The 57,671-nt window shown below is 37.4% G+C and carries 50 protein-coding genes and 1 other RNA gene (2 of these 51 running past the window's edge); 19 read left to right on the top strand and 32 right to left on the bottom strand.

The window, feature by feature from the left end:
- From DK865_RS12170 to htpX, 3 genes are all read left to right on the top strand, one after another.
- On the top strand, positions 1-496 hold the 3' portion of the coding sequence (locus DK865_RS12170; RefSeq protein ID WP_109392024.1) for a dimethyl sulfoxide reductase anchor subunit family protein. 323 nt of this gene lie to the left of the window's left edge; 496 of the gene's 819 nt are visible here — the last part of the coding sequence; the start codon falls outside the window, past its left edge; it ends in the stop codon at positions 494-496.
- A 289-nt stretch (positions 497-785) separates the two neighbouring features.
- On the top strand, positions 786-1,346 hold the full coding sequence (locus DK865_RS12165; RefSeq protein WP_100159289.1) for a LemA family protein: 561 nt from the start codon (positions 786-788) through the stop codon (positions 1,344-1,346).
- A 76-nt stretch (positions 1,347-1,422) separates the two neighbouring features.
- Positions 1,423-2,388, top strand: coding sequence for a zinc metalloprotease HtpX (htpX, locus tag DK865_RS12160; protein WP_109392023.1), 966 nt, complete (start codon positions 1,423-1,425; stop codon positions 2,386-2,388).
- Positions 2,389-2,492: 104 nt separating this feature from the next.
- On the opposite strand, the gene DK865_RS12155 is transcribed toward htpX, so the two are convergent.
- The 4 genes from DK865_RS12155 to DK865_RS12140 form a co-directional block, all read right to left on the bottom strand.
- On the bottom strand, positions 2,493-2,675 hold the full coding sequence (locus tag DK865_RS12155) for a DUF2526 family protein (RefSeq protein ID WP_023580812.1): 183 nt from the start codon (positions 2,673-2,675) through the stop codon (positions 2,493-2,495).
- An 87-nt stretch (positions 2,676-2,762) separates the two neighbouring features.
- A complete protein-coding gene (locus tag DK865_RS12150) occupies positions 2,763-3,995 on the bottom strand; it encodes an MFS transporter (protein WP_023580813.1) in 1,233 nt (410 codons plus the stop codon).
- A gap of 186 nt (positions 3,996-4,181) precedes the next feature.
- Positions 4,182-4,952 (bottom strand): ABC transporter permease, encoded by a 771-nt coding sequence (locus DK865_RS12145; protein ID WP_023580814.1) that lies wholly within the window; start codon positions 4,950-4,952, stop codon positions 4,182-4,184.
- The gene (locus DK865_RS12140) at positions 4,949-5,884 is read right to left on the bottom strand and encodes an ABC transporter ATP-binding protein (protein WP_023580815.1); all 936 of its coding nucleotides are present in this window, start codon (positions 5,882-5,884) and stop codon (positions 4,949-4,951) included. The genes DK865_RS12145 and DK865_RS12140 overlap by 4 nt, the downstream gene beginning before the upstream one ends.
- Before the next feature lie 786 nt (positions 5,885-6,670).
- Here DK865_RS12140 and can point away from each other — a divergent pair.
- A complete protein-coding gene (gene can, locus DK865_RS12135) occupies positions 6,671-7,324 on the top strand; it encodes a carbonate dehydratase (RefSeq protein ID WP_036932822.1) in 654 nt (217 codons plus the stop codon).
- Between the two features lie 70 nt (positions 7,325-7,394).
- Here the strand turns inward: can and hpt are convergent, their stop codons facing one another.
- The gene (gene hpt / locus DK865_RS12130; RefSeq protein WP_109392022.1) at positions 7,395-7,937 is read right to left on the bottom strand and encodes a hypoxanthine phosphoribosyltransferase; all 543 of its coding nucleotides are present in this window, start codon (positions 7,935-7,937) and stop codon (positions 7,395-7,397) included.
- 159 nt (positions 7,938-8,096) lie between these two features.
- Positions 8,097-9,677: a multicopper oxidase CueO gene (cueO, locus tag DK865_RS12125; protein ID WP_109392021.1), complete on the bottom strand. Its 1,581-nt coding sequence runs from the start codon at positions 9,675-9,677 to the stop codon at positions 8,097-8,099.
- A gap of 213 nt (positions 9,678-9,890) precedes the next feature.
- Here cueO and DK865_RS12120 point away from each other — a divergent pair, with 213 nt between their 5' ends.
- Positions 9,891-10,241 (top strand): YacC family pilotin-like protein, encoded by a 351-nt coding sequence (locus DK865_RS12120; RefSeq protein ID WP_109392020.1) that lies wholly within the window; start codon positions 9,891-9,893, stop codon positions 10,239-10,241.
- A 122-nt stretch (positions 10,242-10,363) separates the two neighbouring features.
- Here DK865_RS12120 and DK865_RS12115 read toward each other — a convergent pair whose 3' ends face one another.
- Positions 10,364-11,416, bottom strand: coding sequence for an AbrB family transcriptional regulator (locus DK865_RS12115; RefSeq protein WP_109392019.1), 1,053 nt, complete (start codon positions 11,414-11,416; stop codon positions 10,364-10,366).
- A 113-nt stretch (positions 11,417-11,529) separates the two neighbouring features.
- Here DK865_RS12115 and DK865_RS12110 point away from each other — a divergent pair, with 113 nt between their 5' ends.
- A complete protein-coding gene (locus DK865_RS12110; RefSeq protein WP_109392018.1) occupies positions 11,530-11,940 on the top strand; it encodes a GNAT family N-acetyltransferase in 411 nt (136 codons plus the stop codon).
- Between the two features lie 18 nt (positions 11,941-11,958).
- Here the strand turns inward: DK865_RS12110 and DK865_RS12105 are convergent, their stop codons facing one another.
- From DK865_RS12105 to DK865_RS12090, 4 genes are all read right to left on the bottom strand, one after another.
- Complete coding sequence (locus tag DK865_RS12105; RefSeq protein WP_109392017.1) at positions 11,959-13,356, bottom strand: hypothetical protein; 1,398 nt, start codon at positions 13,354-13,356, stop codon at positions 11,959-11,961.
- Positions 13,357-13,408: 52 nt separating this feature from the next.
- Positions 13,409-15,049, bottom strand: coding sequence for a hypothetical protein (locus DK865_RS12100; RefSeq protein WP_109392016.1), 1,641 nt, complete (start codon positions 15,047-15,049; stop codon positions 13,409-13,411).
- Positions 15,050-15,271: 222 nt separating this feature from the next.
- Positions 15,272-15,904 (bottom strand): helix-turn-helix transcriptional regulator, encoded by a 633-nt coding sequence (locus DK865_RS12095; RefSeq protein WP_006535016.1) that lies wholly within the window; start codon positions 15,902-15,904, stop codon positions 15,272-15,274.
- A gap of 64 nt (positions 15,905-15,968) precedes the next feature.
- Positions 15,969-16,601, bottom strand: coding sequence for a TetR/AcrR family transcriptional regulator (locus DK865_RS12090; protein WP_109392015.1), 633 nt, complete (start codon positions 16,599-16,601; stop codon positions 15,969-15,971).
- 231 nt (positions 16,602-16,832) lie between these two features.
- Here DK865_RS12090 and DK865_RS12085 point away from each other — a divergent pair, with 231 nt between their 5' ends.
- Entirely contained in the window at positions 16,833-18,044 is a 1,212-nt protein-coding gene (locus DK865_RS12085; protein WP_109392014.1) for a Tm-1-like ATP-binding domain-containing protein, read from the top strand.
- Positions 18,045-18,060: 16 nt separating this feature from the next.
- Positions 18,061-18,888 carry a phosphoenolpyruvate hydrolase family protein gene (locus tag DK865_RS12080; protein ID WP_036911647.1) on the top strand — a complete coding sequence of 276 codons (828 nt, stop codon included), beginning with the start codon at positions 18,061-18,063 and terminating at the stop codon, positions 18,886-18,888.
- An 85-nt stretch (positions 18,889-18,973) separates the two neighbouring features.
- Here DK865_RS12080 and DK865_RS12075 read toward each other — a convergent pair whose 3' ends face one another.
- Positions 18,974-19,873: a diaminopimelate dehydrogenase gene (locus tag DK865_RS12075; protein WP_023580827.1), complete on the bottom strand. Its 900-nt coding sequence runs from the start codon at positions 19,871-19,873 to the stop codon at positions 18,974-18,976.
- A 200-nt stretch (positions 19,874-20,073) separates the two neighbouring features.
- Here DK865_RS12075 and DK865_RS12070 point away from each other — a divergent pair, with 200 nt between their 5' ends.
- A complete protein-coding gene (locus DK865_RS12070; protein ID WP_109392013.1) occupies positions 20,074-21,414 on the top strand; it encodes an MATE family efflux transporter in 1,341 nt (446 codons plus the stop codon).
- A 52-nt stretch (positions 21,415-21,466) separates the two neighbouring features.
- On the opposite strand, the gene DK865_RS12065 is transcribed toward DK865_RS12070, so the two are convergent.
- Both DK865_RS12065 and DK865_RS12060 read right to left on the bottom strand, forming a co-directional pair.
- Complete coding sequence (locus DK865_RS12065) at positions 21,467-22,252, bottom strand: hypothetical protein (protein WP_109392012.1); 786 nt, start codon at positions 22,250-22,252, stop codon at positions 21,467-21,469.
- Positions 22,253-22,362: 110 nt separating this feature from the next.
- Positions 22,363-22,980, bottom strand: a complete 618-nt coding sequence (locus tag DK865_RS12060) for a hypothetical protein (protein WP_109392011.1) — start codon at positions 22,978-22,980, stop codon at positions 22,363-22,365.
- A gap of 461 nt (positions 22,981-23,441) precedes the next feature.
- Between DK865_RS12060 and pepT the strand changes: the two genes are divergently transcribed.
- The 3 genes from pepT to DK865_RS12045 all read left to right on the top strand — a co-directional run bounded on the left by pepT (position 23,442) and on the right by DK865_RS12045 (position 28,060).
- A complete protein-coding gene (gene pepT / locus DK865_RS12055; protein ID WP_109392010.1) occupies positions 23,442-24,695 on the top strand; it encodes a peptidase T in 1,254 nt (417 codons plus the stop codon).
- Complete coding sequence (dcuC, locus tag DK865_RS12050; RefSeq protein ID WP_023580832.1) at positions 24,692-26,059, top strand: C4-dicarboxylate transporter DcuC; 1,368 nt, start codon at positions 24,692-24,694, stop codon at positions 26,057-26,059. Before pepT ends, dcuC begins: the two co-directional genes overlap by 4 nt.
- Positions 26,060-26,737: 678 nt before the next feature.
- Positions 26,738-28,060 carry an L-cysteine desulfidase family protein gene (locus tag DK865_RS12045; RefSeq protein ID WP_109392009.1) on the top strand — a complete coding sequence of 441 codons (1,323 nt, stop codon included), beginning with the start codon at positions 26,738-26,740 and terminating at the stop codon, positions 28,058-28,060.
- 179 nt (positions 28,061-28,239) lie between these two features.
- Here the strand turns inward: DK865_RS12045 and yjiA are convergent, their stop codons facing one another.
- The 11 genes from yjiA to apt all read right to left on the bottom strand — a co-directional run bounded on the left by yjiA (position 28,240) and on the right by apt (position 41,425).
- Positions 28,240-29,220 carry a GTPase gene (yjiA, locus tag DK865_RS12040; RefSeq protein WP_036911653.1) on the bottom strand — a complete coding sequence of 327 codons (981 nt, stop codon included), beginning with the start codon at positions 29,218-29,220 and terminating at the stop codon, positions 28,240-28,242.
- Positions 29,221-29,242: 22 nt separating this feature from the next.
- The gene (locus DK865_RS12035) at positions 29,243-29,449 is read right to left on the bottom strand and encodes a YbdD/YjiX family protein (protein WP_004245057.1); all 207 of its coding nucleotides are present in this window, start codon (positions 29,447-29,449) and stop codon (positions 29,243-29,245) included.
- Between the two features lie 60 nt (positions 29,450-29,509).
- Positions 29,510-31,660: a carbon starvation CstA family protein gene (locus DK865_RS12030; protein WP_023580835.1), complete on the bottom strand. Its 2,151-nt coding sequence runs from the start codon at positions 31,658-31,660 to the stop codon at positions 29,510-29,512.
- A gap of 336 nt (positions 31,661-31,996) precedes the next feature.
- Positions 31,997-34,504, bottom strand: a complete 2,508-nt coding sequence (locus tag DK865_RS12025; RefSeq protein WP_109392008.1) for a TonB family protein — start codon at positions 34,502-34,504, stop codon at positions 31,997-31,999.
- 15 nt (positions 34,505-34,519) lie between these two features.
- Entirely contained in the window at positions 34,520-35,995 is a 1,476-nt protein-coding gene (locus tag DK865_RS12020; RefSeq protein WP_052026867.1) for a hypothetical protein, read from the bottom strand.
- Positions 35,989-36,744 (bottom strand): PP2C family serine/threonine-protein phosphatase, encoded by a 756-nt coding sequence (locus tag DK865_RS12015; RefSeq protein WP_023580837.1) that lies wholly within the window; start codon positions 36,742-36,744, stop codon positions 35,989-35,991. The genes DK865_RS12020 and DK865_RS12015 overlap by 7 nt, the downstream gene beginning before the upstream one ends.
- Entirely contained in the window at positions 36,744-37,412 is a 669-nt protein-coding gene (locus DK865_RS12010; RefSeq protein WP_036911657.1) for a vWA domain-containing protein, read from the bottom strand. Before DK865_RS12010 ends, DK865_RS12015 begins: the two co-directional genes overlap by 1 nt.
- Positions 37,413-37,656: 244 nt before the next feature.
- Entirely contained in the window at positions 37,657-38,262 is a 606-nt protein-coding gene (recR, locus tag DK865_RS12005; RefSeq protein ID WP_023580839.1) for a recombination mediator RecR, read from the bottom strand.
- Positions 38,262-38,591 (bottom strand): YbaB/EbfC family nucleoid-associated protein, encoded by a 330-nt coding sequence (locus DK865_RS12000; protein ID WP_023580840.1) that lies wholly within the window; start codon positions 38,589-38,591, stop codon positions 38,262-38,264. Before DK865_RS12000 ends, recR begins: the two co-directional genes overlap by 1 nt.
- 54 nt (positions 38,592-38,645) lie before the next feature.
- A complete protein-coding gene (dnaX, locus tag DK865_RS11995) occupies positions 38,646-40,619 on the bottom strand; it encodes a DNA polymerase III subunit gamma/tau (RefSeq protein WP_109392007.1) in 1,974 nt (657 codons plus the stop codon).
- 254 nt (positions 40,620-40,873) lie between these two features.
- Positions 40,874-41,425: an adenine phosphoribosyltransferase gene (gene apt / locus DK865_RS11990; RefSeq protein ID WP_036911661.1), complete on the bottom strand. Its 552-nt coding sequence runs from the start codon at positions 41,423-41,425 to the stop codon at positions 40,874-40,876.
- 137 nt (positions 41,426-41,562) lie between these two features.
- Between apt and priC the strand changes: the two genes are divergently transcribed.
- The gene (priC, locus tag DK865_RS11985) at positions 41,563-42,105 is read left to right on the top strand and encodes a primosomal replication protein PriC (RefSeq protein WP_109392006.1); all 543 of its coding nucleotides are present in this window, start codon (positions 41,563-41,565) and stop codon (positions 42,103-42,105) included.
- 11 nt (positions 42,106-42,116) lie between these two features.
- Positions 42,117-42,284 (top strand): pleiotropic regulatory protein RsmS, encoded by a 168-nt coding sequence (rsmS, locus tag DK865_RS11980; protein ID WP_023580844.1) that lies wholly within the window; start codon positions 42,117-42,119, stop codon positions 42,282-42,284.
- Here rsmS and mscK read toward each other — a convergent pair.
- From mscK to acrR, 3 genes are all read right to left on the bottom strand, one after another.
- A complete protein-coding gene (gene mscK, locus DK865_RS11975; RefSeq protein ID WP_323368366.1) occupies positions 42,281-45,655 on the bottom strand; it encodes a mechanosensitive channel MscK in 3,375 nt (1,124 codons plus the stop codon). The two genes, rsmS and mscK, sit on opposite strands and share 4 nt — an antisense overlap.
- A 174-nt stretch (positions 45,656-45,829) precedes the next feature.
- Positions 45,830-46,183 carry a DsrE/DsrF/TusD sulfur relay family protein gene (locus DK865_RS11970; protein WP_023580846.1) on the bottom strand — a complete coding sequence of 118 codons (354 nt, stop codon included), beginning with the start codon at positions 46,181-46,183 and terminating at the stop codon, positions 45,830-45,832.
- Between the two features lie 28 nt (positions 46,184-46,211).
- Complete coding sequence (gene acrR / locus DK865_RS11965) at positions 46,212-46,856, bottom strand: multidrug efflux transporter transcriptional repressor AcrR (protein ID WP_109392004.1); 645 nt, start codon at positions 46,854-46,856, stop codon at positions 46,212-46,214.
- A gap of 124 nt (positions 46,857-46,980) precedes the next feature.
- Between acrR and DK865_RS11960 the strand changes: the two genes are divergently transcribed.
- The 4 genes from DK865_RS11960 (at position 46,981) to DK865_RS11945 (ending at position 52,591) form a co-directional block, all read left to right on the top strand.
- Positions 46,981-48,174, top strand: a complete 1,194-nt coding sequence (locus DK865_RS11960; RefSeq protein WP_036911663.1) for an efflux RND transporter periplasmic adaptor subunit — start codon at positions 46,981-46,983, stop codon at positions 48,172-48,174.
- Positions 48,175-48,188: 14 nt separating this feature from the next.
- The gene (locus DK865_RS11955) at positions 48,189-51,338 is read left to right on the top strand and encodes an efflux RND transporter permease subunit (RefSeq protein ID WP_023580849.1); all 3,150 of its coding nucleotides are present in this window, start codon (positions 48,189-48,191) and stop codon (positions 51,336-51,338) included.
- 641 nt (positions 51,339-51,979) lie between these two features.
- Positions 51,980-52,342, top strand: coding sequence for an Hha toxicity modulator TomB (tomB, locus tag DK865_RS11950; protein WP_023580850.1), 363 nt, complete (start codon positions 51,980-51,982; stop codon positions 52,340-52,342).
- Between the two features lie 45 nt (positions 52,343-52,387).
- Positions 52,388-52,591 (top strand): HHA domain-containing protein, encoded by a 204-nt coding sequence (locus DK865_RS11945; protein ID WP_006535062.1) that lies wholly within the window; start codon positions 52,388-52,390, stop codon positions 52,589-52,591.
- A 388-nt stretch (positions 52,592-52,979) separates the two neighbouring features.
- Here the strand turns inward: DK865_RS11945 and ffs are convergent.
- Positions 52,980-53,076: signal recognition particle sRNA small type (gene ffs / locus DK865_RS11940), an RNA gene on the bottom strand.
- Between the two features lie 322 nt (positions 53,077-53,398).
- Between ffs and tesB the strand changes: the two genes are divergently transcribed.
- Positions 53,399-54,274, top strand: coding sequence for an acyl-CoA thioesterase II (gene tesB, locus DK865_RS11935; protein ID WP_109392003.1), 876 nt, complete (start codon positions 53,399-53,401; stop codon positions 54,272-54,274).
- Positions 54,275-54,316: 42 nt separating this feature from the next.
- On the opposite strand, the gene amtB is transcribed toward tesB, so the two are convergent.
- The 3 genes from amtB to DK865_RS11920 all read right to left on the bottom strand — a co-directional run.
- A complete protein-coding gene (gene amtB / locus DK865_RS11930; protein WP_109392002.1) occupies positions 54,317-55,609 on the bottom strand; it encodes an ammonium transporter AmtB in 1,293 nt (430 codons plus the stop codon).
- 12 nt (positions 55,610-55,621) lie between these two features.
- Positions 55,622-55,960, bottom strand: a complete 339-nt coding sequence (glnK, locus tag DK865_RS11925) for a P-II family nitrogen regulator (protein WP_109392001.1) — start codon at positions 55,958-55,960, stop codon at positions 55,622-55,624.
- Between the two features lie 243 nt (positions 55,961-56,203).
- Positions 56,204-57,671, bottom strand: the 3' portion of a protein-coding gene (locus DK865_RS11920; protein ID WP_109392000.1) for a SmdB family multidrug efflux ABC transporter permease/ATP-binding protein. Its footprint extends 320 nt past the window's final position; only the last 1,468 of its 1,788 coding nucleotides appear in the window; the start codon falls outside the window, past its right edge — the gene reads right to left on this strand; its stop codon occupies positions 56,204-56,206.

The following is a 57,671-nucleotide window of genomic DNA, read 5'->3' as shown; positions in this document are numbered from 1 at the left end:
GCAGCCTCATGCTATTCGCCGTAATAGTTTGATTGGATTATTTTGTGGTGTGATGGGATTATCCGTTATTTTAGTTACAGCGCAAATCTATTACCAAATGCAGGCACATCCGTTATGGCATACACCGGCAACACAAATTAGCTTTATTGGTACAGCGTTGTTACTTGGTTTCGGATCGATGATCCCTTGGTTACGTTTGCAAGGTAAATCCATTAACTCTTCATTAAAAGTAGGAGCGTTAATCGGCGCATTATTGGTACTTGTGGGATTAGTGATGAGAGCACAAGTACCCGGTGCAGAGGTAGCAAGCCTATTATTATGGTGGCAAGTCATTGCGAGTCTGATGATGGGTATAGGTATTATTACGCTATCTCACAGTGCTTCATTTAGCAAAACATCACTCTCTATTATCGCTATTTTGATACTTTTTAGTGGCGAAATCACAGGAAGAATGTTGTTCTATGGCAATGTAATGGCGCAAGCACCTTGGTTCTAAACGTTTTATCTCTGAGTTAAATAGTCGCATTAACACGCTTATTTAACTCAGGTTTCCCCTTTATGTTTCACTTGATATTTTTTATTTGCCCTAGCATTACCTTTAATTTTGCCCCGAATTTATTCGGGGTATTTTTTTATCTCACCTCATATTATTGATTTTGCTTTATCAGTACTCTTTTTATCTTTGATGAAATAATCATCTGGCTATCTTTATCAATAATAGGCAAAATTAACATCAATGATTTCGCACAATTCCCTGTTTACTATTAGAAAAGAGAGCGCTTCGCATGACTGGATTAATTATTACCATCGCGTTACTAGGTCTTATTTTTTATTATTACAACCGTATTATCTCTATGCGTGAAGCAGTTATCTCTAGTGAAACTGAAATCTCAGTGCAATTAGATCGTCGTGGCAAAGTATTTGATAGTTTATTAGCCACTGTAAAAAAATACCTTAGCCATGAGTCTGAAGTCTTTACTAAAATCACAGAATTAAGAACACAAGCACAAAGCGCAAATACCAAAGAAGCTAAAGCAGCTGAAGATGAGTTATCAAAAATTGTCTCAAGTGGTGCTATTAATGTTGCGGTTGAAAACTACCCTGAATTAAAATCCGACACTATTATGGCAAATTTACAAGAAGAGATTGTTTCAACAGAAAATAAACTCTCTTTTGCAAAACGCGGTTACAATCGGACCTTAGAGCAATATCGTGCCTTTATCGCCTCTATACCTGCAGTATTTATCGTCAAGATTTTCCCAAGCCTCGTGATTGATAAAGAGTACTGGCGCCTTGATGAAGGAACGATTAAAGCAGAAGAAGCGCGTCGCATTAATTTCGATTAATTTTATAGTAATAAAAACTATTTATTACTTTTAGATTGATAAAAACAGCACTTAGCAGTGCTGTTTGGAGTCACTAATGGATTTCAGAAATGTTCTACGAAAAAATGCTATTCGAACTCGTTTTGTTATAGCCACCTATTTACTCTTAATGCTTATGATCGGTTTGCTGGTGGATACGGCTATTGGCGCAAATCCTTATTTAGATCTTACCGATAATATGTTGGCATTTCTGACGTTCCAATCTCTTCCCATTGCTTCATTTATTATTCTCGCTATCTCGATTTTATTGCTTATCTTTATTCATTTTAAAGGGCATAAAATCATGCTAACGGGAATGAATGCGCGATTAATTAGTCCTGATGACACCTTAAATGCACAAGAACGCCAACTTCTTAATATTGTTGAAGAGCTGAGCTTAAGTGCAACTCTAGGCTACATTCCTAAACTCTATCTTCTTGATACACCGGAAGCGAATGCCTTTGCCGCTGGTTGGTCTGAAAAAAATGCCTTTATTGGTGTAACAACAGGCTTATTAAATCGCCTTAATCGCCAAGAAGTACAAGCTGTATTAGCCCATGAAACAGGACATATTATTCATGGTGATTCACGACTGACGTTATATGTTGGCATATTAGCGAATGTTATTCTGACGGTCACAAATATCTTTGGTAGTCGCTTATATATTGCCTCTGGTAACCGAGGAGGGAAAAGTAATGATGCCGCGAGCAAAGCGAGACTCATTTTAATTATTCTCAACTTAGTTTTGCCTATCATTACACAGGTGCTCTATTTCTATTTATCTCGCACTCGTGAATATATGGCAGATGCTGCCGCGGTTGATTTAACCCAAGATAACCAAGCGATGATCAACGCATTAAAGAAAATTTCAGCACAACATGATACTGAAAATTTTGAAGATGGCTCAACAGGACGTGCTTACCGTAAAGCGGCATTTATTTTTAATAAAGGAGATCCCTTTTTCTCAACACATCCCTCGATTGAAAATAGGATCGCCGTGCTAGAAGGTCGAAAAACATTTTAAGTCGTGTTGATATCATACAGTAAAAATAAAACAGCGTTTGCACCTGTTTATCACTGCGGTACAAACGCTTTTTTAATTCATACGATCTAATAAAATAAGCTGACTTATCGTTGCTTTTCACCGTGATGGAAAATAGCTGTCCGTAAACGCTCTTGTTGCTCATAACGCAGTGGAAATTCAATCGTTTTATCTTTGCCTAATTCCACTAAGAGCTCGTTCATCGTTTGAATATGGGTTGTGGCAATTGCATCATCAACCTGTTTAACCACTTCATCATAATGAGACATCGTTATTTCCTTTTTCTCATAAAAATCTTAATCACTATCATATTACAAGAAAGAGAAATTCTATATTTTTAGTCGTACAAAGCATGACTAAATTGAGTTAAGTGGTTTATTTTTTGTCTCTTGACCTAATAACATTACCGCTAATATTCCAATCACAATCGAAAAACTGAAAATCAGAAATATTGAGCTTATTTCAAATTGATATTGAACCAAATATCCCACCATTAAAGGTCCTAATATTCCACCAATACGTCCAATTGCGGTTGCGGTTCCAGCACCGGTTGTCCGAATTTCATCGGGATATTGTTCTGGGGTATAAGCATATAAAGCCCCCCACGCCCCCAAATTAAAGAACGATAACAACATACCGAAAATAAGTAATGTCGCCGTAGAATCAGCCACACTAAAATAATAAGCACTAATAGCTGTACCCGCTAAATAGGTGACAAGAACAAATTTTCGACCATACCGTTCAATTAACCATGCTGCTGTAAAATAACCGGGTAACTGCGCTAATGTCATGATAAGCACATATTGAAAGCTTTTAATTAAACTAAAGCCTTTTAACATAGCCACACTTGGCAACCATAAGAAAATGCCATAATAAGAAAACACCACACAAAACCATAAGATCCACAACATTAGCGTTGCACGACGATATTGCGGTGACCAAATTAAAGCCATTGATTGGCGAATCGATAGACGTGTTTTTTTCTGTAAAATATGTGATGAGGTAGGTTCAGGTAGTTTTGAACGTAAATAAAGAGCATATACCGCAGGTAATGCACTTAATAGCATCGCCATACGCCAGCCATAATCAGGAATAATAAAATAAGCAATTAACGCAGCAATTAACCAACCAACAGCCCAAAAGCTTTCGAGTAAAACCACAACTCGACCTCGCTCATGAGTTTCTACACTTTCACTCACCAGTGTAGAAGCAACAGGTAATTCGCCACCTAATCCCATGCCAATAAAAAACCGTAAAACAAGCACCACCATCAAAGAACTGGCTAATGCGGTTAATCCACATCCCAAGCTAAACAGCAATAAAGTCAAGATAAAGACAGGTTTGCGCCCTTTTCTATCAGCCATAATGCCAAACACAAACGCGCCAACAGCCATTCCAATTGAATTTATACTACCAATCCAACCCAATTGTGATGCGGTTAATCCCCAATCCTCTTTTAATGCAGTGAGTAAGAATGCAAGTAATCCCACATCCATTGCATCAAAAGTCCATCCCATACCTGCAATACATAAAAGCTTATTACGAGAGATTGCCTCAGGTTTTTTACCTGTTTGGCTTGCCGTTGTCATTACATTTCCTTTTTATCCCCTGCTAAGATGTTTAGTATACTAAACAAGAAAAATCATTTTGTTAATACCTAAGCGTGGATTTAAAGAAAAATTAACATTTATGCTGAAAAAACAGTTGAAAAAAATCGGTATCTCTAATTAAGATACCGATTTCAACTTTTATCACTCTTTCTTCTGTTTTTTTGATTAGCTTCTTAAACCACGGCCTTTTTCAATTAAATACCATGCGATAACGTAAAACACAGTAATGAAAAGACACAGAACACTAATCGTCACCGTTAAAGAGACATCTGTAATCCCCAGAAAACCGTAACGGAAACCGCTGATCATATACACGATAGGGTTTAACTTAGACACACCTTGCCAAAATTCAGGTAAGAGTGACAGTGAATAAAACACGCCCCCTAAATAGGTTAATGGCGTTAAAACAAAGGTCGGGATAATACTAATATCGTCAAAGGTTTTCGCAAAAATCGCATTTAATAACCCAGCGAGAGAAAACACAATTGAGGTCATTAGTAATGTCACCACGACCATTGTCCAAGAGTGTATTTCTAGTGGTACAAAAAACAGTGAAACTAAAGTCACTAAAATACCAACGCAAATACCACGAGCCACACCACCGCCAACAAACCCGGCAATCACAACATGTGTTGGAACAGGTGAAACTAATAATTCTTCGATACTACGTTGAAACTTAGCACCAAAAAAGGACGAGGAAACATTGGCATAAGAGTTAGTTATTACTGCCATCATGATCAGACCAGGAACAATAAACTGCATATAATCAACACCGCCCATATCGCCAATTCGTTTACCAATCAGGTTACCGAAAATAACGAAATAGAGAGACATAGTGATCACGGGCGGAATTAATGTTTGTACCCAAATACGACCAAAACGAGTGACTTCTTTAATCCAAATTGTTTTGAGGGCTACCCAATACAGCTGAATCATTCCCCCTCTCCTTCTACTGTATGCTCTTCATTAACTAAATGAACAAATAACTCTTCAAGGCGATTGGCTTTATTTCTCATACTTAATACTTGAATACCTTGTGCATTAAGTTGAGCAAAGACACTATTTAGTCCTTGCTCTCTTTTAACATCAACTTCTAATGTTGATGTATCAACCAAACGATATTGATAATTTTGTAATTCAGGGAGTGGGCTTTTCGGTGCTAAATCTAAAATAAAGGTTTCAGACTCTAATTTACTTAATAGCTCTTTCATACTGGTATTTTCAACCAGTTCACCACGTTGAATAATACCAATATTCCGACACAGCATTTCGGCTTCTTCCAAATAGTGTGTGGTTAAAATAATCGTAGTGCCTTCAGCATTTAATTGTTTTAAAAACGTCCACATGGAGCGGCGCAATTCAATATCAACACCGGCTGTGGGTTCATCAAGAATAAGTAATTTAGGTTGATGCATTAACGCCCGCGCAATCATTAAACGGCGCTTCATTCCCCCAGATAAAAAACGCGCTCTGTCGTCACGTTTTTCCCATAAATCAAGCTGGGTCAAATATATTTCAGCACGTTCTAACGCTAATTTACGAGGCACCCCATAATAACCCGCTTGATTGAGAACAATTTGTAATACGGTTTCAAAAGGGTTGAAATTGAATTCTTGTGGCACTAATCCTAATTGACGCTTTGCATTAACCATATCGGTATCGGTGTCATAACCAAATACTTTGACTTTACCGCTACTCTTATTAACTAAAGAGCTAATAATACCAATCGTAGTCGATTTGCCTGCGCCATTAGGGCCTAATAAAGCATAAAAATCGCCAGCCTCAACAGTGAGATTAATTCCTTTTAGCGCTTTTACGCCATTGTGATAAGTTTTCGTTAACTCCGTTAACTCCAATGCATACGTCATAAGTGGGAATTACCTTTTATTAACTGCATTATTCAGCATTAACTGAGCTGAAATCAGAAAATAAGCTTAGTTCAAAGAATAAAATGGAATAAGGATATTCTAGAGAAAATAAGGTCGTAAATAAACCGTTTTAGGGCTTATGACACAAACGAATAAATAAATATTTTTTAACTATTGTAATAATCAACAATAAGAGATGAAGATAAAGTAAATTAGCCATCAAGGCTCAAGGTTCTTTTATTTCTTACTGACATTTTGATGTTTTCATTAATTTATCCCTTCGTGCAATCATTTAGCCTAATTGATACCAATAAAATAATTGCCTTTGTTTCTCAAGTTTACTGATGAATATTATCTCGCCACTTACCATCTCAATCAATGATGTTCTTTATTTTTTATCCTTTTTTCTTTCTGTATAGAAATAAAACCAACAATTATAATTATTAGTTTTATTTATATAAAATTTATAAGTATCGATTTTTAAATAATACAACAGTAAGTTTAACAAACAGTTATCTTTTCATACATTTGATTTACATCAAAGAATGTATTGATAAATTCATTAAACAAATGCTATAAAAAGATCTATCTTATTTGAAAGCGAAAAATTACAAGCAATTATCTGTCACTTGGCTTTAAAAAGCCTTCTGATAAATTCAAAAGTAATGGTATAAAAATACCCTTTCTTAATGGATCTCTCGCATCCAACATTAACACAAGAGCTATTTCGTGTTGGCGTACTGTCAGCGCAAATGGTGGGAAACCGAATTTACAGGCAGTCACATCATGATGAGAAAGATTGAAGAGCTGTTAGCCAATAACAAGCAATGGTCAGAATCTGTTACTGAAGAAAACCCTCAGTTTTTTAAAGATCTCTGTAAAGGTCAAAAACCTCACTTTTTATGGATTGGTTGCTCTGACAGCCGCGTTCCAGCAGAAAAATTAATCAACGCAGCACCGGGTGACTTATTTGTTCACCGTAATGTGGCAAACTTAGTCATCCACACTGACTTAAACTGCCTTTCTGTGATCCAGTATGCGGTTGATGTATTGCAAGTTGAACACATTATTGTCTGTGGTCACTATGGTTGCGGTGGTATTGAAGCGGCTATTGAAGGTACCGAATTAGGGCTTATCAATAACTGGTTACTGCATATCCGCGATATCTGGTACAAACACAGTTCAATGTTAGGTGAGCTTGCGCCACAAGACAGATTAAACCTACTTTGTGAGTTAAACGTTATCGAGCAAGTATACAATCTTGGTCACTCAACGATTATGCAAGCAGCGTGGAAACGTGGACAAAAAGTGATGATCCACGGTTGGGTTTACGGGTTAAATAACGGTGAACTACACGATCTTGACGTCACCTCTGATAGCCGTGAAAAACTTGAACTTTCTTATCGTCAAGCAATGGCAAAATTGAGTCATCCACGTTAATAAGATACGTTCTATTAAATAAAAAACCCGCCTAATGCGGGTTTTTTCACTTCTATTTTAAGTCACTAAATTACTCATCTAATAACGTGACATGCCCAATATAAGGCAGGTGACGATAGCGCTGTGCATAATCGATGCCGTAACCAATAACAAACTTGTCTTCGATGGAATAACCAATCCACTCAACAGGAACATCCACTTCACGGCGAGAAGGTTTATCCAATAAGGTACAGATAGAAATAGAAGCAGGCTCACGTAAACTTAAAATCTCTTTAACACGATTTAAAGTGTTACCTGAGTCGATAATATCTTCAACAATCAGAACATCTTTACCACGAATATCTTCATCGAGATCTTTAATGATTTTAACGTCACGTGTTGACGTCATACCATTACCGTAACTTGATACAGTCATAAAATCGACTTCATGGTTCACATCAATTTCACGGCATAAATCTGCCATAAAAATAAAAGAACCTTTTAACAAGCCGATTAAGACAAGATCATGTTGATCTTGACGTGGGCGGTAATGTTCTGTGATTTCACGACCTAGCTCAGCAATACGCTGTTTGATCTCTTCTTCAGAGATCATGACATCAACAATATGTTTCATGATTAATTTCGATTGGGTTAACGGGGAAAGCAAACGATTGTACCAGAACTTCCTTCATCATGCGATGATCTGATTTAATGAAAATAAAGGCACAAAATATCAATTTCATGCCGTTTATTAATTTATCTTACTGATATTGATAGCTTTTAGAGTGATTGATTATTTACTCACAGTAAAACCCGCCATCATTCCGGTATCTTCATGCTCTAATAAATGGCAGTGTGCCATAAACGGATGTGCTTTTGTCGCTAAATGATCGAACTTCACTAAAATTTCGCTAAATTGTCCTTCAACTTTCACAATATCTTTCCAACCTTGGCGATGCTTCTCTGGTGCTCTACCGTTTTCAGATAAAATACGAAATTGTGTACCATGAACATGGAATGGATGTAACATCATGTCACCACGACCGGAAACAACCCAACGCTCATAAACACCTTGTTTCACATCAAATGCCGGTTCAGTCATTGAGAATGGAATACCATTGATACTATTCGCATTATAGATATCAAGATCCCCACCACCATGACCACAATTCATTCCGCCTCCCATCATGCCACTTCCGTTACCTTGGCGCATATGACTCATTCCATGATGAATGCCCGCTAATGCTTTATCACCGTAACGCTCTGTTAATAGCATCATGCCTTGCATATCTAAACGCATATCCATACGTAAATGTAATGTACGAGTTGCAATGTTACTGAGTGTGGGTAATGCCGGAATTAATGCTAATTGATCAGGTAAAGTACCTTGTGCTTTTTCTGCTGATGGTAACAAGCGCAGTACAGGCAATACATTATCAAATGGCGCTAAAACCATCCCCATTTGGCGAACGGGTAAAGTGACAATATCAAAATCACGCCCATCAGAGGTATCCACTAAAACCTCAAAGCGCTCGCCCATTAAAATAGGTAACTCAGTCACTTTGACTGGCTCTGCGAGTAATCCACCATCGCTGGCAATCACATACATGGGTCTGCCATCACTTGTGGCAAGGTTTAGGCTACGCGCGTTACAGCCATTTAAGAAACGTAATCTTACCCAACCTTTGGGCACAATATGTTGTGGTTGAATGGCACCATTAGTTAACATCATATCGCCAAACCAACCAATTGCAGCACTCATTACATCAAGTTGATAATCAATTTGTCCATCACTGTCTAAACGTTTGTCTTGTAAAATAATAGGTAAATCATCAACTCCCCAGCGATTCGGCAATTTACGGCTTGCGGTTTCATCATCTTCAATAATCACTAATCCGCCTAATCCCATAGCGACTTGTTGTCCAGTAACGCCATGAGTATGAGGATGGAACCAGCACGTTGATTCAGCTTGATCTGGTGTGAAAGTCACAGTGCGAGACTTTCCTGGCTCAATCATTGCTTGTGGACCACCGTCTTCTTCGCCACTAATTTCAAGTCCATGCCAGTGAACAGTTGTTGTTTCTGGTAATTGGTTATTGATATTAATGGTAACGGGTTGACCACGTTTCAATTTCAATGCAGGACCTAATAAACTGCCGTTATAACCCCAAGTAGTGGTATCCGCGGCAGGTATAAATTTAGAAAGACCTTGTTGAATATTCAGAACAATCTTTTGTTGAGCATCGGGGATAATTTGAGGTGGAATAGCTAATGAAGGCGTGTTACTTTGGGCAAACGCAAAACGACTCCAACTTGGTAATAATGTGACAGCACTTAATGTGGCGCCTAATTTTAAAAAATCGCGACGTTGCATAATATATTCCTTTGAATAAAAACAAATTATTCTGTCTTTATCGAAATAAGATAAATAAAGAAGTCGTGTAAACTATTACCAATGCTAAAGTTTCCCCTTACTGGAAGGTCAATTTAAAACCCAACAAAACAGCGGGTCTTTGCAAAACTTTTAACTACATTAAGTCAAATAACAAAACTTGCTAAATCATCACACAAAGGAACAGCACGCCTAATGAAAAAAATGTTCGCCTTGTTCTGCACACTAACGTTTTCTTTTTCTATGCTCTTTTCTTCGAGTGCAAAGGCGTTAACTTACACACAAGCAGAAGACTTGGCAGATTTAACCGCTATCTACCTTTTTTTAAATAAAGATTGTGGTTATGAGCAAATATCAAAATCCAAAATTGAAAGAGCCTTAATGGTCTTTTCTCACTCACAGCAATGGGATGTAAGTAACTACTCAACGTTGCCAATGGGTCAATTGAATGAAGATAGTTACAATGATTTAAAAGGTATTGAAGTATCACACAATAAGAAATGCCAATTGTTAGCTAATAAATCACTCAGTTTATTAAACTATTAATGCTTCTATTAAGTCACAATTGAATTGACTGAACAAGATAACCTCTTGAAATAACATGCTTATTATTCAATATAAAGCCGCTAAATAGAGGTTATCAAAAACAAAATGCTCCCTTCTCTATTTTATTCTTCTTTGTTCTGATTATTTTTCTTCTGTCTATATTCATTCCAATACAAAGCAACTGATGGAATACTTTGAATAATCAGCATTCTAAAAATATGATTCGACATAACAAAAGCCGCATCGACATTCATCGTTATCGCAGCGAATGTCATCGCTTCCATACTTCCCGGCGCCCAAGCCAAGACTAATGTAGCCCAAGGAACCCCCGTTAAATAAGCCGCACCATAGGCGACAATCACGGTTAAAATCACATTAATAATAACCACTTGGACAGAGGAAAAAGCATTTTTAATTAATGATGAAAGTGGGAAAACCACAAAGTGAGCACCAATGTTCATACCAATTAACACCATACTCAATTCATTAAGTAACATGGGAAAGGCAATGGATCCGCTAACAAAGGATTGAACCACTATCGCGCTACCTAATGAAGTCAGCATAAAAGGCGCTGGAAATCGGATTTTCTGCAATAAAAGCCCTGAACCTAGCCCTAGAGCAACAATCAATAATAACCACAACAACGAAATAAAGGTCATTTCGGGTATAGCAAATTCAGGCATATTAGCTTTATCTGAACCCACAATAAAACCCGCCATAATAATCAACACCATTAAACGAATGGTATGAGAAATCACGATTTTTTGCGGGGGTGTTTTGGTGTGATCGGTTAATGCCAAAATAGCAGCCATCGCCCCAGGTACAGCCCCAAGCATTGATTCTTCTTTCGTCCACCCAATATGACGATGAAACCAAAAATAACTCACAAAAAATTGAATGGCTAAACAAACAACAAGTGTGAGTAATAGAATAATTAAGTTATCAGCACGACCTAAATGAACTTGGTTAAACATTAAACCAACAGATGAGCCTAAAGTCAGTTGAATAAACGTCAATGTATGCTTAGGAACTGCCAGCTCCCATTTAAAACGATAAGCAATAATGACAACAAGAATTGGCCCAAACATCAGAGCCATAGGCAAACCTGAAAGAGTAAGAACACCACCTATTAATGCACAAAATAGAATACCTGGCAGAGTTTTTAAAAACGACATGTTGTGTTATCCAGCTTTTTTAATTATTGTTTCCATCCTAGCATTTGTATAAATATTTAATAACCAAATAGTGATAATGTAATTATTATTTTTCTTAATATTAAGAGCTGATTATGTCGTTAAAAGTTACCACAAACCCTACCGCCAATGAGATCAACGAAATCTATGAGGGGTTACTGACACATAATCTTCAATTTATTAGTTTTGATCACTACACGCCTATTGCGGTATTTAAGGAAGAGAACGGTAAAAAGATAGGTGGAATAAGTGGTGATATTTTAGGAAACTGGTTACGTATCCGTTATTTGTGGGTAGATAAAGCCTATCGTGGACAAAACATAGGTACCGCGTTGCTGCAAACGATGGAAAATACAGCAAAAGAAAAAGGAGCCAAATATGCTGAAGTGGATACCTTTAGCTTTCAAGCCCTGCCTTTTTATCAAAAGCAGGGGTTTGAGATATTTGGCACGTTAGAAAACTATCCGATTAGTGATAAGAAATATTATTTAAGAAAAACGCTATGATTTTTTATTAATTTTATCTTATTTATTTGTTTCACTCTTATTTTCTTCCGTATCAAAATACCATTGATAATTATCTCGTGAAAATGTTAATTTTTTATCTAAATCCAAACTAGCACCCCCTTCAGTAGAGCACTCCTCTATATCGTGTATCATTGATTCCAATTTATTATTTATTTCATTGAATTTTTCATCTGACTTTAAATCTAGTGTTAATTTATTTATTTTATCCATTAAAATATCATTTTTTAATTTTTTACCATCAAAATTCACCATATCAGAAACTTCATAATCCCATTGATAATCTAAATCATCACTTTCAATAATTTCTTTTGTATTATCTATATCACTGTCTAATGTTGATTTATACTCATCAAGTTCTGAATTATTTTTCTCATCTGTTTTTTTTATATTATCTATTTTATTTCTCAATATTAATTGATAATCATCGACATTAAAGTTATCAACATCAATATATTTAGCACTCAAGTCTTCTTTAGGCGCCTGTTTAGCTATTTCTATTATTGTTTCTACCTCTATATCATGAGATATATCTGTATTTACTCCTATATCAGTCTCTTCAATAACATCACTCTTTGTTACATTATCGTGATCACTAATATACTTCTCCTTCCACTCTTGCTTTAAGCTATCAAAGGAATATCCATTATTAGTGTTTTTATCAAGAGCTATCATCATAATAGTTGATAGTTTTTTTTCTACTTCACTTTTTATATTATTAACAAACCTATCAAATAATTGAGCTTCTTCGACAGCAATGAGTAAAAAATTCATTATTTTTATAAAATTAACCCGTTCTTTTTCTGTCGAGAAATTATGCATAAAATCATATTTTTTATTTAAATGAATATTCTCAAATTTAAATTTTGAATTTATTAATTTAAAAACATTTTTAATCCCCTCATCATCTATTGCATTTATTCTATTTTTAATAATCTCATTTAGCATTTCGGTTATTAACTTACGTTCAGAGCACTCATTCTCTTTATCACTTAATAATAAGAAGAAATCCTTAGCTCTTTTTAATTCAGTCAAATAATCACAATAACTATAAAAATCAAATTTATCATTTGCATGAGAAACAATATCACTTATAGTTTTTAAATTTTTATTTTTTATCTCATCAGAAGCTTCATTAAAAATATTATTGTATTTGTTTTTATCGATATCACTAGATGGTTTATTATTATTTATACCTCTTATAAGAAACCTAATCTCTAATTTATGAAATAAAGAAGTCAATACCTGAATAATTCTCTTTCCCCAAAAAGGGGATACGGGTGTATTTTTCACCTCACTTATATTTTTTGAAATAATGTACTCTTCTTTTTTGGGATATCGATGACTTACTTTAGAAAAAGAAAACTTAGGATTAAAAATTGCATTATTTACATTCATAACAAACACCTAGTTAATATATTTAAATAAGATATTAAACATTATTGACATATCAATAATGTTCAAAATAATTAGCAAAATATTTTCTAAGCACTTCATCTTTCGATGCATCTAAATTTTTAAGACTTAATCCCAAACGACTAAAAATACCGCTCAATGTCGTTTCTATCTTTGTTTCTTGTATCTTTTTAGAACCCTTCCCACCATCTTTCACGACGCCATTATTGATATAATTAGTCGAACTTATTTGGTCATTTTTATTTTCAAATGTTTCATAACTAATTAATAATAAAACAGCATCTTGTGCCCATTTATAATGAATATTATTACTTGAATTTTTAAACAATCGAGTAAGCAAATCCTCTCCATTATCATTTGATTTTATGTTTTCATAGAAACTATCTTTAAGAGAATTTATTATTTTATCTGTTGGGTTACCCATTTTTTTTGAAACATCATCTTTTACTGTTTTAATTAACCCCTCTATTTTAGCAATCGCATTTTTTTCACCAATAAAATCGACATCTTTTGAAAGATTTTTAAATAACTCTTTAGTTAAATTAAAAGAAAGTTCTTTCTTTATACTTTCAACATCATTTTCAAACTCCGTCATCATGTTATTTTTATTTTCCGGACTCATTACAGAATTAATAGTTTTATTAATAACATCATGAATGTTAATCTTATTATTCTGGCTATTAATCTTCTCTTTTAATAAATCCCTCAACTCATCAACCATATTAGAAGAAAAAAGCTCATCAATATTCGAGTTAAAAGTAGAATTTAACTTACTATTTATTTTACCTGGCAAATCAGAATAATTTTCTTGAAATTTACTTTTTGCTATATCTGTTTTAAATTCATGACTTAATATCTTAATATCATTAACAAGTTTGCACTCTAAAGATCTTTCTAACGCTTGATATTTAATCATAATATCTATTTTTTTATGGCTAAGTGCTTTTTTATTCATTACCATATCAATATTATCAACAAATGTTTTATTTAGTTTATTTAGCTTATTAGAGAAATTATTAAAATCTTTATTATTTGATATATCACCAAAACTAAAATCATTTAATCTTTCATTTACTTTTGTTTTTTCAAAGTCTATTTTTATAGGCAATAATGATCTATTTATAAATTTAAGTGGTGAGGAAAAATTTTTAACTAAATTTTTAAAACTTCTTTTTTTCTCACTTTTAAAATAAAGTTTTTGTTCTGTATTTAACTCTTTTCTCCCTGAGTTAGTAATCCAGTCAGGGAGTTTATTTATACTCTCTTTTTTTTCAATGGTTTTATTCTCTACACGACTCACACTTCCATTAATACTAACTGTATTATTTGCGTTTTTATCATTATCAAACAAACCATTCAAATTACTAACTAATTCATCCAAAACACTCAAATCACTTACTTTATTATTGACACCATCTAATAATGTATTCGTTTTTTTAGGATCATAAAGTGAACCCTCTGTAATTTTATTATCTGATACATTTTCACAACTTTCTATATAATTACACGTAGACAATACAGAGGAAGTGGCATTCTTGTTTTTTTCAAAATTTAATATTGAATTTGTATTTTTAATAGATTTAAAATTGGATGAATTAATCCATTTTTCATTAATCTTAGTATTTGTCTTGCTAATGACATTATCAACTTTCTTTGCTATTCCATTAATGCTCATTTTTTAACACCTTATTTGAAAACAATCACAGATAGTCTATCCCTCTTATTTTTTTAAGTTTATAAAAATCGCACAATAGTAATCAATCAACTCTTTTCAATAAAAGAACCATATATAATTTATAATTAAGCATAAAAGTAAAAAAAAGATATCAACAAGTGATATCTTTTTTTAGTTTAAAAATTATATTTCGCTGGAATTTAAAAATAATTTATTTCTTAATTATTCTTTTAAATCGTTATACACCGTTGCTCTTGAAACACCGAGATATTGTGCTGTGATTTCCATTGCCTTACGTAATGAAAGATAACCTTCATCTTGTAGACAAAGTAATAACTCACGGCGTTGATGCGGTTTCAGTGCTCTTGGTGTGACTGAATAAGTTGCAGAAAACTCATCAATACGTTTTTTCAGCGAATCTTCAGTCACGGAACTAAAGGTTTCAATAATATCGTTACCTTCTTCAAGGGTCGCAAATTGGTTAAGTACCATTTGTAATCCTTTGATCATTGATATATCAATATTTAAGCATAACGCAGCAACGTAATTGCCTTGTTTATCTTTAATACCAATAGACGTGCTTTTTGCCGTTCTGCCATCAGGAAACTGGTTAGGATAATTAGCCACGATTTGAGGGAAATCAGACGATTCAATGCGTGCCATCCCCAGCTCAGTTGCTCTATCTCCAACTTTTCTACCTGATAGATTATTTTCAATGACCATAATGGTATTTTCACTATCGGTTAGATCATGAAGTACAACTTCACAAAAAGGCGATAATGTTTTACCAATGCCTTGTGCAATAAATTGTAGTTGTTCTACCAGCCACTCTTGGTCTTCTGTTTTATGTGACATAACGATCCCTGCAATAGCTAAAACGTAAATGATTTATACAATTTTAACTGATTTATTCAAATAATTAATCGTTATCTGCAGGATAATCAGATTTAGCCTGATTTAAAATAGCTTTTGCCATCCATTGGGTCATATCAATGACCTGCTGATCATCCATTTTCCAGATATCTTTCATTACCAAAAAGACTTCAGACCCGTAAATCAAAGAGAATGATTTTATCACCTTATCCCACATTTCTTGAGGATAGTGTGCTTTTAAAGGCTCAATAACTTTGAGTAAAATCTCTTTACGGTGACCGCGAATAAATCGTTTTTCTGCATATTCACTTGATTGTCTCTCTTTTGCCCATTGCTGTAATGAGACTTGTAAGGCACCTCGCAATGCACCTTCATGTTTAAACATTTGTGGATAGGCAAGATTGAGCAATTCAGTAATGCGCTGTTGCGTATTATCTTCAGGAGTGGGCTTCCATGCAATGATCGGCGCTAAACTTGCGTCAACTGTGGCACTAATTAGATCACTTTGTGTGGGAAAATAACGATATGCAGTTGCTCTCGAGACACCTGCATGTGCTGCTAATTCCGACACTGTTGGTAACATTCCTTGCTCAAAAAGTCTCAATGCCGTTGTCACCAATAATTGATGGGTTCTTTTTCGTGTACCGGACATAGCATCCGTTTCGTCATTGTTACTCATAGAAAATCCTTCGTTATTTCAACACGTTAAAGTATCTAATTTATTTTAAGTCAAATACTCACAACACTTAACGTTTACTTTAGGTGATTAATGACACCTTATCGACCTTTAGAATATAAAAATAAAAATAATGAGACAAGAGTCTCAAAACGATGCTATGATAAATGAAACTCGAGTCTCATTATGGTTATAATCTATTCGTCAATAATCATAAAAGGTAAGGGAAGGCTTATGAAACAGTATTCTGGTTCTATTTATATTGCCACAACGCTTGATACTAAAAGTGCTGAGATTTTTTATGTCAGTGATTTAATTAAAAAAGCAGGCCTTCCTGTTAAAACCGTTGACTTGACAACCAAACCCACGGCATTAGCAAGAGATGCAGATGTTACCGCAACAGAAGTTGCACGCTTTCACCCAAATGGTAAAGAAGCTGTGTTTTGTGGCGATAGAGGGAAAGCAATAGAAGCGATGTCAATCGCGTTTGAACACTATTTAACTCACCAAGATGATGTCTTAGCCATTCTTGGGCTAGGCGGTTCTGGGGGAACGGCACTGATTACACCAGCAATGCAATCGTTGCCAATTGGTGTACCTAAATTGATGGTATCTACGATGGCGTCTGGTGATATTTCAGGCTATATCGGTGCAAGTGATATCTCAATGATGTACTCCGTTACAGATGTATCCGGCTTAAATCGCATTTCTCGTAAAGTTCTAAGAAATGCGGCGAACCAAATAGCTGGTGCTGTTTATTTTTACCAAGAAGAACAAGTTGTTGATAAACCCGCTGTCGCATTAACGATGTTTGGTGTCACTACACCTTGTGTACAGCAACTTACTCAAAAACTTGAAAATAATTATGACTGCCTTGTTTTTCATGCAACAGGAAGTGGCGGTAAAGCCATGGAAAAACTGGCAGACAGTCACTTACTTCATAGCGTGCTCGATCTTACAACAACAGAAGTGTGTGATTACTTGTTTGACGGTGTACTTGCTTGTGATGAAGACCGTTTTGGTGCAATCGCCCGTACCAAAATTCCTTATATAGGTTCTTGTGGTGCATTAGATATGGTGAACTTTGGTCGCCCATCGAGTGTTCCTGAGAAATATAGAGGGCGTCAATTTTATCATCACAATGCGCAAGTCACCTTAATGCGCACAACACCAGAGGAAAACCGCCAATTAGGTATCTGGATCGCTGAGAAACTCAATCAGTGTGAAGGTCCAGTGCGGTTTGTATTACCACAGGGCGGTTTTTCAGCTCTGGATATTGAAGGCGGTCCTTTCTGGGCTCCTCAAGCGAACCAAGCTTTTTTTGATGCATTTATAACAACATTTAAAGAGACAGAGACTCGTCAGTTAGTCATCAGTCCTTATCACATAAACTCTGCCGAGTTTACTCAGCAAATTTATGATTTACACCAGGAACTTATTTGTTAACCACGGAGAAAGAAGAATGACTCATTCACGTGAAACGTTACTAAAAAAATTCAATGAGATGATTGCACGCCATGAGCCAATTATTGGCGGTGGTGCAGGTACAGGCCTTTCAGCTAAATGTGAAGAAGCTGGGGGTATTGACCTTATCGTTATTTATAACTCTGGTCGTTATCGTATGGCAGGCCGTGGTTCTTTAGCGGGTTTATTAGCGTATGGTAATGCTAATGAAATCGTGATGGATATGGCAAAAGAAGTATTACCTGTTGTTAAACAGACTCCTGTACTTGCGGGCGTTAATGGTACAGATCCTTTCTGTAACTTTGATAAATTCTTAGATGAAGTTAAAGCAACAGGTTTTGCTGGCGTACAGAATTTCCCAACCGTAGGTCTGATTGATGGTAATTTCCGGGCTAATTTAGAAGAAACCGGTATGGGCTATGATCTTGAAGTGGAGATGATCCGCAAAGCTCATGAGAAAGATCTACTCACCACACCTTATGTCTTTAGCCGTGAAGATGCGATTGCAATGACTGAAGCTGGCGCAGATATTATTGTGCCTCATATGGGATTAACAACAGGCGGTAATATTGGTGCGGAAACAGCATTAACTTTAGCGGACTGTGTGCCTTTAATTAATGACTGGGCAAAAGCAGCAAAAGCGGTACGTTCTGATGTCATTGTGCTCTGTCATGGTGGTCCGATTGCAACGCCAGAAGATGCACAATATATCCTTGATAACTGCCCAGATTGTCACGGCTTTTATGGTGCAAGTTCGATGGAACGTTTACCCACAGAAGTGGCATTAACTGCAACGACCAAAGAATTTAAAAGTATTAAACGCTAATTCAAAATCATCAAGTTTGCCTAAGCGTTAATCTATATTGCCCACTTTATGTGGGCAATATTTTATGCAGACTCGCTTAATCGAATTAGACGAGTTTTGCGATTAATGTATTTAAATCACCCGCTAAGAAATCAACGGGTGGAATTTCAATCACCGTATAAGCACCTGCACGTTGTTTCATACTTGCTCTTGCGGCTGAAACCATAAATTGAGAGGTTAAAGCAGGGTTATTTATACGCATCGAATATTCAAATAATTGGTTATGTGTCTTACCCGAAACCCCTTTATGCGTCATTTGTACACCATGTCCCACATCTTTTAAGCTATCAACACAATCGACTTGCTTAATATGCGTTTCATCAGAAGAGAAATAACTATCTGCTTTAATAGATTGCTCTACTTGATTAAAATCTGCTCCAGCTTCTAATTCCACGTAAACCATACGACGATGGACTCCAGTTCCTAATGGAATAGTCATTGAAAGCGCATCTTTTACACCCTCAATGGCTTTAGCCGCTACGCTATGCCCCATACTCATACCAGGACCAAAGTTCGTATACGTGATCCCTTTTGGTGCCATGGCTAACATTAACGTACGAATAATAGAATCTGAACCCGGGTCCCAACCCGCAGAAATAACCGCTACACGGTCATGTTTTTTTGCAACGTCATCTAATTCTGTTTTTAATGACACAATTTCACTGTGAACATCAAAACTATCTACTGTATTAATGCCTAAGCTTAAAATAGATTTAGCTAATTCTTTAATGGCACGAGTCGGTGAACATAAGAGAGCAACATCAACATTACCTAATGTTTTAATATCGTTAGTCACGGTAATATTTTGCAGTTCTTCTGGAATATTATTGATATCACGACGAACAACACCCATTAATTCAAAATCTTGAGCAGCTTGAACCGCTTCTAATGCAAATCGACCAATATTGCCATAACCGACAATCGCCACTTTTATTTTAGTATTCATTGATTCCCCTGACTTTAATGTTAATCATCTCTTAATGATAATAGTGATTAGTTATCAATGAATAAACCATATAAACATCTTTTTTGCCAGATAAACATTATTTGCGCTATTACCTTATAAATAAACCTTGTAGAATTCATTATCTTCCTACGCGTTATATTAATAATATCGATTTCACTCTGTTTTTAAGAAGGTTTTCAATGCATCAATCTGATGTAGCGGATCGCTCGCTTTTTTCCCTTAGTTGGCCAATATTTATAGATATTTTCCTACATCTAGCCACACTATTGATTAATACTTACATGGTAAGCCACGTTTCCACTGCTTACTTAGCCGCTATGGGCGTCGGTAACCAAGTCTTTGATCTTTTCATCACCATTTTTAGCTTTATTAGTGTGGGATGTAGTGTTGTTATTGCCCAATACTTAGGCGCCGGTAAAAAAGAAAAAGCCAGCCAAGCAATTCATATTTCTATCGCGTTTAACTCATTGTTAGGTATGAGTAGTGCCTTGATCATTCTTTTCTTTGGCTACAATATTCTACATATTATGAATACGCCAGAGCATTTAGTGCAAGATGGCTATAACTACCTACATATTATTGGTATTTGCCTTATTCCTGAGGCAATTTCGATTATTCTTGCCGCTTGTCTGAGAGTGTATGGCAAGTCTAAAGCAGCGATGTATGTCACATTGATCGCCAATATTGTTACTGTTATTGGCAATATGATTGTGCTTTATGGCTTTTTTGGTTTACCACAATACGGATTAGTCGGCGTTGCTTGGTCCACTGTTGTTGGTCGTATTATTGCAGTTATTTTACTGTGTGGATTACTGTTCTACGGTTTACGTATTAAATTCGAAGCCAAACAACTCGTCGTATGGTCTAAAAATATGTTAGGGAAAATCCTACATATCGGTTTACCTGCTGCGGGTGAAAACTTGGTTTGGATTTTACATTATATGACTGCATCTGCCTTTATTGGATTAATGGGTGAAGTCCCTCTTGCTGCACAGACCCTCTATTTCCAACTGTCATTATTTTTAATGCTTTTTGGTATCGCAATTAGTATTGGTAATGAAATATTAGTGGGTCACTTAGTTGGAGCCAAACGCTTTGATGACGCTTTCGCTAGAGGCTGGAAAAGCTTAAAAACGGGAGTGATATTTACCATCGGGGTGGTTATTGTTTATTGGTTTATGCGTGATCCTATTTTGTATTCCATTACAGAAGATCAACGCATTATTGACCAATTAATTCCTCTATTTATTTTGTCGGTCTTTTTAGAACCAGGGCGTACTTTTAATATTGTGATGGTTAACGCCTTACGTGCAGCAGGAGATGCGAAATTCCCATTAATTACCGCGATTTGCTTTATGTGGGGTGTTGCTATTCCAGTGGGTTATTTCCTTGGTATAAAAATGGAAATGGGCTTAGTCGGGATCTGGATTGGCTTCCTTTGTGATGAATGGCTACGTGGTTTAACTAACGCATGGCGTTGGCGCTCTCGTAAATGGCAAACTAAACGTTTGGATATATAACATCCCCCCTTTCGATTTCCCCCCGATATTTTCATCGGGGGAAGTCAAAGACTTAAATAATATTATTGTCTTTTAATATTAAACTTTTTAGAAGAACAATAGAATTTAAGCGCCTTTTTAAATCTTCATTTACCTTGATTTTATTATTATTAGATTTATTAAAATCATCTATAAATCGATAAATAAATCGACTAATTAAAAATGAGTCTTGTATCTCATATTGCTCCTCATATTTTTCACATGAGGAAAACAATTCACTTAATGGGATATCATTTATAACCTTAATAAGGTTATCTTTGAAATTTCCTTTCAGTTGATTATTAGTGGAGATAACGTTAGATAACTCATCAATCAATTCTAGTTTTTCTTTTAAAAGACAATTATTATCTATAGTTTCATAAATATTTTCTTCAATAGATTTATCAATAGTGCTTTCTAAGGATTTTTTAGTTAATAGCTGATTAACATCATATCCTTTATTTTTTAAATCACTAAATATTTTTTCTATTTCTTTCTCATCTAGATCGACAAAAAAATTAATTTTTCTATTTTCAATAAATAAACTTTTATTAAAAAAATAACCATGAGATAGTTCATCATAATAAATCTCGTGAGAATTGGAGATACTCCCCATCGTTCTACTCATAGCCATATAAATAGGTTCTTCTTTCACATCAATTAATTTACTATTTAAGTCTTTAGTATCGACAAACTTACCTGATGAATTTTCTACTGATAATACCGAGTCTCGATTAATACAGAGAGCACTATCTGATAGATGATTTGATAAAATTGAAGACATTCCTTGTGGTATTATGTTTATATTTTCAAGATACATTATTATCATCCTATTAGTTCAACATAGATGATATTATATATTTTGATTTTTCTCCATCTACCATTTATCCACCATCTATATAAATAATTTTTTACAAAAAATATATAAAACTAATTTTTGTAAAGAATAATATCGACAGTATTATTAATACTATCTTGTAAAAAATATTTATAACTATCAATATTTCCAATATTAGATTTTATCTTATCATCTGAATTTAATAGAGTATCAACTATTGAACCCATAAAATCGTCTTTAACTTTCGTTAAAGATGTTTTATCATCAGAAAATAAAATCCATTTAGAATTAAAATATAGCTCATTCTTAAATTCTGTAATTTTTTCTTTCTCTAATGTAGGTATTTCCTCCAAAGAGGAAATAATATCATTAATTACCATTTCTTTTATTTCATCACTTTTTACTTTTCTTTGTGCTCTAGATAAATATCCATCAAAAACTTCATTAATCTCTTTTTTGTTTTTTATTTCTTTATTATCTAATTTTATAGCATTGCTTTCGTTCTTATTATTTTCATTTTTAATATTAGAAATACTGTTTTTTAGTCCTAAAAAATTATTTTCTATATTAGAATTGGGTTTTATAAAGCTAACAATTGTATTATAACAACTTAATATCATCCCATTTATAACATTTTTAATTTTACTGCCTTTGTTTTCAATGTTTCTTATCGCTAAAAATGTGTCTCTAACTATATTATTTATATACATATATCCCCCTAATCGTGTTAGGCGAATTAAACTGTATATCATAATCGCTGTCTATCAATAAGTTATGTTTTTTTAATCATTATTAGCGAAAAATCTTCATAAAAAAGTTAATTAAATATAATTATTAAATAAAACAATACATTAAAATAAATAATGATTAATTTTATATTTTTAACATATTTAATACCGAGTCTATTTTTTTATGATTAAGATCACAGAAAAACGGGACCATAAGTTAAATCAAATAACTTCACATACACAAAACACGTTTTTTTTTAATAAATAAAAAACCAAAAATAAAATATTGATTAACATTAAACTTTTCTTGTAAAAAAAATTATTTTTTCATAATTCACTACTGTTTTTTTTATGATAAAAGTAAGTGTTGGCTTTTTCTTATCAAGAAGACGACTTAGATTAAATAAAAGAAAATACAATTAAAAACACAATGGAGTCTTGTTATGAATCTCGTTGAACGATTTATTTCTTATACAAAAGTTAACACCACCACTAATAGGGAAAACGGTGCGGCTGGCATTATGCCTTCATCAGAAGGTCAGCGAGTGCTTGCACTACAATTAGTTGAAGAATTAAAAGCGTTAGGTGTTGAAGATATCAAAATTCGCGATACAGCAATTGTTACCGCAACACTGCCTTCTAACCTTGACTATGACGTTCCAACCGTCGCTTTTTTTGGTCACTTAGATACCAGTGCAGAACAAACTAATGATACGAAAGCGCAAATTCTACCTTATAAAGGTGGTGACCTTTGCTTAAATAAAGAACTTGATATTTATTTACGTCAAAGCGAATTCCCTGAATTAGAAAACTATATTGGTGACGATATTATCGTGACCGACGGCACAAGCCTATTAGGTGCTGACGATAAAGCCGCTATCGCCTCTATTATGGATATGTTGCAGTACTTTAAACAGCATCCTGAAGTGAAACACGGTACAGTTAAAATTGGTTTTGTCCCCGATGAAGAACAAGGTTTACGTGGTGCAAAAGCCTTTGATACTAAAGAATTTGGGGCTGATTTTGCCTACACCTTAGATTGCTGCGGTATTGGTGAGTTAGTGTATGAAAACTGGAATGCGGGTGATGTTGAGATTATCTTTACAGGTGCATCAGCGCACCCAATGTCTGCCAAAGGCAAATTAAAAAATTCACTGTTAATGGCGCACAAGTTTGTTGCAATGTTACCAGGCGGTGAAGCACCTGAATATACCGAAGGACGTGAGGGTTATTATTGGGTCAAACAATTAGCAGGGAATAGTGCGCGTACTGTATTAAAAATGGATGTGCGTGATTTCACCGAAAAAGGTTATGCACAACGCATGGCGTTTTTAAAACAACTTTCAGAATATTGTGAAGGTTTATGGGGTGAAGGCTCTGTCGTTTGCAAACAAGCTGACCGTTATGCCAACGTGTTTAATAGCCTACAAGGTGATAATCGTTATCCTATCGATATTGCAGTGGCGGCTTATGAAGCAAATGGCATTACACCTCGCCCAATCCCAATGCGTGGTGGTTATGATGGTGCAGCACTCTCTCAAAATGGTCTACCTTGCCCTAATATTTTTACAGGTGCTCATAACTTCCACTCTATTTATGAATATCTGCCAGTGAAATCGCTTTACGCTGCCAGTGATGTCTTAAAATCTGTCGTTAAGATCACGGCTGAACGTTTTGCACCTGGAGCTAAAGCATGATCCAAATTCTTGCGGTCTTAATTGTCGTTGTTATTGTCGCTAGAATGATCTTGAAAGGATATAAAGCCGAGCCTGTTTTGTTAGTTGCTGGTTTAGCCTTAATGGCGCTAACAATGATGTTTGGTTGGGGAGATATTCTTCCTAAAAATGTCAAAACAACAGGTATTGGCTGGTTAGATCCTTTTGAAGTAATGCGTGATCTCTTTAGTAGCCGAGCGGCAGACTTAGGTCTGATGATTATGGCGCTGATGGGATTTGCACATTATATGGATCATATTGGTGCAAATGAGGCCGTTGTTCGTGTTGCAACTCGCCCATTGAAAAATATGCGCTCACCTTATGTGTTACTCTTTTTCTCTTTTTTACTCGCGAGTATTTTGCAACTGGCTATTCCTTCAGCAACGGGATTGGCGGTTCTATTAATGGGCACGATGTTCCCAATTATGATAGGACTTGGCTTATCTCCTGCATCTGCCGCGGGTGTAATTGCAACTTCATTAGGCGTTGCTTACACCCCAACGGCAATTGATGCTATTCGAGGTGCAAAAGCGGTTGACTTAGGTGTTGTTGAATATGTGCTTTATTACCAAGGGCCTGCGGCGATTGCAACCGTCTTAGCCGTGGGGATTACACATATCTTCTGGCAACGCCATTGTGACCGAAAAGCCGGATTTGTACCTCAATTAGGCAAAATGTCTGAAGAAACAAAGAGTGATAAAAATGTACCTGGCTTTTATGCCTTACTGCCAATGTTACCTATCATTATGGCAGTAAGTTCATCAAGCCTATTTGTTGAAGGTATTCACCTTGATGTAGTCACAATTGTATTGATTTCAATGGCGATTTGTATGCTGATTGAAACATTACGCTTACGTGATTTTAAATCAGTATGTGCAGGCTTTCAGCATTTCTTAAAAGGTATGGGTTCTGCATTTAGTAATGTTGTTGGATTATTAGTCGCAGCGGGTGTTTTTGCTCATGGTATTAAAGTCAGTGGTGCAATAGACAGCCTGATCGTTATGGCGGAATCTGTTGGCCTGCCGCCATTTGCAATGGCATTGGTCTTCGCTATCGTGACATTAGCTGCCGCGATTATTATGGGTTCAGGTAATGCCCCTTTCCTTGCATTCGTTGAACTTATTCCACAAATTGCCCATAGCATGGGGGTAAACCCAATTGCGATGATTTTACCAATGCAACAAGCGTCACATATGGGACGAGGTATGTCTCCTGTGGCGGGTGTGATCATTGCTGTATCGAGTGGCGCAAAATTACAGCCGTTTGATGTTGTAAAAAGGACTGCAATACCACTTATGGTCGGTTTCGTATTCCATAGTGCGATTATTGCGATCTTCTATTATTAATAAATATACCTGAAGCATAATTTTTGCTTCAGGTTATTTTCAAATAATAAACATATTAAAAATAAGTGAAGATAATTTATTGTTATTTCCATAAATAAAAATTTAGTTATATTTTATTGAAAATATATTTATTCGCTTATTTTAACGATGAAAGAAAATTTAATAATTTTTTGAAAATATTAACAAAATAATAAGATATTATTCTTATACAGCAGAAAACAAAACGTCTATTATTTATTTTGTTAAAATGATGACATGCATATTAAATGCACTCACTCATTGCCATTTATTTTAACTATTCTGAGTTAGCCCACATTAAGTATGATAATTATACTAGCAATAGAATGGTGTATTCATTCTATTGCATTTTTGTTTAATCTCATTATTAGATATTAAAAATCCTCTCATTCCCTTTTATTTATTACCCCTTATCTTTAATAAAAAGCATAAAATACCCCATCTTTTTATGGATAAATATTGCAAGAGAGTCAAAACGGTTGCCTTATCTTTGGTAGAGAAAAAATTACCAATCTTGAAGTTAAGAAAGGGAATATTTTCTCAAATTTTATACAATCTTAGTAAATTCAGAAAAAACTTTCTCCCATAAATTCAGTATGATGTTTGTATTAAAAATAGAATAACCCGTTGAATTCTCATACTGTTTATTGGATGCATGCAATGAAAGAACAATTATCTTCTCGTTGGAAAATATTGATAGCGGCAGTTAAGCAACAAGTCAAACCCGCTTTAGGTTGTACAGAACCTATTTCGCTTGCATTAGCGGCTGCAACAGCAGCGAGTTACTTACAACACTCTATTACCCGCATTAGTGCAGAAGTCTCTCCTAATTTAATGAAAAATGGTATGGGCGTAACTGTACCGGGTACAGGCATGGTGGGATTATCCATTGCAGCAAGCCTAGGTGCTGTAGGGGGCGATTGTAAAGCCGGTCTTGAAGTATTAAAGCATGCAACGTCAGAGCACGTTGAGCAAAGCAAAGCACTATTAGCGGCAGGCATTGTGAATGTTTCGATTAAAAAAGCGTGCCAAGAAGTTCTATATAGCGAAGTGACTGTTGAAGACAGTGAAAACAGTGCAACTGTCATTATTGCAGGTAACCACACTAATATTGTTAAAATTATTCATAACGGTCATGTTGTTCTTGATAACACTTGTGCTGGCACAGAACAGTCTGCATCACCTTGCGAAATCAAAGAAACGTTAGCCCAAACTAATACTCAAGAAATTTACCAGTTTGTTACCCAAACACCAGTAGAAGAAATTTCTTTTATTCTTGAGTCAGCACACTTAAATGATGCGTTATCAAAAGAAGGTTTGAACAATACTTATGGTTTACATATTGGGCAAACTTTACAACGCCAACAACAGCGTGGCTTATTGGCAAAAGATTTATTATCAGAAATCATGATCCGTACTTCTGCTGCGTCTGATGCTCGTATGGGAGGTGCCGTTTTACCCGCAATGAGTAACTCTGGCTCAGGTAACCAAGGTATTGCTGCAACGATGCCGGTTGTGGTGGTCGCTGAATATTTACAAGTTGGCGAAGAGAAAATGGCAAGAGCATTAATGCTTTCCCATTTACTGGCTATTTATATTCACCATAAATTCCCTGCACTATCTGCATTATGTGCAGCAACAACCGCATCAATGGGTGCCGCAGGTGCAATTGCGTGGCTAATGGATGAACGTTATGAATCTATGGCGATGGCAATCAGTAGCATGATTGGCGATATCAGCGGTGTGATTTGTGATGGTGCTTCAAATAGCTGTGCGATGAAAGTCTCAACAGGCGCGAGTGCAGCTTACAAAGCTGTGTTAATGGCTCTAGACAACACTTATGTGACAGGTAATGACGGTATTGTCGCTCATGATGTTGATTCTACAATTGAAAATCTATGTGCACTAGCAAGCCGTGCAATGCAACATACCGATATTCAAATTATTGAGATCATGGAATATAAAGCCGTTGCTAATGGTTAATTTGAGCATTTAAAAAAAAGCACCCCATAATGTTGGTTATTATGGGGTGAAAAATAAGATCCTAGGAACAGGACCCTCCTCAAGTCAGGAGCTTATCAATATTCGTTACTGCTATTTACGGCTACTACGGTTACTTCTTACTTCTTACTGCTTTCTAACACTCACTACAGGGTATTAGGTTAATGAGCCTTTTCTTCTGTGTTAGGCATCAATGCATCAAAATTGGCTCTTATCTCTTCTTCTGGTAATTGAATACCAATAAAGACCAATGTACTTTGACGAGTTTCATCTTCATTCCACGGTCTATCCCAATCAGCACTATAAAGGCGTTGTACACCTTGGAATAACAAACGATTAGGTTGGTCTTTGATATTTAATATCCCTTTATAACGCAAAAGATTATCAGCAAAGCTTAATAATAATTTTTCCATTACATCTGAAACTTCTTGTAACTCAACAGGATAATCAAATTTTAATACAATCGAGCTGATATCATCTTGCTTATCCGCCTGATAACGAAACAGGGGCTGTTTTACATCGAGATTATCGTTCAACATAAAACCTTTTACGTTAAACAGTAGTCCTAAATCAACTTGCCCATGAATAACGGTGTGTACAGGTGCTCTGGCATTAATACGTCTTAATCGTGCCATTAATTCAGGAGAGGCTGGCGTGACATCTGTTTTCGTTAACAGAATGCGGTCAGCATAACCAATTTGTGATTGGGCTATCGTAAATTGATCCAGTTGTTGTTGAGCGTGAACATTATCAACAAGCGTGATAATGCCATCTAATAAGTAGCGCTGGCAGATGATCTCATGAGAAAAGAATGTTTGGCTAATAGGACCTGGATCAGCCATACCCGTGCATTCAATAACTAATCTATCAAACTCGATTTCACCGCGATCCAAACTGTCACATAAGTCTAATAGCGTGTCTTCTAATTCATTCGATTTACTACAGCAAATACAACCATTGGTCAGTGTTTTAATTTGAGTGGCTCTATCACCAATGATTTCATCATCAATAGGGACTTCACCAAATTCATTTTCAATAACGGCAATTTTATAGCCATGCTCTTCATTAAGCATATGACGTAAAAGTGTTGTCTTTCCTGATCCTAAAAAACCAGTCAGAATTGTCACTGCAATAGGTTCCATCATTTGTCTCCTTTACGGATCATTAGCAACAGCGAAAACCGCCTTTACCATCACCACCGCCATAACGGGCTTCCTGACGCTCACGGAAAAACTCGTTATAGGTCATAACAGGCTTATCTGGATGGTTATCCTTCATGTGTTGCACATAATTATCGTAATCAGGAATACCTATTAGCATACGTGCTGCTTGTCCTAGATATTTTCCAGCTTGTCCTAAATTACCAAACATAAGTTTCTCCTAAGCCCCGCACTGGCAAGCCAGCACGGGGGTTTAACCTAGCTACCTAAATTAGTGACCTGAGGACACTTTTACATCTTTTGGCATAGGAACATACGGTGTTTCTTGTGCTGTTTCTTCTGGGTTTTTACGTGCTTTCATTGCGGTACGGAAACCGTAGAAAATGATGCTGTAAACAACCACTAAGAACAGAATACTTAAGCCAGCATTGGTGTAGTTATTAATTACAATATGGTTCATATTGGTAATTTCAGCCGCAGTTAAGTCGGCACCACCTGCTAAGATCTTCGCTTTGTATTCATTTGCTAAGTAGAAGAAACCTTCCATTTGTGGATCATCGCTGAGAAGTTTCAGACCTAATGCCCATGTTGTACAAATTAATAACCATACGGCTGGAACCACTGTCACCCAGATATATTTAGTACGTTTCATCTTAACTAAGATAACAGTACCTAATACCAGAGCAACTGCCGCTAACATTTGGTTTGAAATACCAAACAGTGGCCATAAGCTCTTAACACCGCCTAATGGGTCAACAACACCTTGGTATAACAGATATCCCCATAATCCTACACAACCCGCGGTACCAATCACACCGGGAATGAACGAGTTTGTTTTCTTCAGGTAAGGGATAAAGTTACCTAACAAGTCTTGGAACATAAAGCGGCCAGAACGTGTACCCGCATCTAACGCTGTTAAAATAAAGAGCGCTTCAAACAAGATACCAAAGTGATACCAGAAGCCCATATCCGCAGCAGGAATGATTTTATGGAATACCATCGCGATACCAACTGCTAAGGTAGGCGCACCACCAGCACGGTTTAATACAGAAGGCTCACCAATATCTTTCGCCGTTTGTAGAATTTCTTCTGGCGAAATAACGAAGCCCCATGAACTCACCGTTGCAGCAGTATGAACAGTAACTTCTCTTAACTGCTCCATAATAACTGCGGTATTTTCGCCCCCTAATTCATGAAGGTTTGGCATAGTAATACCTAAACCTGCTGGTGGTGTATTCATTGCAAAATACAGACCGGGTTCAATGATGGATGCAGCGACTAACGCCATGATCGCAACGAATGATTCCATTAACATTGCACCATAACCGATAAAACGCGCATCCATTTCATTGGCGATAAGTTTAGGTGTTGTACCTGAAGCAATCAGTGCGTGGAAACCAGAAACGGCACCACAAGCGATAGTGATAAATAAGAATGGGAATAAAGCCCCTTTCCATAACGGCCCTGTACCATCGACATATTGAGTAACCGCTGGCATTTTCAGTTCAGGGTTTAGGATAACAATACCAACTGCTAAACCAACGATAACCCCAATTTTCAGGAACGTCGCTAAGTAATCACGCGGAGCGAGGATCAACCAAACTGGCAGTAATGCAGAAACGAAAGCATAACCAATAAGACCAAAGGTGATGGTTGTATCTTTAAAGGTTAGCGCAGGTCCCCAATATGGGTCGTGGGCAATCACACCACCAAACCAAATCGCAGCAATCAGTAATACAATACCGATAACCGAGACTTCACCGACACGACCTGGACGGATATAACGCATATAGATACCCATAAACAGGGCAATAGGTACTGTTGAACAAACAGTAAACACACCCCATGGGCTTTCTGCTAAGGCTTTAACAACGATAAGTGCAAGCACCGCAAGAATGATGATCATGATAAGGAAACAGCCGAATAAAGCGATAGTACCCGGAATAGGACCCATCTCTTTCTTTATCATCTCGCCAAGTGAGTTACCATTACGGCGTGTTGAAATAAACAACACCATAAAGTCTTGTACGGCACCAGCAAGTACAACCCCGGCTAATAACCAAAGTGTACCCGGTAAGTACCCCATTTGCGCAGCAAGAACGGGTCCAACTAAAGGACCTGCACCCGCGATAGCCGCAAAGTGGTGACCAAATAAAACATAACGGTTAGTTGGAACATAGTTCAAACCGTCATTATTGACAACAGAAGGTGTTGCTCTAGTTGGGTCCAGTTTCATCACTTTTTGAGCGATGTACAGACTGTAATAACGATAAGCAACTAAATAAACAGCAACAGAAGCAACAACTATCCACAGCGCACTGACGTGTTCACCACGACGAAGTGCAACCACTGAAAGACAAAAAGCACCAATAATCCCGAGGATCACCCAAGGTACGTGCTTTAAAAATGCATTTTTGTTCATGAGACACCTTTTTTTCAGGCAAGACCGAACAGCCAAAGAGTAATGCGGGACAGTAGAGAATGATTTGAGCGAATATGAGAGATAACTGCCCGCAGCTACATAATAAGAATTCTTACACTGGAATGGTGTGATTAAATCTCTTAGCGGTTGTATAACGAATTAAGCGGTCTATTTTCTCAGTTAAGTGGTTCTGCTATTTTTAAATGGTGATTTTTTTGTGATCTAGATAACAATTTTATGACTTTCAATAAGTTAGAAAATCACTGAATAAAAGAAAACCTCCTTTTTACTAACAAAAAAGGAGGTTTTTTATAACATTATTTAATTAAAGAGTCATTATTGACTGAATTGAACTGATATCAAAAACACATTACCTTTTCGAGCGGGTGAACTATTAAAACGCCACTGATATGCGGCATCAATAACAGCATTGTCTATGCTCATATCACCACTACCAGATTTCAATAACACCACAGTAGGAATGCCTTGAGGATCAACATCAAGTTGTAAGATCATATCCCCTGTTTTAGGGGCTGTAACAGGTGCATTCACTGTCGGTAATATCTGATCGCTACCTTTTATATTTGCTGATGAAAAATCAATACTAAATGTCCGGTTTGATTGAACAATTTTATCAGTATTCAACGGTAAACGAACAACCTTGCTATTCGGATCTGATGCAGGGATTGCACGTTGAGCTAATTGAATTTGAGTTAAATCATCGCTGAGATAATCATCTTCAGGCTTAATTTCAATGTCGTCAGGTAAATAGCGCATATCCATTCGCGCTCGTAAGGTTTGATAGCGCTCTAAGCGAGCCCCTTCAAGTGTACTTATCACCATTCTCATTTCTAGCATCTGCATTAAAGAGCTAATACTCTCTTTGGACTTTTGTTGTGTTGCTTTAGCAAATGCCCCCGTAGCAATTTCCGGATCTTCATCAAGCCATGTTATGCCCCATCCTAACCAGACATCTTCACGATCGGGCTCTAATGCAATCGCCTGTTCAAAATGAGTACGCGCTTGCAATAATAAGGTTTGCCAATACGCCTTATCTTGCGGATAAATTTTAGGAGAACTCGCTAAATTGTTGGTTCCTACGTTGTAATATTGCAATTCAAAACGTGCCACTGTTCTCACGATATCGGCATTATCTTGATGTAGAGCGAGTTTTTCATTTAAAAAGCGAATACTGTTATCCCAATTTTCATGGTTATTCTCACCATTAGGCAATGTCTGTAACTCTTTTAAGATGGCTTGTAACGCTGCACGCTTTTCTTGCTGTCGTTGGGATAATCTAGGGTAATAAGAAGCATAAGGATCATAGCTAGAGCGAGCCTCTTCTCTTCTATCTTCTAATTCTGGTGCTTGTTTTTTCAATTCTGAATAAGCATTTTCGGTAAGTGTTACCCCTTTAGCATCTTGTCTTGCATAGGCCTTAACCAGTTTTATCAATGTGGATTGCAGTTTAACGGCATACTCTTTCCAACCAAGGCGGGTACTTTCGAAACGGACAGTCACACGTTGACGATACCCGTCTTTATTTGGCATAAAACGCCAATGGCGAGCTACACTCACAGCTTGATCATCGAAAGCATCAACGCCACTACTGTTTTGTACCCAGAGCCCTGAAATGCGTCCTTGAGGATCGACATCAACGGATAAAATAACATCTGCACGAGGGATATATTTTCTAATTGTTGGATAACGGATCTCAGTTAAATTTTTTACTTCATTAGGTGATTCAACCGTCACTTCTCCGGGATACTCTTTTCCCATCATTGATTGCATTTCAAGATAGGTGGTTAAATCATTATTGATTGCATTGCTCACTGGTAATCTCTGATTAGCAAGCTTTGTGACTTCTTCTGGTGGTGTACTGTTTTGTCGATAAAAACGATCTTCAATAACTCGAGCTTGTAATATCTGATAAATCTGACGCTGATTTTCAGTAAGTTCTGAAATCGCTTTTTTCAACAATTGTTGTGCTGCAATATCATTACGACCTTGCTTAGCCTGTTTCAGCGTATCTGCCACCATTAACGCTAACATCGCTTTTTCGATTTGCGCATCCAAAGAACGATGAGCAATATACGTCAATGCTAACACTTGCCATGCCTCTGGCGATAATGGTGCAACCGCAATCACATTAATACCTGATTGCGCTAATTGAGCATCATGAGTCTTTGAAAGGGAAGCTAGCGCCTGAGCAACCATAATCTCAGGTTGATTTAATAGCCAGTCACCATAAAAATTGAGTGTTTTTAAAGCGTCTGCGCGTTCTGGTGTTCCTTTTGCATGAACTAAATAAGCATCTTTCGCTTTTGTCGCAGCAACCACATCATCACTAAAATAATCTAATCCTGGTAAAGCTATTCGTGCTTTTTCAATAGCGCTAAGCGATGCCAATGCTTTAGCTTGATTAGACCGAATAGCTTTACGAATGTCATTTTCGCTATTAACCACGAAATAGTGATAATTTTGCCATTCAGATTGTTCGATATTTTGTAAAACAAAACGACGCCGATCTTCTAATTCATTCTTAGGTATCACGGAAAATGACACACCCAGTGCCATTAAAAGCACGACTCCCCCCCCGAATAAATAGTAAATATTTTTAGCTCGCCACGATTGCAATAACATCACAATCGTCATAATGAGAGAGCCTAGCCATACTCCCAGTAAGAAATTACGCTCATCAAAGCGCACAGATGAGGGGAGAATGTTGCTATTAACACTATCAATCAAGCTAAAGGTTGAAACTAAAAAGGCGGGTAACCAAAAAGGGAACAGTAACGTTATAACGCCAATAATAATCAGGATCAGCTTTATTCTTTTTTTCATGTTATTTCCCCTAACCTATGGCTTTCTTTTCAAAATATGCATTGAAGGGAAAACAAAAATAACTAACAAAATAATGGCTGAAACCATTAAAAACATGAGACTCAACATCGTTATGAGTATTTGTTCAATATAATCCGCTTTGATTAAATCGGCGACCCAGCTAGAACCTAAACTACCGCTGACACCTTGTGGAATAAAATTCATCAGTAATACCCCAAAAATCACAGGGGCTAGCATGGCAATAGCCGTATGCAATATCACTTTGGGTACTTTATTTATTGCATTTTTAACCGCAATAAATATTGCTGGAGGCTGAATAGGTTTCGCAGGCGTAGTTTGGGTGGAGGCTTGTCGGATATGCGCATTTTGTACTCTTTTTTGACGAACTTGCTCGCGTTGCGTTTGGTTTTGTTTTTGAGTCGTTGCAACTTGCTGTAACTGAGTTTGCCTTGCACATGTGGCACAGGCTTTACCTGCAAAATGCTGGTGGTTTTTGTCTTTTTGACAAATGACTAACTGTTGCTTTTCGGGTTGTGCGTATTCATAGAGTGCTGTCGCCCATGTTTTTGCACTTGGTCTTTGCGAAGGTGTGCCTGAAAAGGCTTTATCAAACAGTGTTCTGAGTTTATCGGGTAATTGTTTATGCCCACTGGCGACATTTGGGGCGATCAAATTATGCGCCTTTAGGCCATAACCATAAAAACGCCCCGCAATACGCCTTGGGATATCCGTAGGTACGGTGTCATTTTTAGGGCGACCACTAAAAGGGTGAATACCGAAATTAAGCAACTGAAAAATAATTACCGCTAAGGCAAATCGGTCTTGCCACTCTTCTTCTGTTTCTGGAATAGTTTGCTTAGCTTGAAATTCTGGCGCTAGATATTCAACAGTAAATTGCCCTGCGGGATAACGTGTATTCTCTCCTTGGATACTAAATCCATCACAATCGAGAAGAGACATATACAAACTTGATTTATAAAACCGCAAATTCAGCGGTTTCATATCAATAATACGGTGCCCTTGTTGATGTAAAGCGTCAATCAATGAGCAAAGGTTATAGGCGAGACTCACTTTCGCCCCCATTCCAGTGGGTAAACCGTGAGCTTTGGCTTGGCGATCTTGAAGAATATATTCCAACTCAATCGTATTTTTGACATCAAGTTCAGGCATCACAAAGCCAACAAATTGCTTTTGACTATTGTATAAACGAGCTTGAGGCCATGCGAGTTGAATAATAGGCGTACCGTTAACAGAAACGGGCTTTAATGCAGGTTCTAACTTCTGCATTGCCGAGATCTTTTTCAGATAATAGGCTTTATCAATTTTGTCATGATAAACTTTTGAGACTTGAAAAGAGGCATTATTAATATGGCTAACGCTACCTGCACCACCGCTTTTTATCAAATCACCTATTTGATAAATTTTACCGTTTTCATCTTGTAATTGCCTAGATACTGGTTGAGCTACCCCTTTCTTTCTTGCTTTTACCACAACTCTTCATCCCTGATGCAAATAACTAAAGTTTTATCATCACCTGTGATTGAATGCGTTCGAGGATCAGCTAAAGTCCCTGCTAATGCCTCACTTCCGCTATCTTCTGATACTGTTTTTAAATAACGGATCACGGGGGTAATAAACGGTTCATAAAGTGCATCACACGCTTTATTCATAGCAAAAGGCTGTACACCATCAGACATCAAAATAACTTGTTTTACTGGTTTATTTAGGGGAATGACACGTAAATGCGCTTCCCAATTTTCTGATGTCACAAACCAAGTCTGATTCGCATATTCCCCATTTTCAGGCTGTGATACATAACGGGTACCATCACAATATTCCACCACCGCAATACCATCACCTAAATGGAACAAATAACCACCATCATCACCAACCCAACAGGCAACCAGTGTTGATGCATATTCATTAAGCGCACACTGTTTTATTTCTGCATATTCAGCCAGTTGGAGGCGAATATCGTCAATAAGCTGTTTAGCCCCTTGTGTTATCTGTTTTTCGGTTAACAAATCAATATTTGGCCACTCTGTAATACGTAGCGTAAATAACCGAGCAACAAGCTGAGCACCTTGTTCACTATAACGAGAGGAGCCTGCGCCATCACAAACAGCAGCGATAAGATATTCACCTTTACGGCGAATAAAATAAGCATCCTGACAGGGAATTTGACGTTCTTGATGGGCAATACCTGTCACAGATGCCCCATAAGCTAACCAATCATTCATCAAACAGGTACACTCGCCCAAGAATCAGTTGAAGGTAATTGTGCCGTGCCACCCGGTGTTGATTGAGAAACCACCTGCATGCTAGCACTTAGCCACAAGAATAATTCTTTAAATTGTAGCCCTTTAAGCATTTTCACACCATTAACACCATTACGGCTAAAGCTTCCCATGACTTCTGCTGATGCACCATCAACCATGATAGGAAATACCGCTGTTTTTTGGCTTTCTTCTGCTTGGCGACAAAGCTGTGCTGCCGGTTCCCACTGATCTGTCGGAACGCCATCAGACATTAAAAATAACCAAGGGCGAGTATAAGCAACACCTGCTTGTTTAAAGCGCTGTTTTTCAGCTTCAATTTCTTCAAGTGCGAGTGTAATGGCTTGCCCCATCGGCGTTGTACCATTTGCCTCTAAAACAGGTGCCGTAAAATCCATCGCATCTTTCCAATCACCATGAACAGTGCATTGGTCATAGCCGCCATATTCAATCACTAAAATACGCACACGTTTCGCCGCAATAACGTCATTTTTTAGTTCTTGCTCAAGTAACTTAAGGCCTTCATTGAGTTGTTGAATAGGCTGCCCATACATACTACCAGAGCTATCTAGCACTAAGATCAGAGGGGTTCTTTGTTCACTATTATCAACCAAGGCTACGTCAGGGATCATAAGATGCTCCATCATTTAGTTATTATTTTTCATGATAAAGATTAATGTAACATAAAGACGCAAAATTCATCAGAAAGAAAAAAGCAATAAAGTAAAGATAAAGATATTTCTGATAAAAAATAAGCCGTAAGGTTTAAAACTCGATGTTTTAAATTAAATTTGAGCGTGTTTTCATAATTTCAGATGAAAAAAAGCACCTTATTACAATCTGTAAAAGGTGCTTTTTAATCAACTAATTATGATGTTAATAGTGGATTTTTTGGCGTCCAGCGATAGAGTGCGAAAGCGTTGTACCATCGACCATTTCAAGCTCGCCCCCCACAGGAACGCCATGGGCAATTCGGCTGGCAGCAATATCATACTGAGCACAAATTTCAGCAATGTAATTAGCTGTTGCTTCACCTTCAACAGTCGGGTTTGTCGCCAAGATCACTTCTGAAATAGACTCTTGGCTTAAACGCTCTTCAAGTCTATCTAAACCAATATCCATAGGACCAATACCATCTAAAGGGGATAAATGCCCCATTAAAACAAAGTATCGACCCGCAAACTGCCCTGTCTGCTCGATAGCATGAATATCCGCAGGACTTTCAACAACACAAATTTGCCCATTTTGCTGACGGCGAACATTAGCACAAATAGTACAACGCTCTTCTTCAGTAAAAGTTCGGCAATCACAGCAATGACCAATTTCAGACATTGCACGCGTGAGTGCTTGTGCAAGTCGCATACCACCGCTTCTATCGCGTTGAAGTAGTTGGAAAGCCATTCGTTGCGCTGATTTAGGTCCGACACCGGGTAAACAACGCAACGCTTCCATTAATGATTCAAGAAGTGGGCTGGTTTGCATTAGAATGGCATCTTAAAGCCTGGTGGCAATTGCATACCGTTAGAAACAGAAGCCATTCTTTCTTTTTGTGTTTCATCAATACGACGTGCAGCATCATTAAAGGCAGCAGCAATCAAATCTTCTAGCATCTCTTTGTCATCTTCTAGCAGACTAGGATCGATTTCAACACGACGGCAATTATGAGCACCATTGATAGTGATCTTAACTAAGCCAGCGCCAGATTCACCAGTCACTTCTAAGTTTGCGATCTCTTCTTGCATTTGCTGCATTTTTTCTTGCATTTGTTGGGCTTGCTTCATCAGATTACCCAAACCACCTTTTCCGAACATAATTGTCTCTCTTTGTAAAAGCCACACAGTATGAAGTCATACAACATGTTGCGATTAAACAGGTCGGATACTCTCTTCATCCAATTCAGCATCAAAATATTGCTGTAATGTTTGAATCGTTTTATCCGTAATAATCGATTGACGCGATAACGCCAATTTTTCATCATAAATGGCTTGTCGCCACTCCAACGGAGTTTTTACCGCTGGATCATCATCTTCTATAATTGTGAGTGAAATTGCTTTTCCATGCAATTCACTTAACGAATTAGTAAGCGTGCGTAACGCATTTGCTGAATTTAAATGTTTCTGTTTAGTTCGTAAATGCAAAATAACGTTTTCTTCGCTTACTGTCTCTTTATACGCATTTAATGCCAGTTGTTGCACTAATTTAGGGAGTGGCATTTTGTCAATTTCAGCCGCCCAAGCATCCCTTTCTTGCGACTCTTTAGCAATTTTTGCTGCTAATTCCGGTGTTTTTTCATATTCGAGAACTTCTTTGATCTCTTTGGGTGAAGAAACAACCTCTTGCGTTGACATGAGCTCAGGGTTTTGCGGACGCCACTGATACTCTTCTTTTTTCTTTTTCTCAGGCGCATTAGTCTGACGCTTGGCAACTTGCTGGCGTTTTTCACTCACGGCAGCTAGCCGCTCTAATGCACTAGCTGCCGGCTTAGCCCGATTAGGCGTCGCCGGTTCAGACTTTTTTGGCGGGGTTTGTTGTTCCGTCCCCTTGATTGCCTGCCTTGCTCTTAAAAGTTGTGCTGCCGGGCTATTGCCTAATGACGCACTCTTTTCTATGGGGGAAGAAGATTGATGAGCCATTTGAGGCGAATGAGTTTGCGCAGTTTGCGGGGCATACTGTTCAGACACTCTATTCGTAGGCAAGGATGCTGAAGGTAAAGTTTGTGCTAATGGCGCAGAAGGTATTTCATCAATCACTGTTTTAGGATGAAAAGCAAGCGCACGTAGCAGAGTCATTTCAACCCCCATGCGTCTATCTGGTGCATAAGCCAGTTCTTTTCGCCCAACTAATAAGGTTTGATAATAGAGTTGTAAATCTTGTGGAGAAATAGATTTAGCCAATAAACGTAGGCGTTCTTGAGTAAATTGCTCTTGCGGATTTTCTTCACTAGGCAATAACTGCAACATTGCAATTTGATGCAGTAATGAGAGTGTTTCCACCAAGAAATTTTCCCAGTCAGTCCCTCTTGAAGCAACTTCATTAACCAGCGACATGACCTGTTGACCATCCGCTTTAACCAGCGCTTCAATCAATGCTAAAGGTTGAGCGTCATCAATAGTGCCTAGCATTTGGCTAACCACTTCTGCACTGACAACACCTTCGCCACTTGCGATAGCTTGGTCTGTTAAACTTAACGCATCTCGCATACTGCCATCAGCGGCGCGGGCAATAAGTTGACGTGCTCTTACATCATTTTCAATATGTTCTGCTAAAAGCACTTTTTCGAGTTGTGTCGCAATTTGATCAATATCTAATGCTCGCAGATGAAATTGCAAGCAACGCGATAAAATCGTGACAGGTAATTTTTGTGGATCTGTCGTCGCTAATAAGAATTTAACGTGCTCTGGCGGTTCTTCTAATGTTTTTAGTAACGCATTAAAACTGTGACGAGAAAGCATGTGAACTTCGTCAATCAAGTAGACTTTAAAGCGTCCACGAGCGGGTGCATATTGCACATTATCCAGCAGTTCACGGGTATCTTCTACCTTGGTTCGAGATGCCGCATCGATTTCAATTAAATCAACGAAACGCCCTTGTTCTATTTCAAGGCAATTTGCACATTGACCACAAGGTTTACTCGTAATGCCAGTTTCACAATTAAGCCCTTTGGCAAATAAGCGAGCAATCGTCGTTTTCCCGACACCTCTTGTGCCAGAAAAAAGATAGGCGTGATGAAGTCGCTGATGATCAAGACCATTAGCTAAAGCAGTCAACACATGACGTTGACCAACAACATCGTTAAAAGTTTGTGGGCGCCACTTACGGGCAAGTACCTGATAGCTCATTGATTCCGCTAAATTTGAACAAGATTTATCTCTATGCTAACACAGGGGCGACCTATTGAGCGAGATCTGTAAGAAACAAATGAGATATTGATGAAAGAACCAGCAGAAATTTAAGATAAAGTCAGCGTTAACAATTGTGCGGGCAATATACCTTTATAAAAATAGAAAAATTTATAAATGATATATAGACACCCGCACTCTTACTTGTGTTTATGATAAGAACTTAATTCGCTCTTTTCTAAACAGTGAAGATATTAATGTCCTGGAAAATCAACCAGTGTAAAGCTGTGAACACCTTGTTTTTCTAAGCGTTCGATACCGCCTAAATCAGGTAAGCAGATAATGAATGCGGCTTCTGTCACTGTTCCCCCTAAACGGCGGATAAGACGAGCAGTTGCTTCAATGGTGCCACCTGTTGCCAGTAAATCATCAACCATTAATACTTTGTCTTGATCCGTAATGCTATCTTTGTGGATCTCTAAAGTATCTGTGCCGTATTCCAGATCATAAGTTTCACTGAGCGTTTCGCGAGGCAATTTACCTTTTTTACGAACAGGAACAAAACCGACGCCTAGGCGTAAAGCGACAGGAGCACCAAACAAGAAGCCACGCGCTTCGGTACCCACAACTTTAGTGATACCCTGACCTTGATAGTGTTCTACCAATAAATCAATGGTTGCCTGATATGCAGCAGGATTATCTAATAATGTAGTGATATCACGGAATAATATCCCTTCTTTCGGATAATCAGGAATGGTTTCAATACTGTCTTTAATAAATTGCAGTTGTTGCGCGTTAGCAGTCATAATCAGTGCCATAATAAAAAACGAAACGATAGAATCTATGCAATATGCCGTTAAAATGCAACAGAAAGCCAATTAACAACTGTTTTTTGTTGCTTTAAGTCAATTCATGTTTTTATCAAAACAGGAACAAGAACCAGATGAATAAACCCGATCCTTTAAGCTTGTTTAAAAAACAGATAGACAATCTAGCCGAAACAGTGGCGCCTATTGCAAACAAAAAAATTGCAGCACCTTGCTTCGACACAGCACTATTTCACCGCCGAAGTGATTCCCTTGGTGGCTATATGCAACAGATCCGCGATAATTTTACCCAGTTAATCGCTTGTGTTGAGGCACAACGAAGCCAGCAGGTTAAGTTTCTGGCAACACAAATCCTACAACAAATTGAAGCATTAACTCGTGAATTATCGACACAAACACTAAGAAAGCAAGAAAACCAGCTAACTCAACGAAAAAAAAGTGTCGATTTATACCAAAAACTTGCCCAACATCAGGATTATGAGCGTCGATTACACTCCATGATCCAAGATAGAGAGCTTTCATTAACGCAAGCCCAAAACTTTATGAAGCAACAAGAGTTACAAAAAGAGATTGCAGCGCTTGAAAATCGCCTTGCGCGCTGTAAAAACGCCCTATTTTCTATCGAAAAGAGCATTGAGAAACAAGAAGATAAATTTTAAAGGAAGTGATAATGAGTTTAAAAGAAGCACCAGAGTCTGTTCAATTGGCAGTTGATCTTATCTACTTACTAGAAAGCCACCATATTGATCCTAAAACAGCACTAGAAGCTCTCGAGATTGTGCGCCAAGATTATGAAAAAAAATTAGCGACACAATCTACTCATTCATCTCTTAATTAAGCAAATGGCGTATTAGCTTCAGGTGTTGAGCCATCAAGAGGACGTTTTATCTCTTGTACTTCATCACCTTGTTTATTATGCAAATAAACATCAAGTTGGTTAAACGCAATATTGATATTATTTTCATTACATAACTTATCAATAGCACGGTTAACTTCATCTATTGCAATGTTTCTATCACCTAACGTTCTCACATAAAAACGCAAATCATGATTTAGCGTACTTGCCCCAAATTCAGTAAATAGCACCACAGGCTCTGGTTCAGTCATCACTCTGGTATTATCTTTAGCCGCTTTCATTAAGATCGCTTTGACCTTATCAAGATCAGAGCCATAAGCAACCCCCACTTGAATAATAATACGTGTCACCGTATCAGATAATGTCCAGTTAATAAGTCGCTCAGTGACAAACGCTTTATTTGGAATAATCACTTCTTTACGATCAAAGTCAGTCACTGTTGTAGCCCTAATCCGAATTCGGCTAACCGTACCGGAATAAGTACCAATAGTAACCGTATCACCAATTCTGACCGGTCTTTCGAACAAAATAATTAAGCCAGACACAAAGTTTGCAAATATTTCTTGTAAACCAAACCCTAAACCAACGGTTAAAGCGGCGGCTAACCATTGCAGTTTTTCCCACGCTACACCTAATATACCCAGTGATACGATGGTTCCAATAGCAATAATAATGTAGGTTAAAATAGTTGTGATCGCGTAAGAAGCACCTTGTTGCAGTTTTATACGAGATAAAATTAATACCTCTAATAGACCTGGTAAATTTCGTGTCATAAACCAAGAAATTGCCATAATAGAAACAGATAATAATAAATCGGCAACTGTAACTGCCTTAATAACGTTACCCAGTTCTGTGGGTAACGTGTAATTCCAGAGCGTTATTCCATCTAAATAAGTAAAGACGGTAATAAAATCAGACCAAATTCCATAGAAACTAGAAGCAAAGATGATAAATAAGATCATCGTTGTCAATCTTAATGATTGCTGATTGATTTGATCCATATCCATTGGTGGCTCTTGAACAGGTTCAAGGCTATTATCTTCACCTTCTTTTTTCTCTTTTAACATCGCTTGTCTACGTTCGAGAGCTCGGCGATATGCAAGCCTTCTAGCCGCAACGGTTAATCCGCGCAAACTGGCGTGATAAGCAATAAACCACAGCATGAGCAGATATAAACTATCAATCCAGCGATTTGCTAAACGCAATGCCGTGTAGTAATAACCAAAAATAACCAATCCCATTAAAATAAGGGGTGAAAACGTTAATAAAGTAATGACAACCGTTCTAACAACATGGTTACCTTTTTCTTGCCACATTTCACGGCAAAATGGCAACGCACACAAGCTAATACCAAAGAGTGAAATAATCGCAACCAACTGCCCAATAACATCCCCCACCAGCAATAGTGGATTATTAATGCCATAAGCGGAAAGTAAAATAATAGGTAGCATCGGAAGAGAAAGCCGCAATAAGCGTTTACGGTTTTGTTGGACTCGTTCTACGGGAATTTTAAAATGTTTTACAGCAACGCCATTGTCAGACATTAAGCGATAAGACCATTCAAACATCAGCCAAAATACCGCAAATTGCCAAGCGAAAGACCAAATAAATTCTTGCTGTACATTAAAGCTATTTATTAGCCAATATCCTATCGCTAAGACAAAACAAGACAGAGGTAATGTTTTGAGAAACACAATTCCCAGTGCGAGTGGTGTATGTAACTGAGAATCTTTATTGAGTTTATTTATATCCCCATTGAGTTTTTCAAACTGAATATCCAGTTTTTTACGCTGCCAGATCAGTATTGAACCGAACAAAATTAACGCAATAAGAACAGGAAGTGATTTCTTAGCCCCGATCAGCAGATTTTCATTTGACCAGTTGAGTTTAAAACCTTGAAACTCGGCAACAGCCTGAGCGGGGAATGCTGAAAACCAATTAAGATTAATTGGCTTATTACTACTTACCCAGAAAATTTGCTGAGCTAATGTGTTTTCGAGTGAACTTACCACACTGCGTAATTGTTGTTGATCCATTTGTAGGTTAATCGAACCAGAGATTTGATTACCTAATTGGTTATTCAGTTTATCGAGCAGTTCTCTACGAGCATCAACTAATAGTTCCAAAGCATTGCGTAACTCTTTTTGCGCATTGGTATCTGAAGTTTCAGGATGTGTCGATTGATACTCTTTCATCAACTGATCAATATAAATATTCGGTTGAATGATTTGATCCCGTTGCTTGTTTATTTCAAATTGTTCTAATCGCAAATCGGCAATTTTATCGGGTAAGTTATTAATAAATATACCATCGGGTAAATCAACTTGTTCTTCAAACAGAATACGTGACAGTAATAAACTGCCTTTAAGCACATCAATTTGTTCTTTTAAATTACGTTCAGATTGAATGGCTCTATCTAAACGATTCTTTACGAGTAAGCTATGGCGATTTAAATCGTTATTATTTTGCGTGGTAACAATCAACTTATCACTAAGCTGTTTATTGATTTCTGTTTGTGCCAAATAAAATGGATCATTATTAATGAGCTGATTCTCAAGCCCTGTACTTTGGGCTTCTTTGGCAGTTTCCTCTGAGCTATCTAAGCGTTTTTCATTGATAGCATCCTGAAGTAATTGGGCATGCTCTTGTGAAAGATCGATATAAGCAGAACTATAATCTCGCTGTAGTTGCAATAAGCTTTGCAATTGCACATTGGATTGAAGAGTTCGCTTTTGAAAATTATTTTGTTGTTGAAGATAATATTGTTCTAATTGCAACAGTTGCACTGATGAAGTGCGCATTTGTGCTTTATCAGCACTGCTTTTATTCAACAAAGTTCTTATTTGTTGCAGTCTTTCTGAATTACTAAATAAAACAGATTGCGCCCTTTCAGGTTGTGTTTGTAATACAATAAGCTCATTACTGTAGTTGGCTAAATCATCTTGAGATTTTTGTAATGACTGTAATACCGTTTCAAGTTGAGATTCTAATGTTGCAAGCGGTAAAGCCTCCAATGATTTTTTATAATCATCGTCTTCTTTATTGGCGGCTTTTTGTTTTAATTGATCGAGTTGATATTGTGTACTGCGCAATTTTTCCGGTAATTGATCGACTGTTTTATTGTAGCTTGTCGATTTTTTCTCTAATTGTTGAATATCATCAAGCAATAAAAGCGATTGTTCGAGATCAGCGATAGTTAATTTATCTTCTGCACTTAACTCACTGCGCTTATTTAATAAATTAAGCTGGTTTTGAATGCTTTCTTGAGTCGGTAAATTACTCGGTGCCGCGGCTAAAACAGCCGTAATAGAGAAGCTCCAAAGAATAAAAACAATAATCGAGGCTGTAATAATCGCCTTTACTTGACTATCAAATTGAGAGAAAAGAGTTTTTGTACACATGATTAAGCAACTTGTTCAATTAATATTGAAAAACTGTTTATTAGTATAATCCAATTGCTTTAAATTGGCAGTGTAAACAGAACAAGTTGCTTGGCTTGTTTCTCGCCTGAGAAAACGAAATTGAGATCAGAAAGTCAGGATTTTATCCGCATCTAATGTCCACTGCGCTAAATCGACTAATGTACCTAATTCCGCACCATCAACAAGTGGTAAGTCACTGATACCCCGCGTATCTGTACATGTTTTACAGAGTTTAACAGGCACATTTTGCGCCGTTAAAATTTCCAGCATTTGCTGTAAGTTATAGCCTTCTTTAGGTTGTTGACGAGCTAAAGCCCCTGTCACAGCATCAGACATTAAAAAAATATTTAATTCTGTTTCTGGATGCTGTTCTTTTAATGTTATTGATAAACGCAGTGCGTTAAATAATGATTCATTGCCATAAGCTGCACCATTAGCAATAACTAATACCTTACTCATAAACCTCTTCCTCAAGTTTAATAATAAATTAAGATGACGCTGATATTTTCATATTTGCGCTGTGCTTTATCATATCAATAAAACTATCAACCAAATATTGACTTTCATCTTTGATAGAAAAACTTTCTGGTGAAAATAACCAATTTTCGGCAAGACCTGTCATCATGGCTCTTAACATAATGGCGGCTCTTCTTAAATTAAGGTCGGCAGGAAGCTGCTTTTTTTCAATACAACGAGATAAAGATTGTTCTATTCTAGAGTGATCAGCTGCACACAATTCTCTGCGAATTTCAACAATTGGTGTCATTTCACCAACAAATTCGCATTTATGGAAATATATTTCTAAAAGTGCATTATGTTTGGGATCTTCAACAACCGATGTCAATATGTAAATAAGCAATTCTCTTAATACAAATAGTGGATCATCTGGGTATTTTGATTGATACTCTATTTCTAAAGATTCTATTTTTAAGTCGGTGAGTTCGCACGCTTCAGTAAATAAATCCACTTTATTTTTAAAGTGCCAATATATTGCGCCACGGGTAACACCTGCCGCTGTTGCAATATCTGAAAGTGATGTGGCAGAAACGCCTTGCACAGTAAACAGCCTAATTGCAGCATCAATAATCTGCTGTTTTGTTTCTTGTGCCTGCCGTTTAGTTTTTCGTGCCATTAATCCTCGATTTTGACTGAAGTTAATTTACATACATTCATGTATGTTTGTACTATACATCGTAATCAATCATCAACTTAATTATTTTTATCCCGGGAAACAACGTTTGAATAGAGGTTTTCTTATGCGAAAAAACAGAGGGGTTTTGCCTCTGGCTCTGTTAGTGCTATCAGGCAGCTTGGTTCTTGCTGGATGTGACGACAAAGCTAAACAGTCTGCTGGAGGGCCACCTCCTGCACCGGCTGTCGGTGTTGTGACTTTAGGAGCTGAAGCTCTGACAATCACCACTGATTTACCAGGTCGTACATCAGCTTTCCGTATTGCTGAAGTTCGCCCTCAAGTTGGCGGCATTATTTTAAAGCGCAATTATACTGAAGGTAGCTATGTAGAAGCAGGTACATCTTTGTATCAAATCGACCCAGCTATTTTTGAAGCAACTTTAAATAGTGCAAAAGCTGAATTAGCGAAAGCGAAAGCGAATGCTGAAATAGCGCGTCTCACTGTGGAGCGTTATAAGCCTCTGCTAGGTACAAACTATGTCAGTAAACAAGATTTTGATACTGCTACGTCTCAGTATGCACAAGCTGTTGCTGCCGTTAAAGCAGGCGAAGCTGCTGTAACAACTGCAAAAATTAATCTTGAATACACCAAAGTAACGGCACCTATTTCAGGTCGTTCAGGTAAATCGACTGTGACTGAAGGCGCACTTGTTGCTCCAGGTCAGCAAGTAGCACTGACAACTGTTCAGCAAATTGATCCGATTTATGTCAACGTGACGCAATCGAGTGAAGACTACCTGAAGCTTAAAAATGAAATCGAAAGTGGCGTTATTCGTCAAGAGCAAGGCAAACCCGTTGTTCATTTAACATTAACTAATGGGCAATCCTATGCACAGAAAGGTCATTTAGAGTTTTCTGATGTGACTGTTGATGAAACAACAGGCTCAATTACGATGCGTGCGATCGTACCTAACCCAAATGGGGAACTATTACCAGGTATGTTTGTTCGTACTAAATTAGAAAATGGTATTCGTCAAAATGCAGTTTTGATCCCACAGCAGGCCGTTATTCGTACCGCTCGTGGTGAAGCAACAACAATGGTTGTTAATAAAGACAATGTTGTTGAAGTTCGTACCATAAGTGTGTCACAAGCTGTTGGTAATAAATGGCTCGTTAATAGTGGTGTTCAGGCTGGTGAGCGCGTTATCGTTTCTGGATTGCAAAAAGCAAAACCAAAAATGACAGTAACGCCTCAAGAAGAAAATTTAGATGCGAAGCCATCACCTGAACAAACTGAGCCAGCTAAGAATCCTCAATAAGGAGTCGGTGATCCATGCCTAAGTTTTTTATAGATAGACCGATATTTGCGTGGGTAATTGCGATAATTACCATGCTCGCAGGTCTTCTGGCACTCATCAAACTGCCTGTTGCCCAGTATCCAACGATTGCACCGCCAGCAATTTCTATCTCTGCGGTTTATCCTGGTGCTGACGCCACCACTGTGCAGAACACCGTTACCCAAGTTATCGAACAGAATATGAATGGTATCGATAACATGGTGTATATGTCTGCAACCAGTGACTCAGCGGGTATGATGAATATCACTCTGACCTTTGAAGCAGGTACTGACCCTGATATCGCGCAAGTACAGGTGCAAAATAAACTGCAACTTGCTATGCCGTTATTACCTCAGGAAGTGCAACAACAAGGGATTAGTGTTGATAAATCCTCAAGTTCATTCTTGATGGTTGCAGGTTTTATCTCTGCTGACGGTTCAATGTCACAAGATGATATTGCAGACTATGTCGGTGCAACGATTAAAGACCCAATAAGCCGTGTTACCGGTGTGGGTGAAACCCAGTTATTTGGTACTCAATACGCGATGCGTATTTGGTTAGATCCCGATAAACTGGTGAAATACAACATGACCACACTGGATGTTATTGGTGCAATTAGAGCACAGAATAACCAAGTGGCAGCAGGTCAATTAGGGGGTACCCCTCCTGTTCCTGGTCAGCGTTTAAACGTATCTATTATTGCCCAAACTCGACTTAATACCGCTGAACAATTTAGCGATATCCTGATGAAGGTCAACACAGACGGCTCACAGGTTAAGCTAAAAGATCTCGGTGTGGTTGAGATGGGGGCTGAAAGCTATAGTACTGTTGCTCGCTTTAATGGCCTACCAGCTTCTGGTATCGGTATTAAATTAGCAACAGGTGCTAACGCATTAGATACAGCAACTGCGGTACGTGCAGCATTGGCTGAAATGGAGCCCTTCTTCCCAGCGGGATTAGAGGTTGTTTATCCTTACGATACAACGCCATTCGTTAAGATCTCTATTTTCGAAGTGGTAAAAACGCTGATTGAAGCAATTATGCTGGTATTCGTAGTAATGTATCTGTTCTTACAGAACTTCCGTGCTACGTTAATTCCAACCATTGCAGTACCCGTTGTATTGTTAGGTACCTTTGCCGTACTCTCGGCGTTCGGTTATTCGATAAATACTTTAACGATGTTCGCGATGGTACTTGCCATCGGGCTTCTGGTGGATGACGCCATCGTTGTAGTAGAAAACGTCGAACGTGTCATGCAAGAAGAAGGGTTATCACCTAAAGAAGCAACACGTAAATCCATGGGACAAATCCAAAGTGCACTGGTCGGTATCGCCCTAGTACTTTCTGCAGTATTTATCCCAATGGCATTCTTTGGTGGTTCAACAGGTGCAATCTACCGCCAGTTCTCTATCACCATCGTATCAGCAATGGTTCTATCTGTTTTCGTTGCATTGATTTTAACACCAGCACTTTGTGCAACAATGTTAAAACCTGTGCCGAAAGGCAGTCATGGTGTACAAACTGGTTTCTTTGGTTGGTTTAACCGTACCTTTGAAAAGAGTAGTCATCACTATACTGACAGTGTATCCCGTACACTTCGTGGTACTGGTCGTTACTTATTAATTTACGTTTTATTAGTCGCAGGTATGGCGTTAATGTTTATTCGCTTACCCGCATCGTTCTTACCTGAAGAAGACCAAGGTGTATTACTGACAATGGTTCAGTTGCCTGCGGGATCAACACAAGAACAAACACAAGACGTACTAGAAAGAGTCAATGACTACTTCAATACTGATGAGAAAGAACTCGTTAAATCTGTCTTTACCGTAAGTGGCTTCGGCTTCGGTGGTCAAGGTCAAAATATGGGTCTGGTCTTCGTTGTATTGAATGATTGGGATGAACGTAAAGCGGATGAAGACAAAGTTCCGGCGATTGTAGGACGTGCCAACATGGCACTATCCCAAATTAAGGAAGCCTTTGTTTATTCATTTAATATTCCAGCGATTGTTGAGTTAGGCTCTGCGGGTGGTTTCGAGTTCGAGTTAGTGGATAAAGCTAACCTTGGTCACGAAAAACTCATGGAAGCAAGAAATCAATTACTCGGAATGGCAGCGCAACAACCTCAAATGTTAATGGGTGTACGTCCTAACGGTCAGGAAGATACTTCACAATATCGTCTGTATATCGACCTAGAGAAAGCACAAGCCCAAGGTGTTGCAATTAGTGATATCTATTCAACATTAGGTACGATGTTTGGTGGTAGCTATGTAAATGACTTTATCGACCGTGGTCGTGTTAAGAAAGTTTACGTCCAAGCTGAATCACAATTCCGTATGTTGCCACAAGATATCGGTAATCTTTATGTTCGTAACAATGTCGGTCAGATGGTTCCATTCTCATCGTTCATTGATACAAGCAAAGATCCTTGGTTATACGGCTCTCCTCGTTTAGAGCGTTATAACGGTTTACCGGCAGTTCAAATTCAAGGTAGTGCAACACCGGGTCAAAGTAGTGGTGATGCAATGCTTATGATGGAAGATCTCGCAAGTAAACTACCAAGCGGTATCGGTTATGAATGGACAGGAATGTCATATCAAGAACGTTTATCTGGTAACCAAGCGCCTGCGCTGTATACCATTTCCTTGATAGTTGTATTCCTTTGTCTTGCTGCTCTTTATGAAAGCTGGTCAGTCCCATTCTCCGTTATGTTAGTCGTTCCACTGGGTGTTATTGGTGCTCTTGCATTAACATCAATAAGAGGTCTTGAAAACGACGTTTACTTTAAGGTTGGGCTCTTAACAACCATTGGGTTATCGGCGAAAAACGCAATCTTGATTGTTGAATTCGCCAAAGACTTGATGGAAAAAGAAGGTAAAGGACTCATAGAAGCAACGTTAGACTCTGTTAGAATGCGTCTACGTCCAATTCTAATGACTTCACTTGCCTTTATGTTAGGGGTTATTCCTCTGGTATTAAGTAACGGTGCAGGTTCTGGTGCTCAGAACTCCGTAGGTACAGGTGTATTCGGTGGTATGATTGCCGCAACCTCCCTTGCTATCTACTTTGTTCCTATTTTCTTCGTCGTGATCCGTAGACGATTTGCGAAGAAAAATGAAGATTTAGAGCATCCAAATCATTCACACTAATTTGAATGAATTTGAGTGATAATGCCAAAAAGGTCGCGAAAGCGACCTTTTTCTTTATCTATTGATGTATTGTTTTAAATGAAAACTTATCTCATTATATTATTTTGGGGAAATATCTCTTTAATCAATAAATTCATTTTATTTTTCTTCTTATATGTGACTTTTTGTCAAAATTAAGCAGTTCTGTTATTTATAAATAACAGCGATAATTATGCCTCATTTACACGCTTAAACATTTAAAAATCCATAAAAATCAAGATAATCATAATGTTAAGAGAAATGTTCTTTAATTGGTATTTTTTGATTTTTACGAAAATAGACAAAATTCTGTTGTTCAGATAGTGACTTATGCAATAATAGTGCTATATTAAGCAAAGAAATACTTATTGTATAAATTTCAAACTCATTTGAATGTAATTGAGTGCTTGGTATTGTCTTTCGATATGCTATTACTTTGTTAGAAATAATAAATATAATTATTAAACTCTTTTGGCATACGAGTAAATATAAACACCCATTTTCAAGTTTATGTTTTTTATTAATCCATTAATGAATTATGTGATGTATCCCATTAATAAGTTCAACTTTAAGTATTTATCATTATTAATGAATATTTTCTATTAATTCTATTACGATATGCTATGGACGAATATTCACCAGAAAAAGTAGATTTAGCCGAATTGTCGTTTTTATGCGAAGAGCTATTACAGCAAGCTTTAGGCTCATTAGATAAAGACAACACAGTTTGGTACAACGATCTGAGTAGCACAAAAAGCGTTGACCTTAATGTCTTAATTGAACACATTATGGACTTTAGTTGGAAATTTAAGATTAAGCACCCAGATAAACATGTAATTAATACTCTTATAGAAGAGTACCTTGAAGAGACTTATCGTTTATTTGGTAATACATCAATTTCTTACTCAGATATCAATAATTGGAAAGAGTTAAATCAGTCACTTTTAACTCTCATTGCCAAAAACCCAAAAAGTTATATTAAGTAAATTTAATTATCTTTAGTTTTATTTTAATAATAGAGAAAAGACAACATGACTAAGACAGACTATCTAATGCGTTTAAGAAAATGTACTTCAATCGAAACATTAGAACGTGTGATTGAAAAAAACAAATATGAACTTTCTGATGATGAGCTGGAGCTGTTTTATTCAGCTGCAGACCACCGTTTAGCTGAGCTCACAATGAATAAGTTATATGATAAAATTCCAGCGTCTGTTTGGAAATTTGTAAGATAATCTAGTTCTATTTAATTACCTTAGTTTTATTTTTGCTATTTTTATTTTTATAGTAGTAGGGTTATTAGTTCTTAATTTAGATATCGTTTTATTCACGTTTTCTTATCAGTAGAATGATTACACACCATCATGCCGTTGACTTATTACGGCATGACTGCACTTCTTTGCCTAAATATTCCTTCCATTTATAAACACTACCGTAAATTTTCCAATATTAAATTGATACATTCAGCATACTATTTTCTATTCAACAAGATTGACTCTCACTTCTAAAGAAAACAATACGTAAAAACAACCATAGCGAGTAAAAACATAGGGGGAAATAAAAATATTAGAAGATATTAATATAAGAAATGAGAAGTTATAAAAGGCGATAAATTGGGTGGGGCCTTGCCAGCGACATCCCGGCACACGCGACACCTGCCATGGCTGCTTCCTTCCGGACCTGACCGAGTTAACAAGTTAGCGTTGCGGGAGAACCAACAAGACCCCATAGATTGTCTTATTGCTAAGACGTCACGCATTATGTTTTAAACTGATCCAAATAGCAAGGAAAGCAAGCCTAAGTGATGATTAATTATCCAAATCCGCACTTACTGATTATTCCATTGCCTTTAACGCTCTTTTTGCCTCTCATAAATTTATCTGAGAGTATTCAATAAGCGGATAAACAATAATCTCACCCACTCTGCTCATTTCTCTCTCAATGACTATCTCAGATAAAAGGGAGATTATTTTTTTATATTCTTAGGATTGTATATAATCAATTTTATAAAAAATAACCCGATCTAATGATACAGGTACACTATGAGTCAAGCATTGAAAGATCTCATCAATTTGATGGCACTTGAAAAAATAGAAGAAGGCTTATTTAGAGGTCAAAGCGAAGATTTAGGATTACCTCAAGTTTTTGGTGGGCAAGTTGTAGGACAAGCACTATACGCTGCAAAACAGACAATCGCTGATAACCGTTATATCAACTCATTTCATAGCTACTTTTTACGTCCTGGCGATAGTCATAAGCCTATCGTTTATGATGTGGAGTTTATTCGTGATGGCGGGTCATTTAGTACTCGTAGAGTTAGTGCGATTCAGCATGGTAAACCGATTTTTTATATGACGGTTTCTTTTCAAGAATTTGAAGAAGGTTTTGAGCATCAAGATGCAATGCCTGATGTTCCTTTTCCAAATCAACTTATCTCACAACATGAAATTTTAAAGAGATTAGCGCCGAAACTACCTGAGCCGATAAAATCTTTAGCATTACGAGAAACGCCTTTTGAAGCACGTCCCGTGCAATATTTTAGTCCTTTTGGCTACGCTAAAGCACCTGCTGAACGCTATGTTTGGTATCGTAGTCGTGGTGAAATGCCATCAGATCCTTTTTTGCATCAATACTTACTTGGTTATGTTTCTGACTTTGACTTTTTACCAACAGCTCTCCAACCTTATGGTTTAGGTTTTATGGACCCCTGTCTACAGGTCGCTACGATTGACCATTCTATGTGGTTTCATCGTCCATTCCGTGTGGATGATTGGTTGCTTTATGTGATTGAAAGCCCTTCTGCATCAGGTGGTAGAGGATTTGTTAGAGGTAAATTCTTTAATACAAATGGTCAACTAGTCGCATCTTCTGTTCAAGAAGGCGTTATTCGCCAAAAACGGACCAAACATTCAAAATAATATCTTGGCATATTCCCCCCTCAAACGAGGGGGAATAGACAATTATTGTTGATAAGCTCTTTCACCATGAGTGGTTAAATCTAATCCATCATGTTCTTCTTCTTCTGAAACTCGCAAGCCCACCAGCTTATCTGCGATTTTAAAACCTATATAAGCGACAACACCAGACCAAATCACGGTGATCACGACGCTCATTAACTGAATTAAAACTTGTTTACTCAGTGTCATACCTTCGCTATATCCCACTCCTCCTAAAAATGAAGCCGTAAACACGCCTGTTAATAAGCACCCCGCAATTCCACAAGTACCGTGAATGCCGAAAACATCACAAACATCATCAGCTTTTAACCAGCGCTTTAAAACAACTACGCCCCAAAGCCCAATGATCCCTCCCATTACACCGATAAATAAAGCGCCCATCACGCCGACCGTGCCCGCAGCAGGTGTAATTGCAACTAATCCTGCAATACAACCAGAACAACTACCTAACATAGAGGGTTTGCCTCTGGTGATCCATTCTGATGCAGTCCAAGAAAGTACGGCTCCTGCCGTTGCAATTACTGTATTTAGAAAAGCTAAAGCCGCGATCGCATTTGCACTGCCAGCAGAGCCTGCATTAAAACCAAACCAACCAATATAGAGCACTGCTGTACCCGTAAAGACCATGGGTAAATTATGCGGTTTAAGCGTGGTATACTGGCTATCACGTCGCTTACCAAGTAAGTAAGCACCAACAAGAGCAGCAATAGCCGCATTAATATGTACGACGGTTCCCCCCGCAAAATCTAATGCCCCATCATCGATTAACCAACCACCTTCTCCCCATACCATATGTGCGATAGGAATATAAGAAAAGGTGAACCAAATAACCGTAAAAATAAGCAGTGCGGAAAAACGAATACGCTCTCCTAATGCCCCAATAATTAATGCAACAGTGATAACAGCAAAAGATCCTTGAAAAGCAATATGTACATACTGATTAATTGAACCAGAGAGTGAATCCAGTGATACGTTATTCAAAAAAGTAAGTGACCACCCACCCCAAATTTTATTACCCGCCGTAAATGCCAAACTATAGCCAAATGTAACCCAAAGAATAACAACGACACTGAAGATCATCATGACTTGCGTGATCAAAGAAAGTACGTTTTTCCCTCTTAATAATCCGCCATAAAACAGAGCAATACCGGGTATCGTCATAAAAAAGACCAAAGCAGTACATATCAACATAAAACTGTTATCAGCTTTATCAACAATCACTGTTTCAGTCGCAAATACAGATGAAGAAAAGTGTGTAAGCACTAACATTAATAACAAAGAAAGTAAGCGTTTCATTGAATATCTCCTTTAAAGTGCTTCATCACCAGACTCACCAGTACGAATACGGACTGCCTGCAATAATTCAAAAACAAATATTTTTCCATCTCCTACCTTCCCTGTATCAGTCGCTTGCATAATCACTTGCATAACTGGCTCAAGTTGATCATCACAAATAGCAAGTTCTATTTTTACTTTGGGGAGAAAATTAACTTCGTATTCTGCCCCTCTATACAACTCCGCATGTCCTTTTTGTCGCCCATATCCCTTTACTTCACTGATTGTCATTCCCTTGATACCTAACTCAGAAAGTAACTCTCGTACTTCTTCTAATTTAAATGGCTTAATAATGGCGATGATATATTTCATATAAACCTCGTCGATATTTGAAAGAACAAAGCCCATATAGAAAAGCAAAAGACATGCCATTATTTAATGAGTTGATATTTAAACAAAAAGTTAATTCTAGAAATAGTTAAAATGAAAAAGCTCACCGAGTTGGTGCAAAAATACGGCTACTATTTTGATAAAAGTGAGATCATCGGGAAATCAAAAAGGGCACATACATAACAATGATGTGCCCTCTAAAATTAGATTTTTTATTTAAGGTGATTATTCTACTGCAATAGGCGCTTGCTCTTGTAAAGATTCTCTGACTTGCTGTAATTGATACATATTATAGTATCGACCTTTTTGTGAGAGTAACTTAGCATGATCGCCCTGTTCAACAACTGCACCACGATGAAGCACCACAATTTCATTGGCTTCAATAATAGTGGAAAGTCGATGAGCAATAACAATCAATGTTGTTTTTTCCCTAACGACTTTTAACGCTTTCTGTATAGCTTGTTCTGTGCCTGAATCAATATTTGCGGTTGCCTCGTCTAAAATAAGAATACGAGGAGGTATTAATAATACACGCGCCAATGCAAGTAACTGTTTTTGCCCTGCGGATAAGCGACTACCTTGCTCACCAAGTTCTGTTTGTAGTCCTTCCGGTAAGGCTTTAGCCCATTGATCAAGTTGAACTGTTTCTAATACCTGCCATAAATGTGACTCATCACAATCACGACCTAACGTAATATTGTCATGCAGTGAACCTGATAATAAAACAGGATCTTGCTGCACCATCGCAATACCACTACGTAATGCGGCATGGGAATACACTTCTAATGGTTGCTTATCTAGAGAGATACTTCCTTTTTGCCAAGGATAATTTCCCATTAATAAACTGGCTAAAGTACTCTTGCCACTTCCTGTGTGCCCAACGAATGCGATAAAATGACGAGCCGGAATAGTTAAATTAATATCTTTTAATACCCATTGCTCATCACGATAGGCAAACCAAAGCGAGTTAACATCGATATTACCTTGAGTGATGGAATGTGATGAGGAGCCGTAACGCTGTAAAGGGGCATCCATCAGTTCAAACACTCGCTCACCAGAGACAACCGCCTGTTGTAAAATGGATTGCTGTGATGTCAATGTGATCAAGGGTTCATTTAATCTGCCTAAATAACTAATAAACGCATAAATAACCCCAACACCAATCACTGCACTCCCTTGATACCCAAACAACATTAATAAGCCACACAGAACCAACGCAGAGAGCATACTTAATAAAGGACGTAATAACAGGCCATCAAGTTTTAACGCTTTCATACGTGCTTGATAATGTTGCCAGCTATCATCTGACATTCTTTCACCAAATCGAGCTTGTTGCCTAAATTGCTGAATAACTGACATGCCATTGATAACTTCATGGAAACCATCATTAATATTGGCAAGAAAATGACGTACATTACGTACAATAGGGGTGCTCAATCGCTGATAAAGCATCATCACACCTATCACCGCAGGAAATATCATCATGGCAATAAGTGCCATTTGCCATTCTAATAAAAACATAGCTATTAGCATTACCACCACCAAAGCAATCGCTCGGAATAATGTCGGTAACACGTTCACGAACAAATCTTTAATCGTCTCAGTATCATTTGTTACACGAGAAATTAACTGTCCCACGGGCTGATTATCAAAAGCACTTAATGGTTGTTTTAGTGCTGCACTCATTACATCG

The organism is Proteus cibi (genome assembly GCF_003144405.1).
Lineage (GTDB): Bacteria > Pseudomonadota > Gammaproteobacteria > Enterobacterales > Enterobacteriaceae > Proteus > Proteus cibi.
The sequence above is the reverse complement of the archived record's forward strand: the minus strand, read 5'-3'. Positions and strand labels throughout refer to the sequence as shown.

Excerpts from the sequence above, each read along its gene's own strand:
- glnK (WP_109392001.1), bottom strand. The coding sequence starts at position 55,960 with ATGAAATATATCATCGCCATTATTAAGCCATTTAAATTAGAAGAAGTA.
- rsmS (WP_023580844.1), top strand. The coding sequence starts at position 42,117 with ATGAGTTTAAAAGAAGCACCAGAGTCTGTTCAATTGGCAGTTGATCTT.
- amtB (WP_109392002.1), bottom strand. The coding sequence starts at position 55,609 with ATGAAACGCTTACTTTCTTTGTTATTAATGTTAGTGCTTACACACTTT.
- DK865_RS11960 (WP_036911663.1), top strand. The coding sequence starts at position 46,981 with ATGCGAAAAAACAGAGGGGTTTTGCCTCTGGCTCTGTTAGTGCTATCA.
- DK865_RS12145 (WP_023580814.1), bottom strand. The coding sequence starts at position 4,952 with ATGATTCAGCTGTATTGGGTAGCCCTCAAAACAATTTGGATTAAAGAA.
- acrR (WP_109392004.1), bottom strand. The coding sequence starts at position 46,856 with ATGGCACGAAAAACTAAACGGCAGGCACAAGAAACAAAACAGCAGATT.
- tesB (WP_109392003.1), top strand. The coding sequence starts at position 53,399 with ATGAGTCAAGCATTGAAAGATCTCATCAATTTGATGGCACTTGAAAAA.
- dcuC (WP_023580832.1), top strand. The coding sequence starts at position 24,692 with ATGATCCAAATTCTTGCGGTCTTAATTGTCGTTGTTATTGTCGCTAGA.
- DK865_RS12115 (WP_109392019.1), bottom strand. The coding sequence starts at position 11,416 with ATGTCGTTTTTAAAAACTCTGCCAGGTATTCTATTTTGTGCATTAATA.
- yjiA (WP_036911653.1), bottom strand. The coding sequence starts at position 29,220 with ATGGAACCTATTGCAGTGACAATTCTGACTGGTTTTTTAGGATCAGGA.
- DK865_RS12090 (WP_109392015.1), bottom strand. The coding sequence starts at position 16,601 with ATGAGTAACAATGACGAAACGGATGCTATGTCCGGTACACGAAAAAGA.
- DK865_RS12015 (WP_023580837.1), bottom strand. The coding sequence starts at position 36,744 with ATGAATGATTGGTTAGCTTATGGGGCATCTGTGACAGGTATTGCCCAT.
- dnaX (WP_109392007.1), bottom strand. The coding sequence starts at position 40,619 with ATGAGCTATCAGGTACTTGCCCGTAAGTGGCGCCCACAAACTTTTAAC.
- recR (WP_023580839.1), bottom strand. The coding sequence starts at position 38,262 with ATGCAAACCAGCCCACTTCTTGAATCATTAATGGAAGCGTTGCGTTGT.
- DK865_RS12010 (WP_036911657.1), bottom strand. The coding sequence starts at position 37,412 with ATGATCCCTGACGTAGCCTTGGTTGATAATAGTGAACAAAGAACCCCT.
- DK865_RS11945 (WP_006535062.1), top strand. The coding sequence starts at position 52,388 with ATGACTAAGACAGACTATCTAATGCGTTTAAGAAAATGTACTTCAATC.
- pepT (WP_109392010.1), top strand. The coding sequence starts at position 23,442 with ATGAATCTCGTTGAACGATTTATTTCTTATACAAAAGTTAACACCACC.
- DK865_RS12110 (WP_109392018.1), top strand. The coding sequence starts at position 11,530 with ATGTCGTTAAAAGTTACCACAAACCCTACCGCCAATGAGATCAACGAA.
- DK865_RS12035 (WP_004245057.1), bottom strand. The coding sequence starts at position 29,449 with ATGTTTGGTAATTTAGGACAAGCTGGAAAATATCTAGGACAAGCAGCA.
- DK865_RS12075 (WP_023580827.1), bottom strand. The coding sequence starts at position 19,873 with ATGAATACTAAAATAAAAGTGGCGATTGTCGGTTATGGCAATATTGGT.
- DK865_RS12085 (WP_109392014.1), top strand. The coding sequence starts at position 16,833 with ATGAAACAGTATTCTGGTTCTATTTATATTGCCACAACGCTTGATACT.
- DK865_RS12070 (WP_109392013.1), top strand. The coding sequence starts at position 20,074 with ATGCATCAATCTGATGTAGCGGATCGCTCGCTTTTTTCCCTTAGTTGG.
- DK865_RS12165 (WP_100159289.1), top strand. The coding sequence starts at position 786 with ATGACTGGATTAATTATTACCATCGCGTTACTAGGTCTTATTTTTTAT.
- DK865_RS12100 (WP_109392016.1), bottom strand. The coding sequence starts at position 15,049 with ATGAGCATTAATGGAATAGCAAAGAAAGTTGATAATGTCATTAGCAAG.
- DK865_RS12045 (WP_109392009.1), top strand. The coding sequence starts at position 26,738 with ATGAAAGAACAATTATCTTCTCGTTGGAAAATATTGATAGCGGCAGTT.
- htpX (WP_109392023.1), top strand. The coding sequence starts at position 1,423 with ATGGATTTCAGAAATGTTCTACGAAAAAATGCTATTCGAACTCGTTTT.
- DK865_RS12030 (WP_023580835.1), bottom strand. The coding sequence starts at position 31,660 with ATGAACAAAAATGCATTTTTAAAGCACGTACCTTGGGTGATCCTCGGG.
- DK865_RS12065 (WP_109392012.1), bottom strand. The coding sequence starts at position 22,252 with ATGTATCTTGAAAATATAAACATAATACCACAAGGAATGTCTTCAATT.
- DK865_RS12060 (WP_109392011.1), bottom strand. The coding sequence starts at position 22,980 with ATGTATATAAATAATATAGTTAGAGACACATTTTTAGCGATAAGAAAC.
- DK865_RS12080 (WP_036911647.1), top strand. The coding sequence starts at position 18,061 with ATGACTCATTCACGTGAAACGTTACTAAAAAAATTCAATGAGATGATT.
- DK865_RS12000 (WP_023580840.1), bottom strand. The coding sequence starts at position 38,591 with ATGTTCGGAAAAGGTGGTTTGGGTAATCTGATGAAGCAAGCCCAACAA.
- can (WP_036932822.1), top strand. The coding sequence starts at position 6,671 with ATGATGAGAAAGATTGAAGAGCTGTTAGCCAATAACAAGCAATGGTCA.
- DK865_RS12150 (WP_023580813.1), bottom strand. The coding sequence starts at position 3,995 with ATGACAACGGCAAGCCAAACAGGTAAAAAACCTGAGGCAATCTCTCGT.
- priC (WP_109392006.1), top strand. The coding sequence starts at position 41,563 with ATGAATAAACCCGATCCTTTAAGCTTGTTTAAAAAACAGATAGACAAT.
- DK865_RS12105 (WP_109392017.1), bottom strand. The coding sequence starts at position 13,356 with ATGAATGTAAATAATGCAATTTTTAATCCTAAGTTTTCTTTTTCTAAA.
- apt (WP_036911661.1), bottom strand. The coding sequence starts at position 41,425 with ATGACTGCTAACGCGCAACAACTGCAATTTATTAAAGACAGTATTGAA.
- tomB (WP_023580850.1), top strand. The coding sequence starts at position 51,980 with ATGGACGAATATTCACCAGAAAAAGTAGATTTAGCCGAATTGTCGTTT.
- cueO (WP_109392021.1), bottom strand. The coding sequence starts at position 9,677 with ATGCAACGTCGCGATTTTTTAAAATTAGGCGCCACATTAAGTGCTGTC.
- DK865_RS12140 (WP_023580815.1), bottom strand. The coding sequence starts at position 5,884 with ATGACGTATGCATTGGAGTTAACGGAGTTAACGAAAACTTATCACAAT.
- DK865_RS12025 (WP_109392008.1), bottom strand. The coding sequence starts at position 34,504 with ATGAAAAAAAGAATAAAGCTGATCCTGATTATTATTGGCGTTATAACG.
- DK865_RS11970 (WP_023580846.1), bottom strand. The coding sequence starts at position 46,183 with ATGAGTAAGGTATTAGTTATTGCTAATGGTGCAGCTTATGGCAATGAA.
- hpt (WP_109392022.1), bottom strand. The coding sequence starts at position 7,937 with ATGAAACATATTGTTGATGTCATGATCTCTGAAGAAGAGATCAAACAG.
- DK865_RS12095 (WP_006535016.1), bottom strand. The coding sequence starts at position 15,904 with ATGTCACATAAAACAGAAGACCAAGAGTGGCTGGTAGAACAACTACAA.
- DK865_RS11955 (WP_023580849.1), top strand. The coding sequence starts at position 48,189 with ATGCCTAAGTTTTTTATAGATAGACCGATATTTGCGTGGGTAATTGCG.
- DK865_RS12155 (WP_023580812.1), bottom strand. The coding sequence starts at position 2,675 with ATGTCTCATTATGATGAAGTGGTTAAACAGGTTGATGATGCAATTGCC.
- DK865_RS12120 (WP_109392020.1), top strand. The coding sequence starts at position 9,891 with ATGAAAAAAATGTTCGCCTTGTTCTGCACACTAACGTTTTCTTTTTCT.